At 59.0% G+C, this 57,671-nt stretch carries 37 protein-coding genes and 1 tRNA gene (1 of these 38 cut by a window edge); 18 read left to right on the top strand and 20 right to left on the bottom strand.

The window, feature by feature from the left end; translation table 11 throughout:
* The 3 genes from Mal15_RS00905 to Mal15_RS33860 all read right to left on the bottom strand — a co-directional run.
* A protein-coding gene (locus Mal15_RS00905; protein WP_147866021.1) for an LPS-assembly protein LptD crosses the window boundary here: on the bottom strand, positions 1-305 show its start. It extends 2,821 nt beyond the left edge of the window; the window shows 305 of its 3,126 coding nt (coding positions 1-305); its start codon is at positions 303-305; its stop codon lies off the left edge, out of view.
* A gap of 640 nt (positions 306-945) precedes the next feature.
* A complete protein-coding gene (locus tag Mal15_RS00900; RefSeq protein WP_147866020.1) occupies positions 946-2,451 on the bottom strand; it encodes a BON domain-containing protein in 1,506 nt (501 codons plus the stop codon).
* 184 nt (positions 2,452-2,635) lie between these two features.
* Positions 2,636-2,809 carry a hypothetical protein gene (locus Mal15_RS33860; RefSeq protein ID WP_167546554.1) on the bottom strand — a complete coding sequence of 58 codons (174 nt, stop codon included), beginning with the start codon at positions 2,807-2,809 and terminating at the stop codon, positions 2,636-2,638.
* Between the two features lie 433 nt (positions 2,810-3,242).
* On the opposite strand from Mal15_RS33860, the gene Mal15_RS00895 reads away from it, so the two are divergent.
* Complete coding sequence (locus Mal15_RS00895) at positions 3,243-3,995, top strand: PRC-barrel domain-containing protein (RefSeq protein ID WP_147866019.1); 753 nt, start codon at positions 3,243-3,245, stop codon at positions 3,993-3,995.
* 122 nt (positions 3,996-4,117) lie between these two features.
* Here Mal15_RS00895 and Mal15_RS00890 read toward each other — a convergent pair whose 3' ends face one another.
* Both Mal15_RS00890 and mntR read right to left on the bottom strand, forming a co-directional pair.
* Positions 4,118-5,110 carry an MDR family oxidoreductase gene (locus tag Mal15_RS00890; RefSeq protein ID WP_147866018.1) on the bottom strand — a complete coding sequence of 331 codons (993 nt, stop codon included), beginning with the start codon at positions 5,108-5,110 and terminating at the stop codon, positions 4,118-4,120.
* Positions 5,111-5,158: 48 nt separating this feature from the next.
* The gene (gene mntR / locus Mal15_RS00885; protein ID WP_147866017.1) at positions 5,159-5,566 is read right to left on the bottom strand and encodes a manganese-binding transcriptional regulator MntR; all 408 of its coding nucleotides are present in this window, start codon (positions 5,564-5,566) and stop codon (positions 5,159-5,161) included.
* 391 nt (positions 5,567-5,957) lie between these two features.
* On the opposite strand from mntR, the gene Mal15_RS00880 reads away from it, so the two are divergent.
* Both Mal15_RS00880 and Mal15_RS00875 read left to right on the top strand, forming a co-directional pair.
* A complete protein-coding gene (locus Mal15_RS00880; protein WP_233903506.1) occupies positions 5,958-7,004 on the top strand; it encodes a DUF1559 domain-containing protein in 1,047 nt (348 codons plus the stop codon).
* Positions 7,004-7,342, top strand: coding sequence for a hypothetical protein (locus tag Mal15_RS00875; protein ID WP_147866015.1), 339 nt, complete (start codon positions 7,004-7,006; stop codon positions 7,340-7,342). Before Mal15_RS00880 ends, Mal15_RS00875 begins: the two co-directional genes overlap by 1 nt.
* 126 nt (positions 7,343-7,468) lie before the next feature.
* On the opposite strand, the gene Mal15_RS00870 is transcribed toward Mal15_RS00875, so the two are convergent.
* On the bottom strand, positions 7,469-9,469 hold the full coding sequence (locus Mal15_RS00870) for a hypothetical protein (RefSeq protein WP_147866014.1): 2,001 nt from the start codon (positions 9,467-9,469) through the stop codon (positions 7,469-7,471).
* A gap of 149 nt (positions 9,470-9,618) precedes the next feature.
* The gene (locus Mal15_RS00865; RefSeq protein ID WP_147866013.1) at positions 9,619-9,804 is read right to left on the bottom strand and encodes a hypothetical protein; all 186 of its coding nucleotides are present in this window, start codon (positions 9,802-9,804) and stop codon (positions 9,619-9,621) included.
* Positions 9,805-10,031: 227 nt separating this feature from the next.
* On the opposite strand from Mal15_RS00865, the gene Mal15_RS00860 reads away from it, so the two are divergent.
* The gene (locus Mal15_RS00860) at positions 10,032-11,420 is read left to right on the top strand and encodes an ammonium transporter (RefSeq protein WP_147871786.1); all 1,389 of its coding nucleotides are present in this window, start codon (positions 10,032-10,034) and stop codon (positions 11,418-11,420) included.
* On the opposite strand, the gene Mal15_RS00855 is transcribed toward Mal15_RS00860, so the two are convergent.
* The gene (locus Mal15_RS00855) at positions 11,383-12,777 is read right to left on the bottom strand and encodes an MFS transporter (RefSeq protein WP_233903214.1); all 1,395 of its coding nucleotides are present in this window, start codon (positions 12,775-12,777) and stop codon (positions 11,383-11,385) included. The two genes, Mal15_RS00860 and Mal15_RS00855, sit on opposite strands and share 38 nt — an antisense overlap.
* 208 nt (positions 12,778-12,985) lie before the next feature.
* Here Mal15_RS00855 and Mal15_RS00850 point away from each other — a divergent pair, with 208 nt between their 5' ends.
* Entirely contained in the window at positions 12,986-13,711 is a 726-nt protein-coding gene (locus Mal15_RS00850; protein ID WP_147866012.1) for an HAD family hydrolase, read from the top strand.
* Positions 13,712-13,772: 61 nt separating this feature from the next.
* Here the strand turns inward: Mal15_RS00850 and Mal15_RS00845 are convergent, their stop codons facing one another.
* Positions 13,773-14,633, bottom strand: coding sequence for a prephenate dehydrogenase (locus Mal15_RS00845; protein WP_147866011.1), 861 nt, complete (start codon positions 14,631-14,633; stop codon positions 13,773-13,775).
* A 1-nt stretch (position 14,634) separates the two neighbouring features.
* On the bottom strand, positions 14,635-15,885 hold the full coding sequence (gene ribA / locus Mal15_RS00840; RefSeq protein WP_147866010.1) for a GTP cyclohydrolase II: 1,251 nt from the start codon (positions 15,883-15,885) through the stop codon (positions 14,635-14,637).
* 203 nt (positions 15,886-16,088) lie between these two features.
* Here ribA and Mal15_RS00835 point away from each other — a divergent pair, with 203 nt between their 5' ends.
* Positions 16,089-17,180 (top strand): alpha/beta hydrolase, encoded by a 1,092-nt coding sequence (locus Mal15_RS00835; RefSeq protein WP_167546553.1) that lies wholly within the window; start codon positions 16,089-16,091, stop codon positions 17,178-17,180.
* A 232-nt stretch (positions 17,181-17,412) separates the two neighbouring features.
* Here the strand turns inward: Mal15_RS00835 and Mal15_RS00830 are convergent, their stop codons facing one another.
* Both Mal15_RS00830 and Mal15_RS00825 read right to left on the bottom strand, forming a co-directional pair.
* On the bottom strand, positions 17,413-18,600 hold the full coding sequence (locus tag Mal15_RS00830) for a trans-sulfuration enzyme family protein (RefSeq protein ID WP_147866008.1): 1,188 nt from the start codon (positions 18,598-18,600) through the stop codon (positions 17,413-17,415).
* A complete protein-coding gene (locus Mal15_RS00825; protein ID WP_147866007.1) occupies positions 18,597-19,778 on the bottom strand; it encodes a trans-sulfuration enzyme family protein in 1,182 nt (393 codons plus the stop codon). The genes Mal15_RS00830 and Mal15_RS00825 overlap by 4 nt, the downstream gene beginning before the upstream one ends.
* Positions 19,779-20,127: 349 nt before the next feature.
* Between Mal15_RS00825 and Mal15_RS00820 the strand changes: the two genes are divergently transcribed.
* Both Mal15_RS00820 and Mal15_RS00815 read left to right on the top strand, forming a co-directional pair.
* A complete protein-coding gene (locus tag Mal15_RS00820) occupies positions 20,128-21,531 on the top strand; it encodes a hypothetical protein (protein WP_147866006.1) in 1,404 nt (467 codons plus the stop codon).
* 95 nt (positions 21,532-21,626) lie between these two features.
* Complete coding sequence (locus Mal15_RS00815; RefSeq protein ID WP_147866005.1) at positions 21,627-23,165, top strand: HEAT repeat domain-containing protein; 1,539 nt, start codon at positions 21,627-21,629, stop codon at positions 23,163-23,165.
* A gap of 22 nt (positions 23,166-23,187) precedes the next feature.
* Here the strand turns inward: Mal15_RS00815 and Mal15_RS00810 are convergent.
* The 4 genes from Mal15_RS00810 to Mal15_RS00790 form a co-directional block, all read right to left on the bottom strand.
* A tRNA-Ile gene (locus Mal15_RS00810) sits at positions 23,188-23,261 on the bottom strand.
* 960 nt (positions 23,262-24,221) lie between these two features.
* On the bottom strand, positions 24,222-24,629 hold the full coding sequence (locus tag Mal15_RS00800; protein ID WP_147866003.1) for a zinc ribbon domain-containing protein: 408 nt from the start codon (positions 24,627-24,629) through the stop codon (positions 24,222-24,224).
* Positions 24,630-24,884: 255 nt separating this feature from the next.
* Complete coding sequence (locus Mal15_RS00795) at positions 24,885-25,820, bottom strand: hypothetical protein (protein ID WP_147866002.1); 936 nt, start codon at positions 25,818-25,820, stop codon at positions 24,885-24,887.
* A 275-nt stretch (positions 25,821-26,095) separates the two neighbouring features.
* Complete coding sequence (locus tag Mal15_RS00790; RefSeq protein WP_147866001.1) at positions 26,096-27,094, bottom strand: RNA ligase (ATP); 999 nt, start codon at positions 27,092-27,094, stop codon at positions 26,096-26,098.
* 495 nt (positions 27,095-27,589) lie between these two features.
* Between Mal15_RS00790 and Mal15_RS00785 the strand changes: the two genes are divergently transcribed.
* The 3 genes from Mal15_RS00785 to Mal15_RS00775 all read left to right on the top strand — a co-directional run bounded on the left by Mal15_RS00785 (position 27,590) and on the right by Mal15_RS00775 (position 35,671).
* Positions 27,590-28,513, top strand: a complete 924-nt coding sequence (locus Mal15_RS00785) for a metallophosphoesterase (protein WP_147866000.1) — start codon at positions 27,590-27,592, stop codon at positions 28,511-28,513.
* Positions 28,514-28,858: 345 nt separating this feature from the next.
* Positions 28,859-29,986 carry a patatin-like phospholipase family protein gene (locus tag Mal15_RS00780; protein WP_147865999.1) on the top strand — a complete coding sequence of 376 codons (1,128 nt, stop codon included), beginning with the start codon at positions 28,859-28,861 and terminating at the stop codon, positions 29,984-29,986.
* 396 nt (positions 29,987-30,382) lie between these two features.
* Positions 30,383-35,671: a reprolysin-like metallopeptidase gene (locus tag Mal15_RS00775; RefSeq protein ID WP_167546552.1), complete on the top strand. Its 5,289-nt coding sequence runs from the start codon at positions 30,383-30,385 to the stop codon at positions 35,669-35,671.
* A 94-nt stretch (positions 35,672-35,765) separates the two neighbouring features.
* Here Mal15_RS00775 and Mal15_RS00770 read toward each other — a convergent pair whose 3' ends face one another.
* Together Mal15_RS00770 and Mal15_RS00765 are read right to left on the bottom strand one after the other, a co-directional pair.
* Positions 35,766-37,145 carry a DUF1552 domain-containing protein gene (locus tag Mal15_RS00770; protein WP_147865997.1) on the bottom strand — a complete coding sequence of 460 codons (1,380 nt, stop codon included), beginning with the start codon at positions 37,143-37,145 and terminating at the stop codon, positions 35,766-35,768.
* The gene (locus tag Mal15_RS00765) at positions 37,123-39,093 is read right to left on the bottom strand and encodes a DUF1592 domain-containing protein (RefSeq protein ID WP_199773788.1); all 1,971 of its coding nucleotides are present in this window, start codon (positions 39,091-39,093) and stop codon (positions 37,123-37,125) included. Before Mal15_RS00765 ends, Mal15_RS00770 begins: the two co-directional genes overlap by 23 nt.
* Before the next feature lie 122 nt (positions 39,094-39,215).
* Between Mal15_RS00765 and Mal15_RS33855 the strand changes: the two genes are divergently transcribed.
* From Mal15_RS33855 to Mal15_RS00755, 3 genes are read left to right on the top strand one after another with little or no spacing between them, the layout of a single operon-like run.
* The gene (locus Mal15_RS33855) at positions 39,216-39,368 is read left to right on the top strand and encodes a hypothetical protein (protein ID WP_167546551.1); all 153 of its coding nucleotides are present in this window, start codon (positions 39,216-39,218) and stop codon (positions 39,366-39,368) included.
* Positions 39,369-39,427: 59 nt separating this feature from the next.
* Entirely contained in the window at positions 39,428-41,848 is a 2,421-nt protein-coding gene (locus Mal15_RS00760) for a DUF1592 domain-containing protein (RefSeq protein WP_147865996.1), read from the top strand.
* Positions 41,849-41,852: 4 nt separating this feature from the next.
* Positions 41,853-43,211: a DUF1552 domain-containing protein gene (locus tag Mal15_RS00755; RefSeq protein WP_147865995.1), complete on the top strand. Its 1,359-nt coding sequence runs from the start codon at positions 41,853-41,855 to the stop codon at positions 43,209-43,211.
* A 416-nt stretch (positions 43,212-43,627) separates the two neighbouring features.
* Here Mal15_RS00755 and Mal15_RS00750 read toward each other — a convergent pair whose 3' ends face one another.
* On the bottom strand, positions 43,628-44,875 hold the full coding sequence (locus tag Mal15_RS00750; RefSeq protein ID WP_147865994.1) for an EF-hand domain-containing protein: 1,248 nt from the start codon (positions 44,873-44,875) through the stop codon (positions 43,628-43,630).
* Between the two features lie 274 nt (positions 44,876-45,149).
* Between Mal15_RS00750 and Mal15_RS00745 the strand changes: the two genes are divergently transcribed.
* The 4 genes from Mal15_RS00745 (at position 45,150) to asnB (ending at position 51,168) form a co-directional block, all read left to right on the top strand.
* The gene (locus Mal15_RS00745; protein WP_147865993.1) at positions 45,150-45,878 is read left to right on the top strand and encodes an SIMPL domain-containing protein; all 729 of its coding nucleotides are present in this window, start codon (positions 45,150-45,152) and stop codon (positions 45,876-45,878) included.
* A gap of 265 nt (positions 45,879-46,143) precedes the next feature.
* Positions 46,144-48,189 carry a DNA mismatch repair endonuclease MutL gene (gene mutL, locus Mal15_RS00740; protein WP_147865992.1) on the top strand — a complete coding sequence of 682 codons (2,046 nt, stop codon included), beginning with the start codon at positions 46,144-46,146 and terminating at the stop codon, positions 48,187-48,189.
* A gap of 69 nt (positions 48,190-48,258) precedes the next feature.
* Positions 48,259-49,245 carry a serine/threonine protein kinase gene (locus Mal15_RS00735; protein WP_147865991.1) on the top strand — a complete coding sequence of 329 codons (987 nt, stop codon included), beginning with the start codon at positions 48,259-48,261 and terminating at the stop codon, positions 49,243-49,245.
* Between the two features lie 9 nt (positions 49,246-49,254).
* Complete coding sequence (gene asnB / locus Mal15_RS00730; RefSeq protein WP_147865990.1) at positions 49,255-51,168, top strand: asparagine synthase (glutamine-hydrolyzing); 1,914 nt, start codon at positions 49,255-49,257, stop codon at positions 51,166-51,168.
* Between the two features lie 75 nt (positions 51,169-51,243).
* On the opposite strand, the gene Mal15_RS33850 is transcribed toward asnB, so the two are convergent.
* Entirely contained in the window at positions 51,244-57,636 is a 6,393-nt protein-coding gene (locus Mal15_RS33850; protein WP_233903211.1) for a right-handed parallel beta-helix repeat-containing protein, read from the bottom strand.
* Positions 57,637-57,671 lie beyond the last annotated feature (35 nt).

The following is a 57,671-nucleotide window of genomic DNA, read 5'->3' as shown; positions in this document are numbered from 1 at the left end:
GTGCAAGTCGCCGTCCGCGGTGTCGGGTCGACGCTGCCGTCGTTGCGGCGACGGCCTTCGATGACCAGCCGATTACGCACCCGGCCGTGCGGACCATCGGACACGATCAACACGCGATCGGCTCGAATCTCCTGAGCATTGTGCCGCAGGACGCAATCACCCTCCAGTAGCGAAGCGTCGGCGCCGTCGATCTGCCAACGATAGATCGTGTTTCCGCTGGCCCGAATGGAATCGTCCGGTCCTTCGGCCAGTGAACGTTGGGCAACGAAAGAGGTCGCAATCAGCCAGATCGCCGCCAAATGCAAGCAAAACTTTGGTCCTCGCGCAGGCCCCCCGGGTGATCGCTCGGAGGGGTTCCGGGCGGTCGATGGAGGCGAATCGGCGATGGCGTCCGTGCCGGCCAAATTGCGTGTCGGGATCGGGTGCGATGAAGGGTTTTTCGACCGGCGCGTACGTTCACCGGTCGTCGATCGCGCGATCCTACGAAGTCACGGGGATCCGTCACAAGCGGAACCTGGAGAAACCGCCCTACCAGCGGGACGCGTCAACGAGCGGCCATGCCAGCGGGAAGCGTCAGCGAGCGGCCTTGCCAGCGGGAAGCGTCAGCGAGCGACCCATGCCAGCGGGAAGCGTCAGCGAGCGACCCATGCCAGCGGGAAGCGTCAGCGAGCGACCCATGCCAGCGGGAAGCGTGAGCGAGCGGCCCCACTTCACGCCACCATCACCACCCGGCCACTGGCTTACGCCACGTGCTGGCATCACCACCTGGCCACTCGCTTACGCCACGTGCTAGCAACATCACCCGGCCACTGGCTTACGCCGCGTGCTGGCATCACCACCCGGCCACTGGCTTACGCCGCGTGCTGGCATCATCACCTGGCCACTGGCTTACGCGTCGTGCTGGCATTGCTGACCGCCGCTGGCTTTCTCCACGTGCTGACAAGATCAGCGGGGCACGTAGATCCGTGACGCACCGTGCGGCGGGTGCATGCGAACGTTCAGCAGGTTGTGTGGATCGCGTGCGCCGGCTTCGATCGCCAAATTCACCGCGCTCTGCCACTGCCGCCACGTGTCCACTTCACCGGTCAGAATGGCGACCCCATCGGCGACTTCCACCTCAATTTCGTTGGAGGTGTCAAACAGTGCAAACTTGAGTTTCCGCTCCAAATCCTTCCGAATTTCCTCGTCCGCCTTCGGTTCCCATTGGGCGTTGACCGCCAGGGCGTTGTTCACATGAACCACCCCTGGAACGCCGTCGACGATCCATTCGGCCAACTCTTTCTCGAAACGACTCTCGACCAGTCCGTACAAACTGACGTGGGCTGCTTGACAGTGGATGCGGAAATCGCGTCGATCCAGATTCGGACTCCGCGCCAGAGCAGCTTGACTGAGCCGGATGATTTCGGCATCGGACGGCACGTCGCCGTCGAATCGCACGTCCAGTTCGTTGGCTACCCGCATCACTCCAACGATCCCCATCGCCAGCCGCTCCGCCTTTTCCTTGACCCTCAGTCGTCCGACTTTCCCCTCCAGCGTGACCACGCCCGATTGAACCTTGGGGCTGATCTTGTCGGCATACGGAAACACGATCGGATCATTCGAAAACGCACGGGTCAATGATTCCTGGATTGTTTGGTCGGACACGATGGCGTAGCGATCGGCGCGCCGCGTCGGGTCGAGTCGATCCGGATCGATCGTGACCTGATCGGCACTGACGCCTTTGACGCCCCAAATCTCCGCGGCCTCGATCAGATTGGCTTTTTGTGCCGCCGACCCGACCGTACCGGTAAGCTTGACGGTGGCATCCTCGACATCGACGCGGATTTGCACGTCGTCGAAATACACCGAGTTGACGATCAGGGCTTGAATCTCCTCGCGCAGCTCGTCGTCGGTCCGCGGCTTGGCAAGCGCGACGGTCAGTTGATTCTGGACATCCGTCACGCCGCGCACTCCCGCGGCTGCAGTCTCCGCGAGCCGTTTCTCGGCAAGCGAATCGACTTTCCCGGTCATCGCGACACTCCCGTTTTCGACATTCACGACGATTTCGGGACGATCCAGACTGTCGTTGACTCGCAACCGCATCAACACATCCTCGCGAATTTTATCGTCGCTGCGGGATGTCGGCTCGACGTAAATTTGGTTGATCACCCCTTGGACCGATCGAGTGCGTTTGGCGATTTCACCCGCGCGGCGTTTCTCCATCAAACTCGACACCGTTCCACTGAGCGTGACCAGCGAGTCGTTCACTTCGACGGTGATCCGGTCGGCCACCAACGACTCCGCATCGTCGAGATCCGCCTTGATCGCCGATTCCAACTCGTCGGGATCAAACTCCGACCGCTCGGCGGCGAACACCGCCGGCGGGCCGAAAAAGGGAGGACCGGACATCCACGTCATGGACGCAGCGGCCGAAAACGAGAGAGTGATAAACGCGAGCGATCGACAGTTCATGGCGAATACATTGTTGGAAGGGGTTGGGTCGGACAGTCGTCGACCTTTTCAAAGTCGGCGTGGGGCAAAACTTCGCTTTTCTCGAGCACCGAGTTCGGAGAACACGGCGACTCTCCGAACGCATCGTCAGGCCGAAAATGAAATTGCGTTCGGTGGAGCGGTTGGCCTTGTGTGGTGCTCCAAGTCAGGTGGGCATTCCGGCCGGCAACGCCGTCACCTTTTTCAGCGGCTTGTTGCAGCACGTGAATTCGACCGCCGGTGTTTCGCAGCTGCACGGCTGGGTGATATGAATCTCCAGATCACACGTTTGACATCGATACATGTCACCGGTTTTCGGCGGTTCTTCTTTGATGGGCATCTTGGATCTCCACAGAAACAATCAGGGGGTAGTGAGGCTCGTGACGTTCATCGAGAAGCGACACAGGGGTCTTCAAGCGACGCACTTTTCGTACCGTACCGGCTATCCGTGCCGCATCGGGGTTTGATTGAGGTGTTCAGCAACAACAAGCATCAGCGAGGATGCCATGTTGTCGGATTGAAACATCGTTCTTCTTCACTGCCACTTCGCGTGACGCCGGCGGCCTGTCGGTTCATCTGTCCAACTGGTCCCTCAGCGACCATGCTGTCGAAAGTTCGCCCAAACGTCGCTAGCCCCGTGAGGCGGACGTCGCGGTCCAATGCACACCGGACCGGTCGGAATGCGAATTGCGACACACTTCCACGGCTGCTCGCGTCCCCGACTTGGATGCGTCGGCGAGCCCTTCTAGAGTTTGTTTGACAGGAGACCCAACATGTTGATCGCATTCGATTCAATTCGCGGAACAAAACTCGCCGGTATCGACGATGACGTCGGCACGATCCAGGACCTTTTGATCGACACCGATGATTGGCTGTCCAGGCACATCGTCGTCGACACTGGAAAATGGCTGCCCGATCGTCGCGTATTATTGCCGCCGAGCATTTTGGGGCGGTGTGATTGGCAGCAGCGCGCGATCGCCATCGACCTTTCGCAGCAGCAAGTCAAAGAAAGCCCCCACGTCGACTCGCAAAAACCGGTGTCGCGGCAGATGGAAATGGAATTATTCAAACACTACGACGTACCGGCGTATTGGGGGCCGGCAGGCGTTTCCCTGACGACCGGGACGGCGATGAGCATGCCGCTGTCGGCGCACGTGCCCGCTGCCGAACAACAAACGATCGAAGAGGACTTGCCGCCGCTGCGGAGCGCGAAGGAAATCCTGAACTACTCGATCGAAGCAACCGACGGTGACCTCGGCCACGTCGAAGACTTGATCGTCGACGATGCGACCTGGGCGATCCGTTACGTCGTGGTCGACACCAAAAACTGGTTGCCCTCGCGCAAGGTGCTGATCGCCCCAGAATGGGTCGACGCGGTGTCATGGACCGAGACCAAGGTGCATGTCGACTTGACCCGCGATCAGATCAAAAACTCGCCCGAGTACGATCCTTTGACGCCGATCAATCGCGGCTACGAAGAACACCTGTATGACTACTACGGAAAAGAACGGTACTGGTTGCCGTGATGCGATCGGCGAGTTTTTTGGACGACAGCCTGGTTGAATGACTGGGTGGAACGACGTCCTTTCCCGGTCGTCACTTGGGAGTCGTCTGGACGACCGCCCGGAAGGGCCATCGTACACACCCGTCACGCATTCACATCGACCACGATGCGGCCTTTGACTTGCCCGGCCAGAATTTGTGCTCCCAACGAGGGCACGACGGCCAGATTGGCCTGCTGAATCATCGCGTTAAGTTTCTCCAGCGGCAGATCGGTGGCGAGTCGTTTCCAGGCGGTCACGCGTCGCTCGTACGGTTGCATCACGCTGTCGATCCCCAGCAAGTTGACTCCTCGCAACAGGAACGGAATCACATTGGCGGGGACCTTTGCGCCACCGGCAAGGCCGACCGCCGCGACCGACCCGCCGCGTTTGAGTTGCCCGAGCACCCGTGCCAACATTTCGCCGCCGACGGCATCGACACATCCCGCCCAGGTTTCGGATTCCAACGGCTTTTTGGAAACGGTATCGATCTCTTGCCGCGCGACGATTCGCGTCGCGCCGAGCGACTTCAAGTAGTCCGCCGCCCCCGGTCGCCCCGTCACCGCAGCGACGTCGTATCCGAGCTGACTGAGGACCGCCGTCGCGATCGAACCGACGCCCCCGGCCGCTCCGGTGACAAGTACTTCGCCCTGGTCGGGTTTGAGACCATGGTCTTCCAGTGCCAACACGGCCAGCATCGCGGCAAAGCCGGCGGTCCCGATCGCCATCGCCTGGCGTGTGGTCAGTCCCTCGGGCAGTGGCACCAACCAATCCGCATTGACGCGTGCTTTTTCAGCGTAGCCGCCCCAATGCGTTTCACCGACGCGCCAACCGGTCAGCACGACCTGATCACCGGGCTTGTAGCGCGGGTCGCTGGACGATTCGACCGTCCCGGCAAAGTCGATCCCCGGCACATGGGGATAGGTGCGAACCAATCCTCCGTCGGCCCGCATGCACAGCCCATCCTTGTAGTTGACGGTGCTGTACTGGACCGCGACGGTCACGTTACCGTCGGGCAATTGGTCCTCGGACAGCGCTTGTACTGCGGCGGAGACTTCCGACGGGCCTGTTTTTTCGACGACAAGGGCTCTGAATGTCATGGGCTTCCTTCTTCAATTGAATCTATCAAGGATAGTTTGGCCGGAGGACTATTCCGGCCAACCCTGCTCCAGCACTCGCTTCATCGCGCCGAGCGTCTCCTTGCTGACGTGATGCTCGATGCCTTCGCTGTCGATGGCGGCCGTCTGGTCGCTGACGCCCAACTTTTTGAGAAACGCTTCGACGACCTCGTGACGGCGACGTGATTGCGACGCCAACCGACTGCCCGCCGACGTTAATTCCACCGGTTGATAGGGCGCCGTGGTCACCAAACCGTCTCGCTCCAGACGCTTGATCGTGTTGTTGACCGTCGCGTGCGTCACCGCAAAGTGCTTGACCAAATCGACCGCGCGGCAGACGCCGTGCTGGTCGATCGCATCGGCGATCGCCTCCACGTAGTCCTCTGCGACTTCGCTGGCGTGATCCGACCGAGTTCGTTGATGAATCTTACTGGGCAATTTCGCGACCGTCCCGTGGAAATGAGGGTTGGGGATCGTCCCCTGACTTGAATTGCGTGCGCAATAGGATACCCCCAGCGATCGGAATTCTTACCGCGGCCCTTGCGTCGATTACAAAGAAACTTTATTTTGACGACCAACCCAAACTTAGTCCCGGCTAACTTAAGGTCGGAAAGGGCGGAGATTCGTTCAGGAAACGCGGACTGTCCGGCGCGATGCCGGCCCCCCTCGTACAACATCTGAATATCAGCCGACCCCAAAACTTAGCCGAGGCTAAGTCCATTTCATCACCCACAACTGGGAGTCAGAATTGAATACCCCGCCCACTGAGGACCGCCGCGGTCCCGAGTCGCCCGCCGGATGCCGCTCCAACCACCCCCGCGGATTCACCTTGATCGAACTGCTGGTCGCGATCTCGATCATCGGCGTGATGGTGTCGCTGCTGCTGCCGGCCGTGCAAGCGTCTCGCGAGGCGGCGCGGCGGATGTCCTGCAGCAACAACTTGCGGCAAGTCGGACTGGCGACCCAGAATTACCATTCGGCGTTTCGCCAGTTTCCGCCCGGCTATGTTTCACACCCCACGACCAACGGCTCCGCGCCGACGGTGGTCCACATGGATCCGTTGACCTGGGACGCCGGACCGGGTTGGGGATGGGGGTCGGCATTGCTGCCGTTTGCCGAAGGCAATTCGGTATTTGAGAGTCTGCGGATGGAGCAACCGGTCTGGTCACCCGACAATGCCGACGCGATTTCGTCGACGATTCCGATGTTCCTGTGCCCGAGCACGACCGGCGGCGACGAACCGTTTGTCGTTCTCAACGAGTCCGGCGATCCGCTGATGGTGCACGGGCGTGAAATCACACTCGGCCGCAGCCATTACGTTGCCAGCCACGGTCAGGAGAGCTGCTGGGGCGAGTGCGGATCGGCGGCGACCGGCGAAGTGTTCACGAACATCTACACCGGCCAAACGAAGATCGTTGCGATCAACGGCGATGCCGGGCAGGTTGCCGACGGACCGTTCTTTCGCAACTCCAAGACAAAATTCCGAGACGTATTGGACGGGCTGAGCAGCACGATCTTTTTCGGCGAGCACAGTTCGGCGTTGAGTGAAAAAACGTGGGTCGGCGTGGTCCCCGGCGCGTTCACGCACCCCCAATTCTCGTCTCCGGAAAACGGCCCCGACGCGGCCGCAACGCTCACGCTGGTTCACGCCGGCCCCTCCGGCGGCGAGCTGGATATCACCGGCAACCCGATCATTCACCCGATCAATTTCCCCACCTATCACGTCGGGCAAATGTATTCGCAGCACCCCGGGGGCGGCTATGTGGTGATGGGCGACGGATCGGTCCAGTTCATCACGAACTTCATCGATCTATTGATCTGGGCCGAGCTATCGAGCATGCGTGAAAACGAAGTCATCGACTGGGATCGACTGTGATGAAATCAAATCGAGAGAAAAACAAGCCGTCGTCGGGCGGCCGCAACCTTGGCGTGGTTCTGGCGGTGATCGCCTGCGCCGTGTCGATCTGGTATTTCAGCCGGTCGCCGGTCGCGCTCGATGGCGACGGTTATGACCTGACGGTCGCCCTGTACCGCGTTTGCAACCAGCGTGACACAGACGGGTTGAACCAGATCGCGGGCCGGTTGCAAGAGATGAATCCGCCGCAATCGCAGCAAGATGCGTTAAAGGATATCGTGGACGACGCCCAACAGGGCAACTGGCGGGCCGCGATGACCGCCTGCCGCAGCCTGTTGGACGACCAAGTGCGGCGCTAAATCGCTGGACCGCGACGTAGCGACGCTCGCCAGAGCGTGGAAACCCCGGGGATCCACCTTCTGGCGAAGGTAGCTACGCTGGACTGGCGATTCACGATGTTTCTTGTGCAAAGCGGCGCTGTCCAGCTAGACCCTGCGGATAAACTCTTCGGCATACGAGCGGACTTCGCGACCGTTGAGCACATGAACCATCCGCAACTGTTGGACCTGTTCGTCGCTGAACGAGCTGAGCGGGACGTGCACGAGCGTTTTTTTGTAGTGGCGGGCCAGTTTGCGCCAGCCGCCGCCGGGCGGCAACGCGCTCAACAACGCGACCTGGCGACCGCCGGCGTGCAGACACGCCGCGGCGATCAACCGTTCCTCGAGCGTTTCGGTGAAATCGATCCGCGGGTCGCCCCAAATGTCGGGGATCATCACCGGCGGATACAAGAACATCGCCCCGCCATAGCGGCTGAGCCCGATGCCGGGGCCGACCATTTCGTCGGCGAAACTGGTGGCATAAAACGCCAGCGTTGATTCCTCTTTGTGTTCGGCAAACCACGTCGTCCGCCACGGGTAATCGCGTGGATCCGAGGGTGAATCAAACAGCATCACACAGGCATCCAAGGTCCCGCGGCTGGGCGGGATGACTTTCACGTAGATCTGGCGGTCGTACCAATGCCGCAGCGTGTCGCGGATGTCGATCCCGTCCTTAACACTGGTGGTGAATTTTTCGGTGCGTGCCAGATCATTGCCGACGATCGCTTTGGCCCGATCAAAGACGCGCGTCCGAAAGTTCTCGATCCGTTCGTCTTCGGGCGGATAACTGCACTGCGTGTACGGATTCCACTGGTACTTCCAACGGCTCTTTTCCGGCGACGACGGTTTGCGTTTCAGCTGGAGGGTGCGCCAACAGATCGGGGGACCGGGCAAACGGTTGACCATCGAAATCAATTCGCCGTCGGGCAGACGGGCTTGATCGATCCCCAGTTTGACCTCCTCCAAATCGGTCGGGATGGTCGATGCGTCTTCGGGTCGATTGGCATAGGAGTACTGGTTGGCCAGTTGGGCCACATGCAGCGCGTACTGGTCGCCCATGATCTGCTGTGCGGCCGTGACGATCGTGATCAGATCGGGTGTCATCCGCCGCGACATCAAAGAAAGATTGCGGATGTACTGCAGGCACTTTGACAGGTGCAACGGAGTGATCCGCCGGGCGAACTGTTTCAATTCGCCGCGGTAGCTGGTCCGCGCCGCGATCAACAGTTCTTTCACGCCATCGATTTGCAGATCTTCGTCCTCCTCCAGTTCACGGCGGGCGCGTTCGTACAGTCCGGTGATGTAGGGCAATTCGCCGAACAGAAACATCAGCGTCCGCGGATCGATCGCGTAACGCTCGGGTTCGCGGACGGGATCATGTTCGGGGAAATCGAAGGGCTTGGACGATTCGCTCTTGCTGGCCGCCTGGGACGAAAATGATTCCGTATAAGCTTCGCGAATCCATGGCCAATTCAACACGCTGGTCACGAACAGGATTCGGTCATAGCGTTTTTCAAGCTCCGCCAGACGGTAAGCCATGTGCACGATCCGCGACCGCGTCTGTCGGTCAGGCGGCCGTGGCAAACTGGGCAGCACCGCCGCGGCGAACCGCTCGGCGGTGACGTGGCGAACGGCATAGGGATCGGGCATGACCGAGGAAAACGGCAGGAACGGATCCGTTTCCAAATCCACGTAGGCCCGCGGGATGTGTTCGCCCATCGCCGCGCGGATCGCCATGATCACCGGCTGACAGGGATCGATCGGAACGTAGCTGGCGGGATCCGCATCGGCATCATCGCCCTCGCCGTGTTCTTCCGTTCCGGCGTCGTAGGGAGCAAAGCCGGATGCGAAATCGGGGCGAGTGAACCCGGCACCGGGTTTCTGAATCACGATCGACGGTCGTGGCAGATCCAGGATCGCCGCCTCGGTGCATTCGCGAAACGACTCGGGAAGCGGAACGGCGACGCAATCAAAGTCCTGTTCCAACATCCAGCGGCGGACCATCACTGCGAACTGACCGCTGCCATGGATCACCGGCAAGACGGCGATCGATTCCCCCAACCGAAGGAGTGCGGGCGGGTGGAATTGGGGTTCACTTTCTAGGTTCATAAAAACAGGGCTTGCGGATCCTCAATGCGACGAATATCATCCCCGCTCCAGTGTTGCGAGCGAATTATCACCGCAATGGCTGCACGGATTCGTGCCGCGGTGCACGCAACTTGGCGCATTTGGCCTGCGATTGCTGGCCAGTCTAACAGTTATTTTTGGAAACGCAGGTGTTCATTCCCACCTGCGTTTTCTTTTTTGACGGGCAGGTCCTTAATCTGCACCGAATCTTTCTGCCATCCCTCGGTTGATTTCCGCTGGCGGCAATCTTTCCAGCCCCAGACCGCGATAGCGGCACCGGCCAGTTCGACGTATTCTATCCGCTGCGCGACTGTCACGGAGCCAAGCAAATTCCCCCCGTTCGCTCGCGGATTGAAGTTTCGGTTCTCGCTTCACGAAAGCCCCCTCGTCGATGGATGACAACGGTTTTCATACGAATCGAGAAAGGCGGCCGATCAGTTCACTCCGACGACGACTGCTGCCCCTGCGTTTCAGTCACCTGACAAGTCCTTTTCGAAACGAGGTGATAGCTGTGAATAGGTGGAGACTTGGTTTGGCGATCGCGATGCTCGCGTCGCTGTTTGCGCTGGCGCCGTCGGGTGCCGCACTGGCTCAAGAGGCGACGGACGCCGCCGCGTCGCCGGCGGGCCTGACCGATGGGCAAATCGACGGCGGCGCACTGGCCGCCCACAACGCCTGGATGCTGGTCTGCTGTGCCCTGGTCCTGTTCATGACCGCGCCCGGATTGGCGATGTTTTACGGCGGCCTGGTGCGCCGCAAAAACGTGCTCAGCGTGATGATGCAGTGCATCTTCTTGATGGGACTGATGACGATGATCTGGGCGACGTACGGATACTCGTTGGCCTTCGGCGGCAGCGGCGGCTGGGTCGGCAACGGCGACTACCTGTTCATGAACGGCGTGCAACGGGAATGGAGCGACATCGCCGGTGAACCGGTCACCCCGATGGAAGGAAGTATTCCCCGGCTGACGCACATGCTGTTTCAAGGCATGTTCTTCATCATCACCCCGGCGCTGATCTGCGGCGCCTTTGCCGAACGCATGAAGTTCAGCGCGATGGTGATCTATTCGATCCTGTGGGGCACGTTGATCTATTGTCCGCTTTGTCACTGGGTCTGGGACAGCGGTCCGTTGTCCTACGGCGAAGACAGCATCATGGGAGGTGCGCTCGATTTCGCCGGCGGCACGGTGGTTCACATTTCCAGCGGCGTCTCGGCGTTGGTCGCGGCCATCTTGATCGGGCCGCGAATGGGATTCCCCAACGAGCCCTTCCAACCCCACAACCTGACCTACACGGCCCTGGGCGCGGCGATGTTGTGGGTCGGCTGGTTCGGTTTCAACGCCGGCAGCGAATTGCTGTGCGACGGCATCACCAGCAGCGCGTTCGCCGTGACACACTTTTCGGCCGCCGCCGGCGCGGTCGCCTGGGCGATGACCGAATGGATCGTGCTGGGCAAACCGACCGTGTTGGGCGCCAGCAGTGGTGCGGTGGCCGGTTTGGTGTGCATCACCCCGGCCGCCGGATTTGTTCAACCGATGCCGGCCCTGATCATGGGCCTGGCCGCCGGAGTCGTGTGCTACTTGGCATGCAGCAAACTCAAGCACACGCTGAAGTATGACGACGCGTTGGACGCGTTCGGCGTTCACGGCGTCGGCGGCACGCTTGGCGCCGTCTTGACCGGGGTATTCGCCAGCCGAGCCTGCTGGGACGTGACCGGCAACGGGACCAAGATCGGATTGCTGGAATCGGGCAATCCGGCGCTGTTGATCGGCCAGATCGTCGCGGTCCTGATCACGTTTGCGTTTGCGGCCGTCGGAAGCCTGGTGCTGCTGAAACTGATCGACGTCGTTATCGGGCTGCGAGTCCCCGCCGAGAGCGAACAACGCGGATTGGACATCACCGATCACGGTGAAGAGGGTTACATGTTCGCATAGCGTGGACGACCGGAAAGAGCATGCCGATCGCGGCGGTGACCAACAGGGTGGCCGCCGCGATTTGCTGCGCCGACCCCACGCCGTCATGCTGCCCGCCCGCGCTGATTGATTCGGCCACGCTGCCCCACAAGAACGACCCCGTGGACATCGACAGCGCCATCGCCGTCAAATAGCAACTCATGCCGCGGGCCCGCATCCGACCGGGTAGGGTGATTTGCGCAGCCGTGTTGAGCGTCGTCAGCGTGACCATCCAGCCACAGCCCATCACCAGTGTCGCCACTACCACGACGCCCCGATGGGTCGACGACCCCATCAACGCCAACCCGCCGGCGAACGCCAGCATGGCCAGCGCGATCGTCGCATCGCCTCCCAAACGACGCTGCAACAGCGGCAGAAAACGCGCCGCGACGAGCGCCCCACCACCGACACAGGTCACCAAGATCCCGAATCCGTCGGCACCCCAATCGAGTCGCTGACGGGCCACCAGCGGCAACAACCCCCATAGCGCACTGGCCGGTACGATGAACAGACACAATCGTATCAGCACATGTCGCATCGCATGATTGCGGTACACGTATCGAAGTCCCTGGTATAGCGACAACCGATAGGACAAACCGCGTGTCGATTCGCTCCTCTGACGTCGCCACAGCAACAACACCACGATCACCCCGGCAAACGAAACGGCATTGAAGGAGAACGCGATCCAGGCGCCCGCAATCGCCACCAACGCCCCGGCGATCGCCGGCCCGGCCGAACGCGCGAGGTTAAAATTGATGCTGCCCAGCGCGATCGCACGCGACAATTGCGCTCTGGGGACAAGCTCGGGAATCGACGCCTGCCAGGTGGGGACATGCAAAGTCAGCCCCAGCCCGATCAAAAACGTCAGCCCCAACAACAGCCAACTGGTCATCACCCCGGCGGCGGTCAGCGCGGCCAGACTTGCCGCGGTCAACAGCATCAACACCTGCGTCGCCAGCAACAGCCCGCGACGGTCCACCCGATCGGCCAGCACACCGGCCGGAATCGCCAACAACACGATCGGCGTCGCCATCGCCGTCCGCACCGCCGAGACCATTTGCGGCGAAGCGTCCAACTCGGTCATCAACCAGCCCGCCCCGATCTCGTGCATCCACGTGCCGAGATTGGAAACGAACGACGCGATCCAAAACGATCGATACACCGGATTGCGCAGCGGCATCCACGGTGACCCGTCGTCCCCGGATCGTTCGACCGCGGCGGACGCATCTCCCCGACCGCTCTCGGGAAACGCGCCGATCGCAGGCGGAGACGTTTCACTGTCGGCGATCGCCGGGTAAGCTCCCGAAGAGTTGCTCGATTCGTTTTGCACGTTTTCCATCACTACACCATCGCAGCAGATCAAATCTCGCAACAGGGGGCCGCGGCGAACGCGCCAAGCCACCGTCTCCGTCTTTTCCCTCCTCGTTCCTGGGTTCCGCCTGGGAACGGAAGTTTCCCGGAGGCTCCGCCTCCGGTCGCACATCCCCAGCCCTTCTCCCCCGCAAGGCCGGGGAAAAGGGAGCCTTCGTGAGCTGCAGAGCCACCGCATGCCCCGCTATGACTGGATCATCTTTGACTTCACCGGCACGTTGATGACCCCGGATCCCGAACCGGCTGAAGCGTACTACTCGGCCGCCAAGGCGTCGGGAAGTGAACATTCGCTCGAACAGATTCGCGACCAGCTGAAAGCCGCGATGAAACGCCATTTTTTTGAAGCGGACATCGACCAGCCGACCGACGAAGCGGGGGAGCTCCGACGTTGGCGACGGATCGTTGCCGACGCCATCCCGGACTTGCCCGACGAGTCGGCCGACAAGGTTTTTGACTCGCTTTGGCACCACTTCGCGACGGCCGAAACCTGGCGGTTGTACGACGACGTGCCGCCCACGATCGGTCGGCTCAGGTCCAAGGGCTATGCGATCGCCGTGGCGTCGAACTTCGACCGTCGCCTGACGATGATCTTGGGCGACATGGGGCTGAAGGATCAATTCGATGAGGTTTTGATCAGCAGCCAGCTCGGTTGGTCCAAACCAAGCACCCGGTTTTACGACGCCGCCGTCGCCCGGCTGGGTGCCGCGCAACTGCGTGCCAAGGGATCGCGTGCCAAGGGATCGGGCGCCGCTGCATGGGACGCCACCGATCGGTCGCGACTACTGATGATCGGCGACACCAAGCGGGGCGATGTCGATGCGGCGCGGCAAGCCGGATTGGACGCCCGATTGCTGGTCCGCGGCGGTGAAACGGCGTTGGCGGAACTGACCGCCGACCTGTAGCAGGCGATCCACCGCTCATTTTCCTCCGTGGCTCAGTCCTTTGCGGCCCAAGACTCGTTCCCTACTGTGTTGCGTCTTTTCGCGCTTTGGCGTCTTCCAGCCAACGACGCAGCGCCGCGGTATCGCCCATGAACAGCATCGATCGGAGCGACGCAAGTGTTTCCCAAAAAAGATCGAGTTGGTCGAGGATAGCCTCCCGATTCTGTTCGCAGATCGCCGTCCACATCGCCGGGTCTCCCGAGGCGACACGGGTCATGTCTTTCCATCCGCTGCCGACCAGCGGCATACATTCCTCGTCCAGCAGGCTGGCGAGAATCGAGGACACCAGGTGTGGCACGTGACTGACCGCGGCCAGGCGTTGATCGTGTTCGGTCGGCGACATCGAAACGACTCGCCCACCGGTCTGCAACCAGAACGACTTGGACCGGTCCAGCGATTCCGGCGCCGTCGTCTCGCTGGGAGTCAGGACCACCAACTTGTCATCCAACAAGGTCGCGCTGGCGTTTTCGACGCCGGTCTTTTCGCTGCCCGCGATCGGATGGGCGGCCACGAACTTCGCGGCCGCCGACGGTGATCGGGCTGTGATCTCGGCAACAATTTCGGCTTTGGTGCTGCCGACGTCGGTGATCAACGCAGTTTCGGCCAGCACCGCATCGGCCTCGATCGCCAAACCCACGATCTTGTCGACCGGCGAAGCGATCACGACGACATCGCTGCCCTCGGATGCGCGTGCAATGTCCGTGAACCCTTCGTCCACCGCACCGGCTTGAACCGCGGCGCGGCAACTCGATTCACGTCGGCTGTAGCCGACCACATGAACCCCGCTCCGCCGCAGCGACATGCCGACGCTGCCGCCCAGCAAGCCGACGCCGAGGATCGAGACACGATTGAGCCACGCGGGTTTTTCGGGAAGCGTCTGCATCTCAGCCAAGATCCGGCAATTGGTGACCCATCTTTTCGCGTTTGGTTTCCAAGTACCCCTTGTTGTGCTTGTTGACCGGAGGCACGATCGGCACTTGGTCGACAAGCTTCAAATCATAGCCGCGCAGGTTGAACGCTTGTTGCTTCTTGGGATTATTGGTCAACAAACGGACGTCGCTGATCCCAAGGTCCTTCAAGATCTGCAAGCCGACGCCGTAGTCGCGCATGTCAGCTTTGAATCCCAACGCGTGGTTCGCTTCGACCGTGTCCATGCCCTGGTCTTGCAAGGCGTAGGCTTTGATCTTTTGCGCCAACCCGATCCCACGCCCTTCCTGGGGCAAGTAGACGAGGGCGCCGCGACCTTCGGCGGCGATCATTTCGAGCGCCATCTGCAACTGGTCCCCACAATCACATCGAAGCGACGAAATCAGATCGCCGGTAAAACAACTGCTGTGCATTCGGACCAGCGGCGGTGTGACCCCGTTGCCTTGCTCGGACAGGTCGCCCAGCGTCAACGCGATCGGCTCCTGGGATTCAAAGTCCACCGAATAAACGATGATTTGGAAATCGCCATACTTGGTCGGCAACGTCGCTTGGGCGGCGCGGTTGACCAGTTTTTCGCTCACCCGCCGGTGTGCGATCAGTTGCTCGATGCTGATGATCTTCAGCGAGTTGGCCTTGGCCACGGCGATCAGTTCGTCACGGCTGGCGCGGTCACCGGATTCGTTCAAGATTTCGCACAGCACACCGGCGGGCTGCAATCCGGCCATCCGTGCCAAATCGACCGCCGCTTCGGTGTGGCCGGCACGACGCAGCACGCCGCCCTTTTTGGCGATCAACGGATAAACGTGTCCGGGGCGAACGAAGTCTTCAACGCGGCAATCCGGAGACGCCATTCGCAGGATCGTTTCGCTGCGTTCGGCGGCCGTGATCCCCGTCCGCGCCGTCGCGATGTCGATCGGCGTGACGAAGGCGGTCCGCAGCGGTGCATTGTTGTCGGGCACGACCGGCGTCAGCTCCAACTTTTTCCCGACCTCCGGCAGGATCGAAACGCACAATTGACCGCGGCCGCCGAGCATGAAGTTGATCGTTTCGGGAGTCGCCTTCTCCGCGGCACAGATGAAGTCACCCTCGTTTTCGCGATCCTCCGCGTCGACGACGATCACCACCTCCCCTCGCCGAATGGCCTCGACGGCGGCAGGAATGGTATCCAATGAGAGGTCTTCGCCGGAGAGCGAATCGTTGCTTGGCATCGTCTGACTTGGGGTATTCTGTAGGTCGGATGGGGAAGCGGTTGCGGGCGACAGTCGGGTTTCGGGTCACCCTCCCATCGGGAGGGCAAGAGCGCAGCGAGGAGAGAGTTACGGTTGATTATCATCGTCCAAATTCAATAACCTTGCCATCGCCACACCATTATACGTGTGCAGGCCAATTGCCCAATGAGCGGACTCCATTGATGACTCGGCGACGAAACTGGAAGCGATCGATCTGTGTTGCCGCAGGCCTTTTCGGCGTCCTGACGATCAGCCACGAGACCTTGATTCCGGCCGCTGCGGCTGATCCGACCACCGATCAAGCGTCGCCTACCCTGTCGGATTCCGCCTCCACCGAGACCAAACCGACGGCTTTTGACGTCAAAAAGTTCGCAAATTTGCGGTATCGGGACCACGCCGATGACCGCGACAGCGCCGGCCGATGTGATGTCTACCTGCCGCAAACAAAGTCACCGCCAGGGCCGAATACACCGTCGGGGCCAGCCACACCGCCGGGGCCAGCCACACCGCCGGGGCCAGCCACACCGCCGGAACCTGCGATCGAGTCCGCCCCGGATCGCCGCTGGCCGGTAGTGCTGGTCGTCCACGGCGGTGGCTGGGCGACGGGCGATAAATGGACGATGGAGCGGCACGCCCGCGATTTGGCCGGGAACGGGTTCGCGGCCGTGGCGATCAATTACCGTCACGCCCCGAGTTCGAAATTCCCCGACCAGGTCGACGACGTTCGCGCCGCACTGGTCTGGATTACCGAAAACACAGCGAAGTACGGTTGGGACAGCGGGCGTGTCGGGATGTATGGTTATTCCGCCGGCGGGCATCTGGTTTCGTTGGTCGCCACGCTCGCCGATGAACCTTGGGAATCCGTCCGCCAAACCACCGCGTGGCCGCAGGACGACGAGCGCTGGAAAAAATTGCCGCCGATCGGTGCCGTTTGCATCGGCGGGCCGCCGACGGACTTTCGCGACCTGCCGCCGGACAACACCTCGCTCTCGTTTTTCCTGGGCGGATCGCGACGCGAGTTGCCCGGCGTCTACGCCGCCGCCTCGCCGATCTGCTTCACCTCGTCCAAAGACCCGCCGTTTCAAATCATCCACGGCGAAGCCGATTGGATCGTCCCGGTCAACAACGCCAAAAACTTTCACCGATCGTTGGTCGACAGCGACGTCGATTCCTCCCTGCAAACGCTGCCCGGCAAAGGCCACCTGTTCGCCTTTCTCAGCCCCAAGCTGACCGATTGGATGCTGGAGTTTTTTGAGGAACGATTGGCGAAGTAGGGCACGCGTTGCATGCCGAAGGTAATGGGCTCGTCGCCTCGCCCACTACCATCGAGGCAATTCGGGTAAGAAGATTTTGAGGGTAAGAAAGTTACCGTTCAACTATTCAATGGAACCAATTTTCCTACCTCCAAAATCTTCCTACCTCTTCACCCAACCGCGATGATGAGAGTCAGCGGAGGGACGGCAGAATGATACGGGGCAGAATGATGAGGAGCGATTAACGCTGGCATCACAACGCGGCGTCGATCGCTTGCGTCAAATCCTCGCGCAGGTCGCCGGGTGACTCCAGCCCGACCGACAATCGGATCAACCCGTCGGTGATGCCGAATCGGGCACGGTCGGCGGCATCGTAACTGGCGTGGGACATCGTCGCCGGTTGTTCAATCAACGACTCCACCGCTCCCAGGCTGACGGCCAGGTGAAACAGCTTGGTCGATTCACAAGCCTTGGCCGTTTCTGCGATCCCCGCATCGAGTTCAAACGTCACCATGGCGCCGAACCCGCCGTCGAGCGTCTTGGCCGCCAACGCGTGCTGCGGATGACTTTCCAGCCCCGGGTACAGCACGGTGCGAACCTTGGGGTGCTGTTCCAGCCAGCGCGACAACTCGAGCGCCGTCTTGGACTGTTCGCGAATCCTTAAATCCAACGTCTTCAGCCCACGGCTGACCAGGAAACAACTCAGCGGATCCAACACCGCGCCGGTTGCGTTTTGAATGAAGTACAGCCGGTCAAAAAGGTCCTTGTCGGCCACCGCCAGTGTGCCGCCCAGACAATCGCTGTGACCGCCCAAGTACTTCGTCGCCGAATGCATCACGATGTCGATCCCGTGCTCCAACGGCCGCACCAGCGCCGGCGTTCCGAAGGTATTGTCGACTCCGATCAACACGCCACGCTGTTTGGCGATCGACGCCAACCGCGGCAGATCGGGAATCGTCAGACGCGGGTTCCCGATCGTTTCGGCCCAGATCAACTTGGTCCGATCGTTGACCGCATCGGACACGGCGTCGGCATCGGTCATGTCGACCAACGTGACGTCGATGCCGCTGCGGTTGCAGATCTTGTGCAACAACCGATACGCGCCGCCGTACAAATCGCAACCGGCGACAACATGGTCACCTTGCTCCAGCAACATCGTGACACAATGGATGGCGGCCATCCCGCTGGCGAACGCCAACGCACCGACGCCCGACTCCAACGACGCCAGCGTGTTCTGCAAGTTGCTCCGAGTCGGGTTGCCGCTCCGCGAATAATCGAACTCGCCCCACTCGCCCGCACCGGGTTGGCGAAAGGTGCTGGCCAAATGAATCGGCGGAACGACCGCACCGGTCGCCGGATCGATCTCATTGCCGACATGAATCGCACGGGTACGAAAGGCGTTTTCGCGCGACGCCTCGCCGCGGCCATCCTGATCGCTCATACCGACAGCGCTTGCTCCAGATCGGCGATCAGATCATCACCGTTCTCGATCCCGCAAGACATGCGGATCATGTTGTCCGCGATGCCGAATCGCACGCGGTCTTCGGGCGTGCAGTGGAAGTAGCTCATCACCAACGGTTGCTCGATCAGCGACTCCACGCCGCCCAAGCTGGGCGCGATCCGCGGGATCCGAGCGGCATCAACGACGTTGGCCGTTTGCTTCCAATCGGCATCGCGGATCGTGAACGTGATCAGCCCGCCAAAGCCTCGCATCTGGGCCGCGGCGATCGCGTGGGTCGGATGGCTTTTCAGACCCGGGTAATAAACGCGTTCGACACGCGGGTGAGATTCCAAGAATTCAGCGATCCGCAGCCCATTTTCGTTTTGACGCTGCATCCGCAATTCGAACGTTTTTAATCCCCGTTCCAGCAGGTACAGGTTGTGGGGCGAACTGATGTTGCCCAGGATGCCGCGCATGCTGCGGACGGCTTCCAGTTGCTCGCTGCGGCCACAGATCACACCGGCCAGCAAGTCGTTGTGTCCGCCCAGGTACTTGGTCGCCGAGTGGAGCACATAGTCGATCCCGTACTCGGTGGGATTCATGTTGTAGGGCGTGGCCAATGTCGCATCGATCAGCGTTTCGACTTCGTTGGCTTTGCCGACGGCGGCAAATTTTTCCAGGTCGATGACCGAAAGGTGCGGGTTGGTCGGCGATTCGCTGACCAGCATCTTGGTGTTGCGGTTGATCGCCGCTTCCATCGCGTCGTAATCACCGGTCGTCACTTGACGGGTGACCACACCGAAGCGGGAGAGGTGCTTGGCACAGAATTCGCGGCTGCGGTGATAACACTGGTCGAAGAAAACAATTTCGTCGCCGGCGGACAGTTTGGTCATCAGCAATCCGACGATCGCCGACATGCCGCTGCCATAGACGATCGCTTCCTCGCACTTTTCCAGCGCCGCGATCTTGGCTTCGACGCTGCGTTCGTTGGGGTTTCCGTAGCGTCCGTATTCTTCACGCTGTTCGTCCCCGTTGACGAATCGCATCAAATCGTCGGTCGATTCGAAGGTGAACGTGGCGGCGGTGTAGATCGGCGTGGTGATGCTGCCGGAATCCTTTTGCCGTCGCTCGCCTGCGTGAACGCACTGTGTGGATAGGTCCGCGCGACGCGTGGGCATTGCTTCCAGGCCCCCCGTGGAAATCACAGCGGAAGCGTCCGCCGGAACAGAAGAATCGCCTTGGTTAGAAGGCTTGGTCGATGATGGTGACGTGGCGTCACCGGCTGTGTGCTTTGTTTGCATGGCTCTTTAGCAGAAGGGCTGCAAGTGGCCGTAAATCCCATGAAATACGCTTCAGACGAAAGATCGCCCAAAATGTCACTCCCCACAGACTAGCCGGACCAGATAGAATCGACAAGCGAAAACGTGTTGACGCGAGTCCAGATCGCTTCCTTGGGACCCTCTTTGCGGCATGACCGGTTCATTTTCCCTGCCCTGGCCATTCCAACTGCCCTGGCCATTTCACCCGATGTCTCAGGCGCCGCGCGCCGTGGGTCTGGCGGTGTTGGCCATCGCTGCCGTTCACTTGGGGGGTGGCGTGGGGGCGTACACCGCGGTCGGTCAAACCCCACCCGCAGCGTCGGATGCGAAAGCAGTCGCCGAGCCGGCATCGTCTCAGGAATTCGAGCGGCACGTCACTAAGCTCGTCAACGACCTCCGCAGCGATCAATTCGCCGTCCGCGAACAGGCGTCTGAACAGCTGTTTCGGATCGGCCCGGCCACGCTGCCGACCCTGCGATCGATCCGCCGCCAAAGCAATGACACCGAACAATCCGACCGGCTCGATCGCATCATCGAGTCGCTGGCCAAGCAGAACTTGGAATCCCGAATCCGCTCGTTCTTGCAAGGCGGCCCCTCGGAACTGGAAAACTGGCCGGAATTCGAAAAGTGGTTCGGCGATTCCCCCCCCATCCGCGAGCTGTTTGTCGATCTGTATCGCGAACACCCTGACCTGGTCGATTCACTCGGGGGCACCCCACAACAACTTTCGATGGGCCTGTCGCGGGTTCACCGCCGACTGATTGAACGTGGCGTCGGACCGCGCGAGGTCCCCCAGCGAATTGACTTGCTGGCACTGCTGCTGCCGATGACCGACCCCAATTTTCAAGCCGGTCCGCAATACGATTTGATCGTCGCGTCGTTGTTACAGCTTTATCCGGCCAACGATTTCCGCAAAGACGCGGTGTTCGGCAAGCCCTTCATGCGGATCGTCGCCACCTGGATGGCCCGCAGCGATCTGAGCATCCGCGAACAGGTGCTGCGTTTGGCTCTGCAGTGGAAAATGGACATCGGGCTGACGCTGGCGCTCGAAACGCTTCAACAGAACCCCGACCCGATCCTGCTGTGCCGCTGCATGCAAACGATCGCGCGACAAGGGACGCCCAAACACGCGTCCTTGCTAGCAGTTCACATCCACGACTCCACCGTGGTGTTCCAAAAACGCTACGTGGGCGTCCATGGCAGCGAAGTCCAAGTGGGCGATGTGGCCGCCGCCACGATCGCCTTCCTGCACTCCGTCCCGGTCACCGAAATCGGCTTCGCCGAGCCGGCCGAACACCCGATTTTTGGAATCATCTACGAAGAGCTGGTGGTGCCGATGAAGGCCCCGGTCAATGTCGGGGACAAGTCCGACCAGGATGCGGCAAACGACGACGACGCGACACCAGACCCTGCGGACGACGGCGACGAGCAGGTCGAGGCGGAGCTGGATGAAGACGATTTGACACCGCTGCAACGTGGCCGGTTGACGCCACGCGAAATCGCTCGCTTGATCGACCAGGCCAAACGGCGAGAGGAAAGCCGCATCGAAATCCGGCTCAAAGCGTTGGAGCTTCTGCCGACCACGCCGGCGGAAATGCCCCAAAAGAGCTGACCGCCAGCGGAGGGGGCAACACCTTGTTTGCCTGCTGGCTTCCGGTTATCACTCGACGGCTGAACCCCAGACCGCACCCTCCCGGACGTTTTGTCGTGTCGATTCAGCAGACCCTTTCCTCGCTCCTTGGCGCCGATGCCGACGCGGTCGCCGCAGGTTACCGCCTCCGCGAACTCGCCTCCGGCGATGCCGCATCGGCCGTCTCCGTCCTGGCCCACTTGGCCGGCCATCCGGACCGTTTGGGCCAGTCCGACCCCGCGATCGTCGGCGCCCTGCTGCGCGTCGTGCACACGCTGCTGGTCCAAGACCGGTCCGAAGCGTCGATGGAGATCATCGGGACGTTGACGCCCGACGTGATCCGTCAAATCGATCAATCGCTGCCGCCGGAAACCTCCAACCGCCATCTGCTGTTGCACCTGTTGACCTTGGCACGCTCGCGCGAGTCGCTGGAGGTGTTTGTCGATATTTTGAAGCAACGCCCGCCGAGCGATTGGATGGACGCGGCTCAAATGCTCAGCCCCTTGATGCAGCATGACGACTGGCCGGTCGACGCCGTCTTCCCGGCGGCCTTGGATTGCCTTTCCGAACCGGCACTAGCCGCCTCGCTGCTCGACTTGGCAAATTATCTGTCGCGCAGCGGACGCGTGGACGAACACCCCGCCGCCGGCATCCTCGCCGCGCTGATCGAATTGCTCGGACAAGTCTCCAGCCGCCTAGGTTTCTTCGAAGACAACCCACGCGCTTTCGGCGACGATGTGCCGACGGTGCAAAAGCGGCTCGCCGAAGCGGTCGCGTTGGCGGTCGCGCTGTGCGATTCACTGGCACTGATCGGCGACGAATCGGCGATCGGAAAACTGAACCAAACCGTCCTGCTGCGACACCGACGCGTGCAATGTGAAGCCGCCGGGGCGCTGGCCAAGCTGGGCGACGAAGAAGGCCGCAAACGACTGATCGAACTCGCCAGCGATCCCGCCGCACGGTTGCGTGCGATCGCCTATGCCGACGAGCTGGGGATCGGCAACGAAATCGACGAGGACTACCGGACGCCCGACGCGACCGCCGAAGCCGAGATGGCGTTGTGGTTGAGCCAGCCGCACCAGATGGGCGTGCCGCCGACCCACGTCGAAGTCGCGGAGTCGCGACGGTTGCTGTGGCCCAGCTTCAACGATCCGGTCGACGTCACGCTGGTCCGCTTCGAATACAACATGGGCGATCGGGGTTACAGCAACCTCGGCATGACCGGTCCGGCCGTCTTCACCATGGCCTGTGACTTGGCGGACATGCCGATCGACGACATCTTTGCCATCTACGCCGGTTGGCACGCTGATCACGAAGACATCTTCTCGGTCCCGACCGAATCGATGAACGAAGCCCAACGCCGGGCGATGGAAACATTCCAGCAACACCTGCAACATCTCGGCTATGAAGAACTCAAACCCGTGTTGCTGGGACTGTTTTTGGACGAACGGGCCGGCGTGTTCACGGCCAACCGCGAAGGCACCGAGTGCGTCGTCATCACCGACGGCTTGGAAACGATCGACCAGGCGACCGCCGGACGCACCCGCCCACTGGGCGCCGAAGATCTGTTCAACCTGTACAAGGGCCGCAAAATGCTGCGGACCTTCAACCCGTAAGCGGCACGCGTCGGATCGTAAGTAGGGGTGGCAGGACTCGAACCCGCGACCAAGGAATTATGAGTTCCCTGCTCTAACCGACTGAGCTACACCCCCGGGGGTTGGACGCAGATTCTATCGCAAATCGACCGCGTTTCGTAGCCGTGCAGCTTCGTGTTACCCGCGGGTGTTCTGCCCGCCCGTCTCGGCCGCAACATTTTTTGACCACGAAATTTTTTGACCCCACCTTTCCCCGACGCACGACACAGCCGCACCGGCGATGACATTGCGCGATTAAACTCACACAAGAACGAGTTTGCCAAAGTCGGCCAACGCCGTCATCACGTGGGCCCGATCGACGACGCCAGCCTGATCCGCCATCGTTCTGGGACGAGTCAATGGAAAACGAGACAACGTCAAACCCGTACACTGCCCCAACCACATCACCGAGCTCAACAAATACGGACAGCGTTGACTTCGCACCAATCATTCGACGGTGGGAACGGTTGCGTCTCTATTACAACGCAATCCTTGTCCCAATTGTGCTGACCACAACATTCGTCGGATTCCCTCACCACGCGTCGCTCCCCGGCTATTGGGTCTCGGTCGTCTTCGGGGGCGTCTTCGCAAACCTGTGTTTCATGGCTGGACCTACGATCGAAGGGTATGGCACCTACTTTCGATTCTGGAACAGCGCGATGACAATGATGCTGTTCCTTGCGGGGCTTGGATTTACCGCGCTGCTCGCGATTGGATCGATCGCCACGTTTTGAAGCTCATCGCGAGTTCACATCAAGTTTCCGCAGGATCACCTACCGTTTCATCGACCGAAAATTGAAATGCGGTCCCCGGCGTCGGTTGCCAGAGTAACAATAACACCGAGTGATGGGAGAAGTTGAATGCGAACGCGATCATCACTTTGAAGCCGAACGCCACTTGACCGAATGCGCAAGGCGTTATGAAGGATGTGGTGACGCAGAGGACAAGCTGTCCGCCAAAAGTAAGTTCGCCTTCCTGTGCCGTTTGCAAAACAAGTCGGAGAAAACGGCCCCATCACCTTCGACTCCGATGATGAACTCACACGCCGGCAACTAAAAACGCAAGATCGTGGCCACAGTGTTTACAACGCACGGCTTTACGCAAAACCAACTCTGCGCACGAAGGACATTCAACCTCATCTCGGCCGGCCTCAACGAAAGAACCGGCACAGGCTGCGTCGATGTCGTTCTTGATGGCAAGTTCGTCATAGACAGTTTCTTTGTTATCCTCACGTGACAATCGCGAGAATTCGCGACCAAGACGCAAAGCATTCTCCCGCTTCTCAGAGTCGTTGGGGTATGCCCGAAGTTCTGACAATGCGGCTTGGTAAGCTTGTTCGGATTCCGCCAATTTCGCTCTGTTTTTCGCGAACTCATCCAATCCGATCTTGACCATTAGCGAAATAATGCCGCCCAAAATCAGACCGGTAACAACTGGAATCTCCATCGTGATTCTCCAAGACCCTGTTTGAGTGATCGAAGCACAAGATCTTGAACCCTACCTCACGGGAACGAGATGCGGTGGGAATCGCGAAAGGGCTTTGGCTATATTGACCGGCAGATGAATGAGTGTCCACGGCGTCGGCCGCCGGAGGACTCGGGCGAATGAACGGGTAGATTGCCACAAACAGCACAAAGAGGCACAAAAACATCCGCGTTCAGAAAAGGCAGAGTGCTTTAACCGTCGTTCCAAGATCCCTTTTTAGCCGTCGATCGCGCCTTCGGTTTTTCTTGTTTCGTAAGTCGGCCAGAAGTAGCGACCATCGAACTCCTCAATGACCAGAAACGCGTCGGGTCGCAGCGGCAGCTTCGCAAACGTACCGTCGTCGCGCAGCTCGTGCATCAGGGCGGTGAGCATCTCACCAAACAGAGCGTTCAAGTCTTCGTCACTGATCTCATTGTCTCGAATGATATGTTCGCGACCTAGATGGTCCGTCATTGTGACAGTCTGCTCTTCAACAATCGCGGCGTACAGTCCGCACCACTCGGTGACGTAGAACACGTTCAGGTCGTCATCGATGAAGGTCGTCCACGAACCGTCAACTTCCGCGTCGGGCCGGGTGTCGAAGACGAGAGCGATGTAACCGGTCTGCTCCGCATAGAACCCCAATGTGATCAGCCCGATGGGATCGGTGGGCTCGCCGGGACCGAAGTTCTCCTGATCTGCGTAGCCCGCCACACGCTGCTCGATGTAAGCGCGAATGCGCTTTTTCTCTTCACGCAGATCGATGCTCGTGACCAGTTCGAATTCGTCTTCCTCGTCGTCCTCAAATTCCGCCGCGTCGGACTGAACCGTCTGCGGGATCTCCTCGTGCCACTGCCCCTCGACAAGTCGGACGCTGTCGCGAACCTGTCCCAACAGCGGGTGATCGAGCATCGTCCCCCGCTGCGAATACCAGCGGACCAAAATGCCCGCTCCACCGGATTGGTAGACCTGAAACAGATTGCGTGGCCCGGCAGCAAAACAATCCCGCTGCCACGACTGTGCGACTCCGTCGAATTCTAGCACCAAACGGTTGAAGGGCTGCTTGTCAGGAAGATTGACCATTTTCCTGGGAACATCTTTCCGGTACCGCTCGATCCCTTCCTGGAAGGCGGCCTCGCCGCCGGGAAGTCGATAAAGGAAGAACACAACCATCGACGATCCCCGCCAAGGCGAGTCCGAGTCGAAGTGCCCGGACAGGCGTAATACAATTTCGTTCCCGTCGACGTTACAGTAGATTTCCTCCAGCGGAAACTGATCTGCGCCCGTAATACGCAGCGGGCCCACTGCGAATTCGCTAGGCAGTGCACGCCCTTGCATGGGTACGTGAGATGTCGGCATTGTCAAACCTATTCGGCAGGGAAAATCTCGCGGACAAGTTTCGATCTCTGCCAGCGTAACAGAATCAGCGAGCGATGAGTCACCACCTGTTAGTCGCCGCCTTTGGCGAGGAATCGGTTGGAAATCGTTTTGAACGAAATCCGATCGTCACCTACACCGTGCACCCAGACCAACCCCTCGCGTTCGGTTTTTGGATTCAGCGTGCTCTTGCCTTCGGCCATCGCGAGGATGTCGTCAATCGTTTCCGGCACGGCAACCTTCCCGATGGGAGGAACGATTGGCAACCCAAGCTGTTCACTGACGGCTTCCATTTCAGATTTCTCCAAGTACGCCGACGCGTCGATGTCGAAGACGTTGAACACGAACACGGCGGGCTCTTTCAATCGATACCGGTTCTTCTGGATCCCCGGACCGACCAATTCGCCCTGAACGGCCAACGACCGGCCGAGGCTTGGCAGCCTTTCATGAAGCGAGAGAGAGCGAACAACGCGCCAATGGCTATTCGACTGGTCTTCCGCGAGTTGCCAATTGCGTCCGCAAACACCGAACCGACCCTCGTTCACGAACGCGGTGAACGAGGTGCCGTCGATCTTCTCCGACACATAAAACTCTTTGCCGCGGAACGATCCGAAGTCACTCGCCAGGTTTTGAATCCGCTCCTCATCCGTCTTTGAGATGAACGCCGGAAACGCTCCCACGACCTCGCCTCCCAGGCAAGCGGGAATGGGCGCTTCGTACTTCACGATCCCCAGCTCGTCCGTCACGTCTTCCCCGACTTGGAACGATCGCCCCAATAGGCTCGGGTTGACCAGCAGACCCTGCGAAATCTGCCCGCGCAGCTTCACCGTACGCAGTCGAAACCCCTCGCGGCCCTCCATGGTCTTTAGCGACGACTTTCGCAAGAATTCAAACTCATCGCGCACCGGTAAGAAGGAGTCGATTTCGCAGTAGATCACCGCATCCCCGACGGAGAATTCCCCCTTCTTCGTAACACACTTCCAGCCATCGACCACCGCCAACTCGATCAAGTCCGCCCCATCAATCGGCCGCAATTCACCGACCGTCCGGATTGTCGCCAGTTTTCTCATTGCGATTCGCTCAGAAATTTCTGCTTTGGTACTTCTCCCCCGATCCTGATGCGAGACGCACAAAAGGTCGGGCAGGTTCGCCGGCGTCGAGGAGCCGCTGAACGATGAAGAGATCGTCACGGGAAGATCGAACAAGGGGCAAAACAATGGGGGCAAAACAATGATGGGGAAAGAGTGGCAGAGTGATTCGGGACAGAATGATCCAGCTGCGGCGTGTGGTCAGGTTACCTAAATGTCTTTCCTCCTATCGTTTTGCCCCCATCGTTTTGCCATTCCTCGCTGGTGGGCAACAATCGTGCACTGGGACCAATAGGACCCATCGGACTAATAGGTCCTCTTTGTCCTATTGGTCCTATTGGTCCTATCGATCGCGGGCCCTTAGCCGCTGAGGCTGGACCACGCGACGTTCGTTGCGTGCGGCCCGAAATTTCCCTTGGTAGGCAGGCTGCTTTTCCCTACGATCTGGGAGCGGCTCACTACTTTCGGAAGGGCAACATGCCGGCGTACGACATCATCGGTGACATCCACGGTCACGCGGACGAATTGAAATCTCTATTGGCGACTCTTGGGTATCATCGACATCGGGCAGGTTACCGATGCGTGGATCGGAAGCTGGTGTTTGTCGGTGATTTCGTCGATCGGGGACCGGCGATCGCCGAGGTGATTGAAATCGTTCGCGCGACAACGGACGCTGGCGATGGCTTCGCCGTGATGGGGAACCATGAATACAACGCGATTGCCTACCACACCGCTGTGCCCGGCCGAAGTGATGCTTGGTTCCGCGTGCATTCTGAAAAGAACACCAGGCAGCACCAAGCGACGTTGGACCAGCTTTCCCCAAACGAGATGGCTGATGCGATCGCTTGGTTCAAGCGTTTGCCGGTGGCGTTGGAGCTGGATGGGATTCGCGTCGTTCACGCGGCCTGGCGGGAGACGCAGATCGATTTACTGAACCACTCGCTTGAATCACTCGGCCGGTTGGGTGTGGATTTCTTGACGGAATCCGAACGGAAAGGCAGTGCGCTAAATGAAGCGGTCGAGGCTGTTTTGAAAGGGCCGGAAATTGCCTTGCCCGTGGGACATTCGATCGTTGACAACGGAGGCCACAAGCGCAATACGGTTCGGATCAAGTGGTACGAGGATCCGGCCGGGCGGACGTATCGCGGCTACCATTTTGGATCCGATGACGTGCCCGACGTTCCGATGAACGCGGAAACCCTGGATGGAATGACCGGCTATCCCGAGGACGCGCCACCGGTGTTCGTGGGACACTACTGGCTGACCGGCCGGCCAGCGCCCTTGGCCTCGAATGTTGCCTGCACCGATTACAGCGTCGCAAAAGGCGGAAAACTGGTGGCCTATCGCTGGGACGGCGAGCAGGTGTTAAAGAACGAAAACTTCAAGTGGGTCGAAGGCTAGCGCTTTGGCCAATCTGCGACGTCAAAGCGATCCGCGATCGATGGGACCAACAGAACGCAGGGGACCTATAAGTCCTCTGTGTCCTATTGGTCCGACTGCATGTCCGTTGCCCCGGCGATCAACATGCGATAAGTGATTCTAGGGCACCTTTCTAGAGGCTTTGCATCGAGCCACGCGGGCGACAGTCCGGAAGGGCTGCCGTACTTGGAAAACCGCTTTGCGGATTGATCTGGCTCCGCCGATTGCTGTCACACTACCATCGCGGCGACGTCTGGCTTGCGAATTCCATCCTGCGTTTGCGAGTCCATCGGGAGCCCAAGTTTCACGCCATCATCGCAATGTTTCATGAAGATCTCGCTGGCATTCTCTGGCGGTGGCGTCCGTGCGACGGTGTTTCATTTGGGCGTCCTGGCTCGGCTGGCGCGGCAAGATTTGCTGGGAAACGTGGAAATCGTTTCCAGCGTTTCCGGGGGCAGTTTAGCGGCAGGGCTGGTCATCGCATCGGCCGGGTATCGATGGCCCGGCAGTGAGGAATACTTGCACGATGTCGTGCCGCGTTGCCTTTCGGTGTTGACGACGCGAAATGTGCAGCGGACCTATGTCCTGAACTCGCTGCTGTTCCCATGGCGGCTTGCGACCGGGCGGGCGTCGGTGCTGGGCGATGCGCTGGAGAGCCACTGGGGCATCCGCGGCTCGCTTGCCGATTTGCCCGTCACACCGCGCTGGATCATCAACGCGACCTGTTACCAGACCGGCAAGAACTGGCGTTTTCAACGTGACTTGATGGGCGATTATCAAACCAAGTACGTCACCGACCCCGAGTTCCGATTGTCGCACGCGCTGGCCGCGTCGGCCGCCGTCCCTGGTTTGATCGGGCCGTTGCGTCTTCCGTCGCGGCGGCACCGTTGGAGTGAGTACCGTGATGGCGATTGGTGCGGAATCAAACCGAAGTACAACCACCTTCACCTTTGGGACGGTGGCGTGTACGACAACTTGGGCGTCGAGTCGCTGTTCAAGCCCGGCGAAGGCCTTTGTGATGGCACCGATTTTTTGATCGTTTGCGATGCCTCTCGCCCTCTATCAAGCGAGACGCGGCAATCGCGATGGCGGCCGGGATACTTGAAGGCGTCGATGCGGCTGGTCGACATCGCGACCGACCAAGTCCGCAGTTTAAGAACTCGGATGTTGATGGAGTACTTCAAACAGAATCCGGGAACAGGCACCTATCTGCGTCTTGGATTGGCGACGAAGAAAGTTTACCGACGCAATCCCGGCGCTGGCAAACCCGCACTGACCGACGACGAGGTCAGCCGGGTCGTGCGGATTGAAACCACACTGCGTCGGCTGACCCACAGCGAGTTCAGTCTATTATTCCGTCACGGCTATGAAGTCGCCGACGCAACGCTGTCCACCTACGGCCAAAAAGCCCTGGGTCGAATCCCCAACAATCGAGTGCAATTCAGAGCTGCATGAACGTCGCTTTTGGCGCCGGACGTCTAGTGATGGCCGTTGGCCGAACCCTCGATGCGAGCCCGCACTCGTGCCCGAGGGCTTGTGTAGACACCAACGACGGACTGACGAGTTGCGCTGCGACAACCTCGCGCCCTCCGAAGAAAACAAGCAGGAGGGCCCCCCGACCGACAGAACGACTAGGGCATGGGGAGGTCCGAGAAATCGCAGGTGAACTCTTGTTTTACATCGCTTTGGGCTCGTTTAAACTCTTCCCCTGTCGGCCTGCCGACTCGACGCTCGTTTCCTGATAATTATTCGCGGAAAGTTTCCATGCCTCACGCCCACAGGGCCACTCTCGCTAGTCGCAAAAGAAAAACGCGTCGTTGCCGGAAACCTCTCCTCGGCCGGCGTTTTGAAGTGCTCGAAGACCGCAGGCTGTTGGCCGCCGGTGTGGGGGACGACAACTTTGGCATCGGAACGGAACTGCGGAATTACCGTCTGGCGGTGGCAGCGACGGCTGAATACACCGATTTCATCGGCGGACAGGAGGCCGCTTTTGACGCGATCAACGACGCCGTTAACGAACTGAACGCGATCTTCGAAAGCGAGCTTGCGATTCACCTTCAATTGGTTTCGACCACCGCGAGCGTGTTTGTCGACGCCGCGAGCGATGGTTACACCAACGGCAACGTCGGCGCAATGCTGAACGAGAACACGTCGCGGCTGAACAGCATTTATGGTTCGGCCGCGTACGATATCGGACACGTTTTTGGAACGGGATCGCAAGGGGGACGTGCGGGGCTCGGTGTGGTCAACACCTCCGGTAGAGGTCGCGGGGTATCAACCTCTGAGAATCCGATCGGACCGACGTGGGTGGAGTTGGTCGCCCATGAAATCGGCCATCAGTTCGGAGCCGAACATACCTTCAACGCAAGCGTGGTGGTCGCGGGCAGCGAGGCGCGCGAAGCGTCAAGTGCTTTTGAGCCGGCGAGCGGTTCGACGCTGATGGGGTATCCTGGCATTGCCAACGATGGTGACAATTTACAAGAGTATCCCGATCCACACTTCCACGCGGCAAGTTTCGAGCAGATCGAAGAATTTGTCTCCGGTGTGGGGGCTCCGAATTCGACGACACCGTTAATGAACGCCGTTCCGTCGGTTTCAGCGGGAGCGGACTACGTGATCCCGGCCGGGACGCCATTTGAGCTGTCGGCAAGCGGAAGCGACCCCGACGACTCCGATGAATTGACCTACACATGGGACCAACTCGACACCGGCGGGACGCAAGGGTTGCCAGTCACCGATGATGGCAGCCGCCCCCTGTTTCGAAGCTTCGGGCCGACGACGGAATCGAGTCGCGTTTTCCCTCGGCTCACCGATCTGGTCGCCGGCGTTGACACGTCGATGATCGGCGAGGCGCTGCCCACCACCACGCGAGAGCTGAATTTTCGCGTGACCGTGCGTGACGGCCAGGGCGGTGTCCACTCCGACGACGTGCGATTGAACACCGTTGGCACCGGCGCGGCGTTCGCCATCACGCCATCGGGTTCGAATTGGACCGGCGGTGTCAGCGAGACAGTCACCTGGGACGTTGCCGGCACGACGACCGCCGCGGGTCACGGCATCGATGCCGACCTGGTCGCGATCGAGCTTTCGGTTGATGGCGGATTGACGTTCCCGATCGTACTGTCAGCGTCGACGGAGAACGACGGCAGTTTCACATTCGTGTCCCCCAACATTGATGTTCAGCAAGCTCGAGTCCGGGTCCGTCCGCTCGACAACGTGTTCTTTGCGATCTCAAACACCGATATCCAAATCACGTCGTCCGGTTCAAGTCCCGGAATTCTGATACAAGAGTCTGGCGCAAGCACCATCGTCGGTGAAGACGGCGTGGTCGGATCCCCGGTCATTGACACCTACGACATCGTTCGAACGACCAGCACTTCGGGAACCACGACCGTTGAGATTTCGGCTTCGGAACAGGCGGAATTGAGTCTTGATGGAATCAATTTTTCGCCGACGATCCATGTCGATTTAGCCGGCACGAACCCCGCAACCGTGTCCGTGCGGGGTGTCGATGACGCCGAGAGTGAAGGCATTCACGCGGGGCTGATCTCACATCGAGTGATTTCCAGCACGGACTCAAACTACGCCCCCGCGATGATCATCCGTCCCGTTTCGGTGACCATCGCCGACGACGAGTGGCAACCGCTGATCGGAGTGGATTTTGACGAGGCAACGGGGAACTCTCCGACGAACTGGACAAAGATCTCCGAACAGTTTGACGGCACCTATTCCGATCTGATCCGTGAGGATGGGATCATCAGCCCGGTCGGGTTGACGATCGAGATGGCGGACGCGGCGCTTGTGTTTGAAACGATCCCGAATGAGCCGCCACTTCATTCGCCGCGTCTGGATGGGATTGATGGAGCGCGATTGGCAACCCAATCCTTCGAGTTGACATGGTCGGGGCTGACACCCGGGATCGACTACAACCTTTACGTGATGACCAGTGAATGGTTCACCACAGACAATGTCATGCAACAGGTTGAAATCCGAGGCGGAACCGATGTGCCGGCGTTCGTTCAAGAGACCAGGACCATCGGAAATGGGTTGCTGATCAATCAAGCGTTGTCAGACGAAAAGACGCCTTTGGAATCTTCGGCGGTCATTGCCCAGGCAGATGCGAACGGCGAGATCGCGATCATCATCACCAACTTGAGTTCGCTTCCGAATGAGGATGCGATCCTTTCCGGCGTTGCGATCCAATCGCGGGCGACAGACATTCCGGGATACCATGTCTCACAATCCGCTGATTCAACGATCGTGAACGAGTCGGCGGATCAAGACACGTTTGCGGTGGTTTTGTCGGCCGAACCGATCGGAGACGTTGTCATCAGCCTGGAATCGACCGACGCGGGTGAAGTCGTGGTGACGCCGTCCGCACTCACGTTCAACCAGTCGAATTGGGACCAACCGCGGACCGTCACCGTCATCGGAGTCGACGACGCGATTGCCGACGGCGACCAGACCGTTGGCGTGACGCTTGCCATCGACCGCTTGCAAACCACCGATGACAGGTTCGATGACTTGCCCGATCGACAGATTCGGGTACTGAACCAGGATGACGAAACCGGGCCGCTGATTGGAGTCGACATCGGTTTTGACGATCCCGTCCCCAACAATTGGACGGATGTCGATTCAATCTTCACTGTGTCGGGGACGGACCTGATCGCTGAAGACGGAACCACATCGGATGTCGACCTGACGTCCTCCATTTTCGGCAGTGCTTCTTCGTCCAGCTTCAGCCCGCCACTGACGTCCATACCACAGCACACGCAGTCGCTCGCGAATCTGGACGGTTATTCTGTGGAGACTACCGGCGAAACGTTCAATGCGACGTGGAGCGATTTGATTCCGGGAGAACAGTATCGCGTCTATGTTTTTGGGCTTGAGTCACGAGACGGTTCGTTTATTCAGGACGTTGAATTCATCGGTGCGAACTCGACAAGCTTCACGCAGACCCTGGTTGATGGAGAACTCTTCGTCAATGACGCGGCCGGTTCGAGCAGCAATCCGCTGGACTTGTACGCGCGATTGATCACAGCCGATCCATCGGGAAGCATTCGGGTGCTCGTGTCCCCGGCAGACGGATCGGCCGGAATCGCGCTTGCGGGGCTGGCAATTCAGCGCTATGAGCGTGTTAACGACTCGCTCTCGGTGTTGATCCAGACCTCGGCAATCAGCGAAAACGGAGGAACATCGACGGCAACCGTCATTCGCAACAATGGATCCAGTGGCGATCTGGAAGTCACATTGACAAGCGGTGACGGAAGTGAGGCGAACGTGCCGGCAACCGTGCTCATTCCAGACGGAAGTGATCGGGCAACGTTCGTTGTCAGCGCGGTAGACGATCAAGTTTTCGATGGCCCGCAAACCATTGAAATCACGGCATCGGCGACAGGTCTGGTCGATGGAGTTTCAGTGATCACGATTCTTGACGATGAATCGATCCCAAGGCCGCTGGTTGGAATTGATTTCGATACCGGTTCGGAAACCCCGACCCACTGGACACCGATCGGTTCCCGACAAACGCCGACGACAGAACAGAATTTGAAGAATGAAACCGGAGCCGCCACGGATTTCGATTTAACGATCACCGGTGCCGGTGGCAGCATCACTTCCTATACCGCAACACCGACTCCCCACACGATTCCGGCACACGACCAACTGCTCAACGACATCGCGGGGCAAATCTACACCGACACGAACGCGGTCACGTTTACATGGAGCGATCTCAATCCACAAAATACGTATGAAGTCTACGTTTTCGGATTGGAGTCGTTTTATTCCAGCATCCAACAGAACGTGATGATCACGGGAGCGGGACCAGCAATCTCGTTTCTGCAAGACTTCAATCAGAACGAATTGTCGATCAACGATCACATCGGTTCCTCAATGCTTCCGCTCTCTTCTTACGCCGTCCTCGTCGAGCCGAATTCATCCGGGCAAATTGTGATCGACGTCACTCCCTCCGGGTCGACCCTGGATGTGTCGATCGGGGGGCTGGCGATTCGGGAGATCATTGTCCCTGAAACGCTGGATTTTGGTGATGCCCCCAGTTCAACCCAATCGGGATTTGCGAGTTCGTACCCGGTGTTGGTCAGCGATAATGGCGCTCGGCACAACAACATCGGGGCCACGTTGGGCGCGGCTCGCGATTCCGAAAGCGTCGGCGTGCACTCGGCAGCTTCAGATGGCGATGACCAAACGGGAACCGCGGACGACGAAGACGGAATCACCTTTGCCGGTCCGATCGTCGTCTCGGACGAGGAATCGATGACCGCGACGGTTGACGTCGAACTTCAAAACCCGGACCCCAATTCAAACCTTCTCGATGCATGGATTGATTTCAACCGCGATGGCGATTGGGACGACCCGGGCGAACAAGTCATCGCCGGACTTCAACTCGGGACCACCGCTGGAATCCGATCCGTCAGCTTCCCCGTGCCTCAGGACACAGGTGCGAATGTCGAAACGGGATCAACCTACTCGCGATTCCGACTCAGTTCCCAAGGCCGCCTTTCACCCACAGGGCTCGCCGCCGACGGTGAAGTCGAAGACCACGAGGTGATGATCGCCCATCGCCCTCAGCTGAAAACCATTGCCGTGGGTGATGGATCGGAGCAGCGATCCACCGTCTCCGAATTGGTGGTCACCTTCGACACCGAGGTTCTTGCGGCTGAGTCCGCGTTCGAACTCATCAACCGGTCGACCCAAGCGGTGATCACGTCGCTGGACATTTCCTCCGTCGTTGTTGATAGGAAAACACGGGTCACCATCACGTTTGACCCTGGCGATTCGATCGTGACGATGGGCGGCGGAGCGCACTCGCTGGACGACGGTAATTATCAACTGACGATCAATGCGGCACAGATCACCGCCGTCGATTCGGGATTGACGATGTCAGAAAACGTTATCTTTGGTGACGAGGCGGTCGATGCATTTTTCCGCTTTTACGGCGACAGCGATGGCGACCGTGACGTGGATGGGCAAGACTATGGTCGCTTCGGAGCTGCGTTTTTGAAGACGCTGAGCGAGCCAGGCTATCGAACGGAATTCGACTCCGATGGTGACGGCGACGTTGACGGGCAAGACTATGGACGCTTCGGAACTCGGTTCCTAAAAACACTTCCGTTCGCCTAGCACTTCATCATTGGACACTCAACGTTTGACGCGATCCCTTCCGGGACGCACCACGTCGCGATCAGCGGTAAGAGTCCACCTTCATTCAACCAGCCTACGCTTTGATCGCTTCGATTTGCTTGGTGGCGATGCCGACGGGGCGATCGATTGGAATACCGGCGCAGGAGAGCAGCGTGGTGAGCAAGTCGCCTTGATTGCCTTTCACGTCAGGCAGATAACGCCCCGTCTTTAATGAGCCGCCTCCGCCACCTGCGACGATGAAAGGCAGGTTCTCTCGGCTGTGTTTGTCGCCGTCTTCCAGGCCTGAACCCCACATCATGATGCAATTGTCTAGCAGCGTTCCATCGGCTTCCTTTAAAGAACGCATCTTATTGACCATGTGTGCGAACTGTTCGATGTTGAACGCGACAATCTTCGCGACCTTGTCCATCTTCGTCTTGTCGCCGCGGTGGTGCGTTTGCGAATGGTGCTGGTCGCTAAACCCGAGTTCTGGATAATTCGCGCCGTTGGGCCGTGAACCGATGTAAGTCGAGACGCGAGTCATGTCGGTTTGGAAGGCCAAGACGTTCAGGTCGCACATGACTTGCATATACTCGCTACGTTTGTCGCCTTCGGGAATCTTGATCTCGATGGGCGGTGAATCAGCGCCCCTGTTATCGCGACGCAGGCCGGCCTTTTCCATCGCGGCTTGCTTTTGCCGTTGCTCGATCGCCGCGATTCGACGTTCGACCGACCGCACGCTATCCAGGTATTCGTCTAATTTGCGTTGGTCGGACGAAGGCAGTTTGCGACGTAGATCTCGAGCGCCGCCAAGGACCAGATCCAACATGTCGCGGTCCAGCGGGCTGGCTGTGCCGGAAACGGCAGTGCTGCCTGAAACTTTCTGATTGAACAAGCGGGCAAGCACGTTTCGCGGGTTCGTTTCTGCGGGCACGACTTGGGTCGGTGAACGGTAACTGCAGTGCGAGTAATAGCCTTCATTCAGCCCGGCTTGGTTCTCTTTCCAGTTTTGCGGCATGGTCGCCAGTTCCAGTGACGGCAACGGCGTCATCGCGCCGACATAATTCGCCGCAATTTGATCTGCCGAAATCGCGATGTTGATTTCGCTACGTTTCGCCGGGTCCGGCAGTGTCGCGGTGAGCCAAGTCGAAAGCTCCAACGCGTGCGGTGCTCCGCTGAAGGGAGCCGTGGGCACGCCAGAGATCCCCTTCATCATCAAGCACTGGTCCAGCACGGGCTTCAGGGACTCGATCGCCGGAGGCGGTGAATCAAGAAAACTCTCCGCATCGGTCGGCCAAAACTCGTCCATGATCACGCCATGCGGCATGTACATAAACCCGAGTCGGACGGGAGGCTTGTAGGCCTCGGCAGCCTTGGCTTCTTGCCAACCCATGACATCGAGCAGCGGCAGTGCGAGTGCCGCACCCAGGCCGCGCAAGCAGGTTCTGCGATCAATCATTCCAGATCTGATCATCGTTCTCTCTCTCATCTTCGATTCGGCGATGCGTGAAGGGATAACTTGTCACAACTTCGGTGACCAGCGTTTGCATTTTGTAATCGTCGGCGGCGACGCGCTCGGTCATTTCGTCCACAACGATTTCGTCGTAGCCTTCAAGGGAGCGACACAGGGCATAGGCCAACATCTTTTCGGCCAGGTTCCGAGCAAAGTCATCGAGCCGCCCGCTGACCATCGCTTTCAATTCCGCAGGCGTCGAAAAACGACTGCCGTCCGGCAGCACGCCGGAAGCGTCGATCGTGCCGCCGTTGTCGTCTGAGTCTCGCCAGCGTCCGATCGCGTCAAAGTTTTCGAGTCCGAAACCGATCGGATCGAGCAAACGATGGCAATTGGCGCAGACCGGATCGCTGCGGTGCAATTCGGTAAGCTCTCGCATGGTCAAGCTCTTGCCCGCTGTCTCGCCCTGCACTACCAAGGCAGGCACATCCGGTGGAGCGGGCGGAACGTGTTCGCCTAGAACTTGTTCCAGCACCCAAACGCCGCGATTGACCGGACTGGTTCGATTGGGAAACGACGTCGCCGCAAGCACGGCTGGCATGGCTAGGATTCCGCCGCGGTTTTGATTCGTCAGAGTGACTTTCCGCATCGCTTGGCCGGTGATGTCGTCAATCGAATACACTTCGGCCAATGGTTGGTTCAAGAAGGTGAAGTCGCAATCAATGAAAGTCGCCGCGCTTAGGTTTCCGCGCGTGACGTTGTCAAACAGCAAGCGTGCTTCGTCGTACATCGCGCTGCGCAGGGCTTCGTTCATCTGGGGGAACTTGTCCTGATCAAACGTGCGGTCGCGCCAATCATCCAAGCCCAACCATTGGGCGCCGAAACCATCGAACAGCGCGCGCGATTTTGGCGATGCGAGCAGACGTGAGACCTGTCCCCGCAACACATCTTGCTCGTGCAGCTTACCCTCCGAAGCCAAACGCATCAGCTCGGCGTCCGGCATCGTTGCCCACAGAAAATACGACAGCCGCGACGCGAGTTGGCAGTCATCCAGCCGCACAATTTTGGCGTTCCGGTCAGGTTGCACAACCGGGGTGATGAACAGGAATTGCGGTGAAACCAAAGTTGCTTTGACCACCAAGCGGAGAGCGTCTTCAACGCCTAGCTTGTTCTCTCGCCCCAGCTCATACACATTGAGCAACGTGGCAATTTCCTGCTCGGAGGCAGGACGTCGGTACATGGTCCGTGCCAGCGATCCAGCGATCTTGGCTGGCGCAAGAGCCTTGCGGTTGCTCGGGTCAATCTTCTGGCCGATCAACCGATAGAGCACCTCACTGGATGGCATTTGACCGACGGGCCAAACCTGATCCAGCACTTTGTCGGCGATCGTCAGGTACTGTTCCAGTTGCAGCGGCGAAAGCGAATTCAAGTAGCCTTCCCCGCTCACCTCGTCAGGCAGCGCCGCTGCGATCTCGGGATCGACCCCAAACAAGTCGTGCAGTGTATTGCCATATTCTGCCTTGGTCAGTCGCCGAATGATAAACGGGCCTGGATCTTTGGGGCTCAAGAATTTGATCTTCTTTTGCCACTGGACGAACATCTGCCGTTCTTCGTCAGAGGGTTGATCCAATCCTTCCGGCGGCATGTCATGCGCTTTCACTCGCGACGCCGCTCGTTTCCATTGCTCGGTGAACGCAGGGTGAGTCGGCGTGTTCAAGGCTGGAGAGAAGTTCACCCCCGCTTCGGTCGGCCGACGGTTCTGGTGGCAATCGATGCAGTAAGTCTTGATGAAGCGTGTGACATCTTTTCGAAACAGCTTTTCAACTTCAGCCTTCCGAGCCGCATGTTCGTCATCGAGTGTGTCTTGCGCAGGCGTGCTGTTCGTTTGGCAGGTTGTAAGCAGTACCGCCAGGAAACCCTGCGCCCAGCAAGCTGCAATGCGGGATGGGTTGTAATCGGTAGTCATCATGGCTTTGGCGGGGGGGAGAGCCGTGGAGGGACCTCCATGATACACCCTCAGCGATTGACCAGGGGGAAACCGAGCAGGATTTCAAAGCAAGTGATCCGGTCACGCCCTCACCGCACTGTTTTATGAAGATCTCGCTGGCATTCTCTGGCGGAGGAGTCCGTGCGACGGTGCTGTTCCACCACGGCGATGACGTCGCCGATGCAACGCTGTCCACCTACGGCAACGAAGCCCTTCGGCCAGTCCCCAGCAATCGGGTGCTGTTCAGAGCCGCGTGAGGTGATGCATGAGGTGGCGATCGTCCTGTGGCGAAAATCCACCGACTCTCTGAACAGTTTTGCCGTTCGACAGCTGGCATTTTTCCCCCTGTGACCTCTCTACACCACTCTACTGCAATGTTCCGGCGTCGAAACGGATAACCGTCACTGAGTACCAGAACACGCTGCAAGAACTTTTCGGGGCGGCGGTTCCGTTCTCGAAAAATCTGCCAGCGGCGCCTCTGTCGGAGCATGGGTATTCGCGTGATGCGGCTTTGCTGGGCGTGTCCGCGCTTGAGCTGGAGTACTTCCTTCGCATTGCTCGACAAGCCGTCGAGGACTACGTCATATTCGGAGCACCTATCCCGGAGAGCGAGCATTATCTGATCGAATTTGAAGACGTCGTTTATCGCCCCGGCGTGTCCGGCGGATACTCGATTGCCGAGCCTTTCACGAAACAGGAGTTGTTGGAAAAGCGCAAGGCCAGGGAGAACGGACAAGTCGTCTTCTCCGATAGAACGCTCTTCCCGTTGCCGGACGGACCGCTTGACCTGAACTCCGAGGAATTGAATCGGTCGGATCGGCAAAAATTCTTTCAACAGTTTGCAAAGTTCAAGAGCCGCGATCTTCACAAGGCAGGCGAGTTGATCGCCCGAGTGCACGTCGCGGCAAAATTAGGGGACGACGGTTCGGCACCTCGGCTTCAATTCCGGATCGGCGACACGTCGGGCATGGAGTTCGGCGTACCGATTGCCGGCGATTGTGATGTCACCGCACCCATCGAGAAGCCGCAGGTGCTGACGTTCCGGATCCCGTTTCGACACATCCCCAGCGCGACGACTGAAACGGACGACGATGAGGCGAACGAGACGAAGCTGACGCTCTCGGTGTCCAATGTGTCGCATGATCCCGATGCGATTTACGACGTGGTTCCCGAGGGCTACAACTTTTCGCCTAAACGGCAAGGGCTGATGGCACGCTACCGGAAGACGCTGGCGGATTCAATCGTCAGCAAGGCCACGATGCGGAAAGCCGGCGTCAATGAGCTCTACCTCGATGCCATCGAAATCGACATCATTCCGTTCGGCCTGGACGTCAGCGCAAGGCTCTGGCGAATCGATGCCCAACGCGCCATCTTGAATGCCGGTGCAGCCGCTCGTACCGTTGCCGAGGAATCGCTGAAGGCTTTCATGGAGCGTGCCTATCGCCGTTCGAGTTCGCCGGCAGAAGTGGACTCGATGATGTCGCTGTATGATCGATTCAGGAGTGAAGGCGGTAGCTTTGAAGAAGCGATCAAAGAAACCTTCAGCACCGTCCTCGTCTCGGATCCGTTCCTCTACGTTGCTGCGCCGATTCCCGAGGACGATCATCCATTCATTTCAGATGAAGAGCGTCGCCAGCTTGCATCCAGGCTGTCCTACTTCCTTTGGAGCGGCCCTCCCGATGACACTCTGCTGGAACTGGCGTCTCGAAACCAGCTCAGCGATCCCGCGACACTCGCGACGGAAGTTGCCCGCATGCTTCGTGACCATCGCGCCCGCCGTTTCAGCGAAAGATTTGCGCGCGAGTGGTTGCGTCTGGACAAGTACGATCTGGTGGCGGTCAATCCCGAGTTCTATCCCCAGTACGACGAAGCTCTTGGAGACGACATGGTTGCCGAGACCGTCGCGACCTTCCAGGCGATCTTTCACGGCGACAGGGATGCGCGAGAACTGATTTCATCCGACACGGTTTACGTCAATCAACGCCTGGCGCGACACTATGGATTGCCGCCCGTGACGGGCGGCAACTTTCGAGCGGTTGCGGTGCCGGATTACCGAACACGCGGGGGCTTGCTACACCAGGGTGCAATCTTGACGATGACAGCGGACGGGGCTGAATCGAATCCGATCTACCGTGGTGTCTGGATTCTCGAACGCCTGCTGCATGACCCACCGCCTCCGCCGCCTCCAGCGGTCCCGTCACTGGAGGCGTCTTCGCCAGACTTCGGGACGCTGACACTCAAGCAAAAGATCGAGCTTCATCGCGAACAAAGTGCGTGCGCGGCGTGCCACGCCAAGATCGATCCCTGGGGGTTGGCGCTCGAACATTTCGACGCCGTCGGTGCCTGGCGTGAGGAAGCGTTGGTGATCAGCCCGGACACCGCAGCCAAATCGTTTTCGCCCGTCGATAGCAGCACCGTCCTGCCCACCGGCGAAGAGATTGGTGATTCGAGCGACTTGGTTGCTTATTTGGTCGACGAACGCGAAGAACAGTGCACACGCGCGTTGACCTGGCACATGATGACGGATGCCCTCGCGCGCGCACCTGATCTCGGCGACGAAGCGGAACTGCAGGCGATTCATCGCCATTTCCGGACTTCCGGCTACAAGCTATCGGCACTCGTTTTAGCCATCGTGCAAAGTGAAGTCTTCCAGGCATCGACCGCTGGCACAGGCCGGAACACCACCGACACGTTGCACACGAAAAACGCTCCCTCACAGCAACACCGATTGGAATGAAGGCATGAGCCACTCATCTCGTCACCCACGCCGCAAAGCGTTGCAGTTCGGATTGGCCGGCATGGCTTTGCCGCCGCTCGCGTCCATGATGGCGGCGTCCGGGGTCGCCCGCGCCGCGACGACGGAAAAACCACCCGCCCGACTGGTCACGATTTTTTTCCCCAATGGCGTTTCGCTGCCGCCGGCCGGGCATCGCAGTTTTCAAGATTGGCATTGGTTCCCGCACAATCCCGGTCCTGATTATGTGATGACGCAAACGCTCCAGCCGCTCGCCGATCATCGTCGCGACATTTCGATCCTGTCCGGTTTTTCTCACCCGCATCTGCGTTCCAACATCACCCATTCCTGTAGCGCGCAGTTCTTGACAGGCGAAGATCAGTCGAAGGGTTACAGGAATTCGATCAGCTACGACCAGGTATTCGCCGCAGAGATTGACGGGAAGACGCGTTTCTCGTCTCTTGCCTTGTCCACGTCCGGGGGGACGGGCAGTTTGGGCCGTCCTGCGACGCTATCGGTCAACCGAGATGGCGCCCTGATTCCAGCCATGTCGGATCCGCGACAGATTTTTGACCGTTTGTTCGTCGTTGATCCACGCGGGGTGAAAGCGCGATCGCGGGCGATCGCTCGGGATCGCAGCATTTTGGATCAGGTGAGTTCAAGAGTGTCGCGATTGGATCGCACGCTCGCCGCAGCAGACCGGAGCCATCTTGATTTGTACTTGACCGCAACCCGAACGTTGGAAAGGCAACTCGAACGCGCAAACGATTGGTTAAACATCCCGAAACCCGAAGTTGACCCCGGGCTGTTTGATTTCAATGCCGAGCCGACGCGCGAATTGGGAACGAACTACATGCGCACCATGTTCGACCTGATCCACATGGCACTGCTTACTGATTCCACACGAGTCGTGACCTATCAAACGGCGATGGAAAACGCCGGCGGGCGAGGCAACCAACTTCCCTACGCAGCCGGTCTTTCGCTGCATCATCATCAACTCAGTCATAGCGCCGCTCGAGATGAAGGCGGCTGGGAGCGGTGGGCAAAGTTCGACCAGTATCTCGCCGAACGGCTCTCGGAGTTTCTGACGAAGATGGCTCAAACACCAGACCCGCTCGCTGAAGGAAGTTTGCTGGACAACACGATCGTCCTTTACGGATGCGGCACCAGCAAGACGCATGTCGGCAGAAACTACCCACTGATTCTCGCCGGCGGAAAGAACCTGGGTCTAAAACATGGCGCCTTCCATCGATTCGAACAGGAGCGCCCGTTCAATGATTTGCTGCTGACGCTATTGCAACGTGTCGGCATCGAAACGGAGAGCTTCGTCGACAGCGAAGCCGTGGTTGACCAGATCCTAACTTAGGGCGACAACCTGTCCCTCTGTGGCAAAATGAATGGACGTTTCTCCATCCGCACTTTGCTCTTACTGTCAACGATCACCGCACTCGTCTTTGCGATGGATCATGCGATTGGATCTCCGGTGTTTCTGACCGCAAGTCTTCTTTGCTTGGGACCAATGCTTGGCGTACGGGCGATGTATCGGTCAGGCCTGCGTTCAGCGGGTATCGACCCGGACAAGTGAAATCAATCCGACCAACGTCGGTTTGGTCATCAGCACTCGTGTGCCTCCCGCTCGTGCGAATTGAATCTTAGTCGACAAACATACGCCGGGGACACGCCGGTACGATCTGCGAGGCGCTTCATTTTTTGACCAACCAATTCTTTGACCCAAACTCGTCCGAGGCGCAACACATCGCGCACCGCCACAAGAGTGCGTTTTCATTCCCGTCTGGTCTTCTGGATGAATCGAGCGAGTTCTTTCATGTCGATTGCTGCGTCGGAGTCTTGGTCGATCAGGGTAAACTTCTCCGGCGACAGCGGACTGTCGCGGTTGGCTCCGCTGGCGACCAGCTCTGCCTTGGACAGTTTTCGGTCGCCGTCGGAATCGTTTCTTGCGATCAGGATCGACGCTCGCTTGGCGGCTTCGTCATCAAACCCGAGACGCTTTCGTTGTTTGGCCAAGTAGGTTTCCATTTCCAACAGCGATAAACTTCCGTCGCCGTTTTCGTCGGGACTGCCGAGGTCGAGATCGCTGTCGGATTGGCGTAACAGGTTCGCAGGTACCAATCCGTCTCCGTCCGGATCGCTTCGTCGGATCACGTTGCGGGCGAGCAACTGGTCCGACGGCGTCAATCCCATTTGCATACGACGATCGGCCAAGTATTCGGCAAGCTCCGACACCGACAATGATTCGTCGTTGTTGCGATCAAATTTCATCGTTGCCGAATCCAAGTTCACCGCGTCGAGTTCGTCACCGGCCAACTGTCGATCGCCATCGGCATCGCCTTGATTGATCAACCCCATCGCCCCGCCTTGATCACAGCCTTTGATGCCCAGCTCGTCGCGGAACTTGCGTTCAAACGCCAGTCCGCGAATCAATTCATCGGGCGACAACTCGTCGTCGGAATTGCGATCGTAGCTGTCGATCTGGTCGGAAAACGTGTTGTCCTCCAGTTCGCGAAGTTGCAGCTTGCCGTCTCGGTTGCTGTCGTAACGTTTGGTGTACCGGTCTGCCAAAATCGCATCCATCTGAACGATCCCCGCTTGCTCACGTTCGACGGCGAGCTTGACGGTGACTTCGACCTGCTGCAGGTCACCGCTGCGGTTGAGATCGTACGGGCGGATCGTTTCGCCGGTCCAGCTGAGTCGCTCGCATTCGGTCTTACTGAGTGTGCCATCGTCATCCAAGTCATGTCGAGCGAACAACTTGGCCGTCGCAGCCAAATCCATTTCCAGCAGCTTGATGCTGAGCGGATCAACGGACTCGGATTGCGAGCTGTCGTCTTGTCCAGGAAGCGCCGGCGTGACGAGGAATCCGGCGGCACAAAAGACGAGCACTTTGATGTGAGCGAACCACCCGTTATTGCGGCAACCGAAGCAGTTGTTGCGGCAACCGAGGAAAAACTGAAACGTGTGCATGTCGTAAGCCTCACGATTGAACGAAATGACGGGAGGACCAGACCACATGTCTTTGTCGCTGCCATCGCCAGACGCGCGCTCCCACGCTCGCTCTGACGAATGTTGCGACAATGCCGCGCCCCGTTTTGAGGATGCGATTATAGCCTGCCGGGGCGATCAAACCGCTTCCCAGAGACCGGTCGAGATGCGGCCTCAATAGAGCCATCTCGCACCGTTTGACGTTGGTACGCCGGTCCGATAGTGTGACTTCCCATCAACCGATTGCGACCGACCACACCACCGGTGAATCGATAGACACTGGAGACGACTTGGAGAATAAACCATGAACACACGTTTAATCACTTGCGCGACTTTCACTGCCGGCTTGATGCTCTTTCCCGTATGGACAGTTGCCCAGGAACCAGCGGCGGAATCCGGCGGCCGAAACCGCGTGATCATCGTCAACGGGACCGGCGAAGTGTCTGGAGTGCCCGATGTGGCGGAAATCAACATCGGCATTGTGGTCGAAGAGGACAGTGCGAAAGCGGCTGTGCAAGCCAACAACTTTCAGATGACTCGATTGCTAGATTTCATCAAAGCGCAGGGCATCAGCGAAAAAGACATCCAAACGAGCAGCTTCAGCGTCTCGCCCCGCTACCAGCGTTCGCGAAATCCCGATGGCGAGCCGCCCAAGATTGATGGTTACCGAGTGTCCAACCAGGTCCACGTCCGCGTGCGACAAATCGAACGACTCGGCGAAGTGCTCGACCAAGTCGTCTCGGCCGGCGCGAACCAAATCAATGGAATCAGTTTTTCGATTTCCAAGACGGAAACGTTGATGGACGAAGCCCGCAACAAAGCCATCCGCGATGCCCAGCGAAAAGCCGCCCTGATGGCCAAAGAGGCGGGCGTCACGCTCGGCCGGATCGTCGAGATCCGAGACCATTCCGGCGGCGGCCAGCCCCAGCCGGTGCGGATGATGGCGATGGCCGAAGCCCGTTCGGCGGTGCCGATTCAAACCGGCGAACAATCGCTTTCGGCCGGCGTTCAATTGACGTTCAGCTTGAAATGATGAGTGGCTGAGTGGAGGGAGGGGGCACAACGATCGGGGCACAACGATCGGGGCACTGGGGCGCTGCAAGACGCTGTCCCCGCCATGATTCTGCCCCGTATTATTCTACCTTCCTTTTCCCCACCCTGTTTCACGCCGCAGCCGGTTGACAGCCCATCGATGACGGTTTGATCCTCGAGATGCTAGCAGTCGACCAGACCATTCTTTTTGTCGACGTCCGGTTCGCCGGTTGGTTGATCGAGCGGACAGCGGTAAATTGCGTGGTATGGATGCCAGCGTGAAAACCTTACCGACGATTCGCCAACTGCCCCCCAATTTGATCAACCAAATCGCCGCCGGCGAGGTGATCGAACGGCCCGCCTCGGTGGTCAAGGAACTGTTGGAAAACAGCGTCGATGCCGGAGCGACTCGGATCGAGGTGTCGATCACCGGCGGTGGGACCGAAATGATCCGCATCAGCGACAACGGCTGCGGGATGACGGCTGACCAGCTGCCGTTGGCGCTGGCCAGCCACGCGACCAGCAAGCTGCCGACCGACGAGGCCCTGTTTCACGTCCGCACGTTGGGATTCCGCGGTGAAGCACTGGCGTCGATCGGCAGCGTGTCCCAGCTGACGATCCGCAGCCGCACCGAAGGCGAGACGGCGGGGAATGAAATCCAGGTCCGCGGCGGAGTGATCGACCCGCCCCAACCCTGTGGCTGTCCGGTCGGAACGGTGATGGAAGTCCGCAACCTGTTCTTCAACACCCCGGTACGCCACCGGTTTTTGAAGACCGCGCAGACTGAAAAAGGGCACATCGTTGAAGCGTTCACGCGGATCGCACTGGCCAATTCGCAAGTCCACTTTGTGCTCAACAACAACGACAAGCCACTTTATGACCTGCCGGTCACCGAGCGTTGGAGTGATCGGATCGCGGCGTTCTTCGGTGGTGAAATCGCCGATTCGTTGATCCCGATCAACAGCGACGATTCACAAATCCACGTCCAGGGCTACGTCTGTGACCCGTCGGTCAGCCGTGGAAATTCGCGGATGCAGTATCTGTTTCTTAACGGCCGGCACATTCGCGACCGATCGCTCCAGCACGCCCTCGGGGAAGCTTACCGGGGATTGTTGATGGTCGGCCGACACCCGGTCAGTTTTTTGCGGATGTCGATGCCGCCGGAATTGATCGACGTCAATGTCCACCCCACCAAGCTGGAAGTCCGTTTCACCGACGGCGGACGAGTGTACAGCCGATTGCTGCAGACGCTGCGGCATCATTTTTTGACCACCGACATGACCCAGCGGGTTGGGCCCGCACCGGCGGCCGACGACGCGGATCTGACGCCCAGGCCCACCAGCGAATTGGGGATGCCGGTTCGAGCCGAGCAGGCGCATCGTCAATCGGTGATCGAGTGGGCGCGGACCGGCAACAGCCCTTCGGATGTCTTCGTCTCACCGGCCGCCGGCGGCCCCAGCGCAGAAGCGTCGAGTGCGTCGGCATCTGCTCCCAGCACCGCGACCCGTGCGCTCCCATCGTTCGGTGCGGTGCCCAGTTTTCAACCCTTTCCCGGCGGTCCCACGTCATCGCCCCGCCCAGACGCCGATCCAGGTCCAGCCGACCCGCTGCAGCCCGGTCGATCGTCGGGCGCTGACGACGTCGCCCCTTGGGACGCCCCACAACCGAATGCAGCCGATGCCGCAGACGCGGGCATCGACCACCCCAGCGTCTGCCACCTGGGGTTTCAAGTCCACAACCGTTACCTGGTCACGCAAGACGAAAAAGGCATGGTCGTCATCGACCAGCACGCCTTGCACGAACGTGTTTTGTACGAGCGGGTGAAGACCAAGGTGCTCGAGAGCGGACAAACGCTTGAATCGCAGGGGCTGTTGGTCCCCGAGCCCGTTTCGATGACGCCGGCCGAACGGACCGCGGTGTTGGACCACCAGGAAACCCTGGCCCAGATCGGGATGGAAGTGGAAGAGTTTGGCGGGGACACGCTGGTCATTCGTTCCTACCCGGCGATGCTGAAAAACACGCCGCCGGCGGACATGTTGCGGACGTTGATGGAATCGGTGCTCGGCGGGGGCGAGAAACCCGAACCGATCGAGCTGTTGAACCATTTGCTGTCGACCATCGCCTGCAAAGCGGCTGTCAAAGCCGGAGATCCGTTGCGACCGGAGGAGATCCAGGCCTTGCTGGAACAACGCGACCTGTTCAACGACACCCATCACTGCCCCCACGGCCGCCCGACCGCGCTGTTTTTCAGCCGCGATGAACTGGATCGCATGTTCGGACGGCTCGGACCGAGGGCCCGGACGACGAAGTGATGGTGGGCTAACCGAGACCCTGCGGGTGCGCTAGAATGGTGGCGTCCATTATTTTCATTGGCGAGCGTGATGCAAAACGAACCGACCATCATCCTGTCCGGAACCGACCCCGATCTTCCACGCAAACTGCCCTCGGGAATCCGCCGCTATTCGGGGATGCGAGAAATCGCCCGCGGCGGAAACGGCGTGCTGCATGCCGCTTTTGACCCCGTCACCGGCCGCACCGTCGCGATCAAGATGCTGCACGCGGATCACCGCAACGTCCCCAACGAAAAACGGCGGCTGCTGCGCGAGGCTCGGGTCACCGCCCAGCTGCAACACCCCAATACGATCCCGGTGTACGAAATCGGGAACGACCTGGTGCACGGCATCTATTTCACCATGAAATTGATCTCCGGCATCAACCTGTTTGAAATCCTGAAACAAATCGCCCGCGGTGACGCCGAAATTGCCAAACGCTACCCCCAGCAGCGGCGAATCTCGGCACTGGCCGACGCCTGTTTGGCGTTGTCCTACGCCCACGCACGTGGGGTGATCCACCGTGATGTCAAACCGGAGAACATCTGGCTGGGAAATTTTGGCGAAGTCTACCTGCTCGATTGGGGGACCGCCAAAGTCTGGGGATCGATGGACGACCAGACCGTGACACGTTACGACGCGTCGAAGCTTCAAAAAGAAGAAGACGAGCAGCAATTGCTGACGTTGACCGGCGGCGGACAACGCCCCGGAACACCCTTGTACATGTCGCCGGAACAAATCCAAGGCACGCGGAGCATCGACGAGCGCAGCGACATCTTCAACGTCGGCGTTTGCATGTACGAACTGCTGGCGATCCGCGAACCGTTCCGTGGTGCCAACATCGATCAGACCTTTCGCAACATCATCTCGGGCGAAGTGCCACCGCCGAGCGAAAAGGCCCCGGAGCGAAACATCCCCAAGGCGGCCGATGAAGTCGTCATGCGGGCGCTGCGAAAAAAGCCGCACGAACGATTTCAGACGATGCGCGAAATGATCGACGCGATCGAATCGGTGCTGCCCGAACTGGATGAAGGCTGATCTGAACCAATGTGCGGAATCACCGGAGCGGTATGGCAGAGCGACTCGCTGTCGATTGATGAGTCGCAGTTGCGCAAAATGACCGATGCGATCGCGCATCGTGGTCCGGATGACGACCGCTTTTGGATCGACAACGATCAACGCGATGGACAGGGGCGACGCTACGGCGTTGCACTCGGCTTTCGCCGCCTTTCGATCATCGATGTCGAAGGCGCCCCCCAGCCGATGTCCAACGAAGACGGCAGCGTGCGGATGGTCTTCAACGGCGAGATCTACAACTTCAAATCGCTCCGCCATCGGCTCCAAGGCAGCGGCCACCGGTTTGCCACCCACGGCGACGGTGAATCGATCGTGCATCTCTATGAAGACATCGGCACCGATTGCTTTGCCGAACTCAACGGCATGTTCGCGGTCGCGATCTGGGATTCCCGCCGCAGCCGCCTCGTGCTCGCCCGCGACCGGATCGGACAGAAACCGCTCTACTACGCCGTCGTCGGCGGTCGATTGGTTTTTGGCAGCGAGCTGAAATCCCTGGCGGTCGTCCCCGGGGTATGCAACGAAATCGATCCCGCCGCGATCGATGAGTTTTTAACCTATCAATACGTCCCCCATCCCGGAACGATCTGGAAAGGCGTTCGGAAACTGCCTCCGGGCCACGTCGCCGTCTTCGAAAAAGGTAACCTGACCGTCCAGCGCTACTGGGATTTCGACCCCACCGTCGAAGTGCCTCGCAGCAAGGCCGAGGCGGCCGAGCGGCTGCAGGAGCTGTTGACCGATTCGGTCCGGTTGCGGCTGCAAAGCGATGTCCCGCTAGGATCGTTTCTCTCCGGCGGAATCGATTCGTCACTGATCACCGCGATCGCGCAGCGTCAGAAAGGCGACACACCGATCCGCACCTTCAGCATCGGATTCCCGATCTCCGATTTCGACGAAACCGCCTACGCGGCCCAAGTCGCCGAGCACCTGGGGACCAACCACCAACGTTTCGAAGTCCAGCCCGATGGTGTGGAGATCATCGACAAATTGGTCTGGCACTATGACGAACCCTTCGGCGACTCGTCCGCCGTTCCGACCTGGTACCTGTCCGAGTTGACTCGCCGCGAAGTCACCGTCGCGCTCTCGGGCGACGGCGGCGATGAACTGTTTGCCGGGTACGATCGCTACCGCGCGCTATGGCTGAGCGTGCAACTGCGGAAGATGTTTCCGATTCACAAGATGCCGGGCATCGGACTGATCCAGCGATTCCCTGACAACAACAAACAGTATTCGATCACCCGACGCGCGAAACGGTTTTTCGAAGCCCTCGATCAACCCGAAGCACGACGCTATTTGAATTGGCTGCAGATTTTTCCCGAACGGTTGCGGGCGGACCTGTACACCCGCGAATTTGTCGAACGGTTGCCGGGCGAAGACCCGTTCGAGTTCCTGGGCGCGATTTGGGATCGCAGCGAGGGGCGCGACGTCGTCACCCGGGCGTCGATCACCGACATCCTGTCCTACCTGCCCTGTGACCTGTGCACGAAAGTCGACATCGCATCGATGGCCCATTCGCTGGAGGTGCGACAACCGATGCTGGATCATCGCGTCGTCGAGTTTGCCGCCTCGCTGCCGGTGCATCTCAAGTTCCGCGGTCGGCGCGGCAAACTGCTGCTGCAAGACGCGTTCGGATCGACGATTCCCAAGTCGATTTTCACGCGCAAAAAAATGGGGTTCGGGATCCCGATCGGCTCCTGGTTCCGCAACGAACTGAAGCCCATGGTGCACGACACGCTACTCGCCGATGACGCCCGGATCGCACCCTATTTCCGCCGCGAAGCCGTCCAGCGACTGGTCGGACAACACGAACGGATGGAAAACAACCACGGCTACCGCTTGTGGAATCTGTTGATCCTGGAGAAGTGGCTGCGGCAATGGGCCGGGTGACGCGAAATGGCGAAGGGGGCCGCTAACTGGTCCTGGTGAACGGTGACGTTTTCGCCGCGAACTGAGAAAGTCGGCTTAGATCGATCGGAGGAATCGCAAACCGAATTGACCGTAGTCCTGTCCATCGACATCACCGTCGCCGTCAAAATCCATGGCGGGGTTGAAATCCGGATCGCCCTCCGATTTTAGAAAGGTCAAGCCGAAACGGCCGTAGTCCTGACCGTCGACATCGCCGTCACCGTCGCTATCGCCGAAGAAACGGAAGAAACTGTCCGCTTCTGTCGCGCCGAACACATAGTTGTCGCCAACGCTGCCGTCCCCGTTGCCGTCCAATAAGAAACTGCCTAATGACACGCGTTGTGCGTTCACGACGAGTTCGTATCGCCCATCAGCAAGTGATCCGTCCGCGTCGACGGAATCGCCCGGTAGGAAGGTGAGGTCGACCACGGTCTTGTTTTCCACGCTACTCACGGCGGCTATGGTCTCGACCGTCTGGTTCGTGTCGGTGTTGCGCAACTGGAATGCGTCGCCTTGAGAAAGATCGAGCTCCACGAGCTGATTGAATCGAACAGTCACTTCGTCGATGTTCGAACGAAACGCACTGCCACCATTGATGAGAACGTCTTCCACTTCCGGTTCAATTAGGTTCAGGATCTGGACCCTCACCGTGGAAATGTCTGCCAAACCACTGGCGTCTGCGACCTCGACCGTCAACTGCCTAAAACTGGTGGATTCGAAATCCAGTTGATGACCGGTGGTGACTGAGAGCGTCCCGTTCTGATCGATCGAAAAACTGTTGTCGTCGTTTCCGGAGAGAATTCGGAACACATGCGTGTCGGGAATCAGATCGGCCAAATCGGGATCGCTGAACGGGATCGAAGCAATCTCTGACGCAACGAGATTTTCGGGGATGCTCAGCAGCAGGTCATCCGCGTCCGGTGGATCCGGTACCGCTACGACATCGACGGTGACGACTCCCGGTTCGCTCGTATTTCCCGCGTTAGGAACACTTCCATAGCCGTCGAACACCTGAACTTGGAACGAGACTCGACCGTTAAAATGTTCGTCGGGCCGGAAATGGAGGACTGGCGATGTCAGTGTGAGCGGAAGTTCCGTCGCCAGAATCGCGTTACCCGTCTCCGAGATTGACAACTCGCCCGTCTCGGGAAGCGAAACCAGAATGAACGAGAGGCTCTGATCGACCAATGTGTCGCCATCGTCTCCGGTCAACGTCAACCGAACGGAGGTGTCTTCGTCCGTGGTAACCTGAATGTCGTCGGCGATCGGCTTGTTGTTCTGCAAAACCGAAAAATCCCGAACATAGTCAGTGCCCGCTTGCCCCGCTCCGGCCCCATCGAGTCGATTACCGGCCAAGTCATGAACGGTCGCACTTCCAAGGACGCTCAGGCGATACTCTCCCGGTGTTAGTATTTCTTCGAAGGAAAGCGTCAACTCCGAGGAACCAGACTCATAGTTCGGATTCACCAGAATCGTTTGGTCGTCCGTGGTGCCAAAGGATCCATCAACGCCAAAGAAGACCAACTCGTAAGCGGCCGCGGAGTTCGCATCAATCTCATTGATCGGTTCGCTCAATTGCAGCGTCAACGATCCCATCGGATCCACGACCAACGATTGCGTATCGACTTCCAGCGGGCTGGAACCGATGATTTGCGGCGCGGTCGCATCGCGGCTGTCTCCACGGAATTCGTAGGCCCCAATGTCGACAAAGCCGGGCGACAATCCGATTTCCATCGGCTCAGGAAGTCCGCCTCCCCCCAATTCTGATAAGTCGAAGGTCTGATAGTTACGACCGTCTCCGGCGGAGACTCCGACGAGAGCATTCAGGGAAGCGAGATCACCGCTGAGATAATCGAAACGAACGTTTCCGGTTTCGTGCAGCGTTACCGAGAACGAGACATCGCTACCCGTTGCTCTGGACGTGGCGTCCCAGCGGATCGTGATCCTTCCGGATTGCGATTCGTCCACATAGATGTCTTTGTCTTCGGTGGCCGTCGTGAAGTCATCCCAGAGCACCGCGATGCGGCGATTTCGGTAGAACACGCCCTCCGACGGGGCGCCGTACCGAGGATCGCTTCCGGCGAAATGAAGGAAACCATCGCTGGAAACCTGGACGGTCGTGTACGAAGTACCGTAAAAAGGAAATGCGAATGGCAGCGTCAACGTCCAGCTCGCGCGGTCGGACCTCCACGTTTGAGGGGTTCCGGAAACGACGGGCGGATCCGCAACCAGATCAATTCTTGCGTAGTCATTTGAGCCGCCGTTCGCCACGCCGGGGTCATTTGATCGCAAGTTCCCGGTGATGTCTTCTCGCGGTGCCGACCAGCTATCACCACGGTCGATCGCAAGCGATCCCGATAATCGAAAGAAGTTGTCATCCACGCCTCCGTCAACGCCGGTTTCAGATACGCCCAGAAGATTGTCGGCTCCGTCGATATCAACAAACTCCGGATCGCCGATGATAGAGTTCCCCTCTTGCCCTGTCGCGGTTTGCCAATCGGCGAGCGTGCTATGTGCACCGTTGAATGCACCCAAGCTGGCGCCCGCTTGAACGTGATAAAGGTTGTAGTCGATTGCGTAATTGGAAACGTCTGAGCTTAACGAAAGCCCCGTCCCGGCCTCGACGATGATGATGTTGTTGACGACTTCAAAATTGCTGGATTCGCGAGCAAACGCAACCGCCGTTCCGACCGGATGGTAGACGGTATTGTTGACGAATCGAGAGTTGCGAGCGTTAAGGAAATAAACACCCGTGTTGGTGTTGGCGTAAACCAAGTTGTTGGTAACGTCCGCATCACCCGTATTCACGCTCAGCGGTCCGCGAACCCAAATCGCCGTTGAATTAGAATAGATCTGATTCGCGTTGATCTTCGTCTGATCAACCGTTCCGGAGACGGCATTGATCCCGACGTAATTGTTGAACACACGATTGTGTTCGACTCGGCCACGCTCGAAATAGATCCCGTAGTAATTGCCATAGACGACATTGTCGTAGGCCTCGCCTTGTTCCAACGAAATCCCAGACGACGAATCCGGGTGGTCAAAGACTTCATTCGCGATAATCTTATCTACGCCGAGCGATTCGACTCCGTACTTCGCGTTCTGGTAGACGATGTTTCGCTCCACAACGCCCGGTGATCCGGCTGTGCCGTTGATTCGAATCCCCTTATCCAGATTGCCGTAAACGACGTTCTCTGCGATGCGGCCCCCTTGTTCGAAATAGATTCCATTCGTATTGGCGTAAACTTCATTTTCGACAACTTGATGCCCAAGGTGCCTACCGTAGATCCCGTAAGTTCCGGTGTCATGAATTCGATTTCCTCGAATCATGCTATTGGTGCTTCGGTTACCCAGAAAGATGCCAATATACTGGTTCGAGTATATGTGATTGTTGATCAAACTTACTTGGTCACTGGATTGCCCATTCGGAATCGATACGCCTTGGTAGGCTCCAGTAATGTCAAAGTCTTTGATCGTGACCCCATCCGCGCCCAGAAGTTCAAAAACGGTACTCGTCAAATCTGTGTTTGCCCGATCGAGTATCGCGACTTTATCGGCATCGGTCGGTCCTTGAATGGTCACGCCGGAATCGTTCCCGCTGATCGCGATATTGGTCGCCAATTGGTACGTGCCCGTGTCAACATAGATCGTGTCACCGGGCTCCAGGTCATAGCGATCCAGTACCGCCTTGATGCTCGAAAGCGGTTGATCCGGCCGTTTACCGCTCGCACGGTTGTCGCCGGCGGCCGTCGTGTACTGGTTGTCCGTCAAGTCCGCGTCGCCGGCCAGGTTCACGTAGAAACTCGTCCCCCCGTTGCCGATCACGAACGATTGATCCGATAAATCACTCGCTTGGGTACCCAGTTCATTGGTCACGCGCAGTCGATATTCCGTATCCGCAACGACCGTATCGGGAATCGTCCAGTCCAGGCTCCGACCCAGTTGACCTTCGCCCAGCATAGCCACCGTCGACCCAGTCGATTCTTCCACCAGCTCCACACGAACCGGCGACTTGCTGAGACTCGCTGCGTAGTGCGCCGCGATCTCGTCGGCAGACAAAGCGCGATCGTAAAACGCCACTTCGTCAACACCGTCTGTCCATCGCTCATTGCCATTCCGGTTGGCGCCCACGCGAAGCGGATAAGTGTTGTCGCGTAAGTCGCCATTGAGCGTGCGTCCATGGACATACTCTCCGTCGATGTACAACCGCAGCACCGAACCGTCATAAGTCGCTGCCACGTGAATCCAGCCGCCTGAAGCAGGCAGCGTGCGGTAAACATCCAAGCTCGACCCGGTATTCGACACGTAGGCGCGTAAGAGATCACCTTGACGATAAATGCGGTGGTCACCCTTGGAAAGAACCGTCTGATTCCCAGAATCCAGGTCGCCAATTTCCACCCAGGCTTCGAACGTCAGCTGATCCGAATCGAACGCCGCGTGGTCGGCAACGTCGATGTAACCGCTGCCGTCCAGGCCGATCGCTGCGTTGTCACCAAAAGCATCCGGTTGCTGACGGGCGACACTGCCGACGAAGTTGCCCGGATGGCTGCCCGTCACATCGGCCGCAACCGATGTATCCGACCCTTCGGACAGACGCCAGTAACCCACCGGACTGCTCGAAACAATCGCGGCCGAGTAGTCATCCGAACGATTTCCGACGAAAGGAACCCCGTCATAACGCCAGCTCACTTCGACGGTGTTACCGATCTCCAGTTTCTCCAGGCCGTTGGGAGAGAGAACTTGAACCACCTCGGACGGACTTTGTGTCGCTTCGGGCGTATTGCCGTAGGCCCCTAAGTTCCGTCGACCGCCGTGGGGCAGCGGTTCCTGGTCGTACAATGATTCCAAACGCCCCGAATCGATTGCCGGGGAACCCGGGAACACGTGGAAGTTGTCGTCCGCGCCACCGTCACCAACCATGCGTTGGATCGTGATCGTATCGGCGATCGCGTAGTTCTGGGTGTACTCCAACGTCACTTCCAGCGTTCCGCTGAACACTTCGACATTGGCAAGCCACTCGTCGCTGATCGTCTGGCGGGCGACGAATGTTGTCATGGCCGAACTGACGGATCCGGCAACCGGATCACCGAGCGTGTAAACGGACAATGGATTGTAAATTCCGTCCAGGTTGCGATAGTTCCGCAAAACCTTGTAGTAACCCGGCTCCAAGTCGGTAAACGTCCATGTCGCCGTCCCCGCTTCGGTGGCGCGTAATTGGTCGCCACCGGTGTGACCGCTGTAGACTTCCCAAGTGCCGGTCGTCGAAAAACCGACATCGCCGTCATCGATCGAGATCGCATCCCCCACATCACTCGCATCCCAACCGAGGATGCCGTCTTGACCGTCCGGGTCGACAAACCGTGGGTCTCCCTCGTTGCTATTGCGGTCTTGACCGATCTCCAAGGAGTAATCGACCAACGAATCGAAATAGCCATAACCTTGCCATCCAGCGATCGGCCCGCCATCGAATCCATAGAACAGGTTGTAGTCGTGGTTCAAACCGACTTGGGCGTCAGAACGGAAGTAAATCCCCCGCGAACTCGCCAGGATGTTGTTCGTCAGCGTGATGTTTTGAGCCTGCCGCTGGTAAAAACCGAAGCCGTCCGGAGCATAAACCGTGTTGCCGTCGACCACACTATTGGTGGCTTGGTAGGCGTAGATACTCAGATAAGAGTCGTAGATCGTGTTGCCGGTGACCGTCGAAGATGCATGAGGATAGATGCCGATATAGCAATCGTACACGACGTTCGATCGCACCCGGCTTCCGTCGGAATAAATGCCGGCGTAGTCGTTGGAATAGATGCGGTTCCCCTCGACCAGACTGGCACTGTCCGTGGTGTGAATGCCGATCTCGTTGTCGAAGACCTCGTTGTTGCGGGCTGTCGCGCCGTTATCCAGTTTAATCCCGGCAGATGCATTGGCGGTTTGGTGATGGCCGCTGACGGAATTCCCGGTCACCAGCGTTAGATAATGCGCGACGATACCATCACCCAGATTCCCCGTGACCCGGTTTCCTTCTACTAAGTTTTCAACCCAGAAGGAACTGCTGCCGTAGCTGCCGATCACCATCCCGGCGTTGCGATTCGCACCGACAACGTTGTCGCGGACCACCGCACCGTTGGTTGCCAGGTAAATCCCGTGTTGACCGTTCTTGAAAATCCGATTGCCGACCAGGGAGATGCCTCCGTCGACGACATAAACACCGTTTCCACCGTTGTCTGAAATCACACTCTGTTGGATCTCGAAGGAGTTGTTTCGGTCGAAGTGAATCCCTTCCGAAGCGTTCCTATGGACAGACACTGATTCCAAGCGATTCGAATAGCTGCTCGACCGTCCTGAATAGATCCCGTAATACCCGCCGGTCACCTCCAGGTTGCGCAACGTGATGTTGTCCCCCCCGGTAAACTCGATCGCATAATTTCCTGGATTGGTGTTGTTCCGATCGAGCACCGCGACCTTGCCGGCGTCGGTGGGGCCCTGAATGA

The sequence above is a fragment of the Stieleria maiorica genome, from assembly GCF_008035925.1.
Classification (GTDB): Bacteria; Planctomycetota; Planctomycetia; order Pirellulales; family Pirellulaceae; genus Stieleria; species Stieleria maiorica.
Note: the sequence above shows the minus strand (reverse complement) of the source record. Positions and strands in the feature narration are given on the sequence as shown.

Bases quoted from the DNA above. Each gene is read 5' to 3' on its own strand.
- Mal15_RS00900 (WP_147866020.1), bottom strand. From the start codon at position 2,451: ATGAACTGTCGATCGCTCGCGTTTATCACTCTCTCGTTTTCGGCCGCT.
- Mal15_RS33860 (WP_167546554.1), bottom strand. From the start codon at position 2,809: ATGCCCATCAAAGAAGAACCGCCGAAAACCGGTGACATGTATCGATGT.
- Mal15_RS00895 (WP_147866019.1), top strand. From the start codon at position 3,243: ATGTTGATCGCATTCGATTCAATTCGCGGAACAAAACTCGCCGGTATC.
- Mal15_RS00890 (WP_147866018.1), bottom strand. From the start codon at position 5,110: ATGACATTCAGAGCCCTTGTCGTCGAAAAAACAGGCCCGTCGGAAGTC.
- Mal15_RS00875 (WP_147866015.1), top strand. From the start codon at position 7,004: ATGAAATCAAATCGAGAGAAAAACAAGCCGTCGTCGGGCGGCCGCAAC.
- Mal15_RS00870 (WP_147866014.1), bottom strand. From the start codon at position 9,469: ATGAACCTAGAAAGTGAACCCCAATTCCACCCGCCCGCACTCCTTCGG.
- Mal15_RS00860 (WP_147871786.1), top strand. From the start codon at position 10,032: ATGCTCGCGTCGCTGTTTGCGCTGGCGCCGTCGGGTGCCGCACTGGCT.
- Mal15_RS00855 (WP_233903214.1), bottom strand. From the start codon at position 12,777: ATGGAAAACGTGCAAAACGAATCGAGCAACTCTTCGGGAGCTTACCCG.
- Mal15_RS00850 (WP_147866012.1), top strand. From the start codon at position 12,986: ATGCCCCGCTATGACTGGATCATCTTTGACTTCACCGGCACGTTGATG.
- Mal15_RS00845 (WP_147866011.1), bottom strand. From the start codon at position 14,633: ATGCAGACGCTTCCCGAAAAACCCGCGTGGCTCAATCGTGTCTCGATC.
- ribA (WP_147866010.1), bottom strand. From the start codon at position 15,885: ATGCCAAGCAACGATTCGCTCTCCGGCGAAGACCTCTCATTGGATACC.
- Mal15_RS00835 (WP_167546553.1), top strand. From the start codon at position 16,089: ATGACTCGGCGACGAAACTGGAAGCGATCGATCTGTGTTGCCGCAGGC.
- Mal15_RS00830 (WP_147866008.1), bottom strand. From the start codon at position 18,600: ATGAGCGATCAGGATGGCCGCGGCGAGGCGTCGCGCGAAAACGCCTTT.
- Mal15_RS00825 (WP_147866007.1), bottom strand. From the start codon at position 19,778: ATGCCCACGCGTCGCGCGGACCTATCCACACAGTGCGTTCACGCAGGC.
- Mal15_RS00820 (WP_147866006.1), top strand. From the start codon at position 20,128: ATGTCTCAGGCGCCGCGCGCCGTGGGTCTGGCGGTGTTGGCCATCGCT.
- Mal15_RS00800 (WP_147866003.1), bottom strand. From the start codon at position 24,629: ATGGAGATTCCAGTTGTTACCGGTCTGATTTTGGGCGGCATTATTTCG.
- Mal15_RS00795 (WP_147866002.1), bottom strand. From the start codon at position 25,820: ATGGTTGTGTTCTTCCTTTATCGACTTCCCGGCGGCGAGGCCGCCTTC.
- Mal15_RS00790 (WP_147866001.1), bottom strand. From the start codon at position 27,094: ATGAGAAAACTGGCGACAATCCGGACGGTCGGTGAATTGCGGCCGATT.
- Mal15_RS00785 (WP_147866000.1), top strand. From the start codon at position 27,590: ATGCCGGCGTACGACATCATCGGTGACATCCACGGTCACGCGGACGAA.
- Mal15_RS00780 (WP_147865999.1), top strand. From the start codon at position 28,859: ATGAAGATCTCGCTGGCATTCTCTGGCGGTGGCGTCCGTGCGACGGTG.
- Mal15_RS00770 (WP_147865997.1), bottom strand. From the start codon at position 37,145: ATGATCAGATCTGGAATGATTGATCGCAGAACCTGCTTGCGCGGCCTG.
- Mal15_RS00765 (WP_199773788.1), bottom strand. From the start codon at position 39,093: ATGATGACTACCGATTACAACCCATCCCGCATTGCAGCTTGCTGGGCG.
- Mal15_RS33855 (WP_167546551.1), top strand. From the start codon at position 39,216: ATGAAGATCTCGCTGGCATTCTCTGGCGGAGGAGTCCGTGCGACGGTG.
- Mal15_RS00755 (WP_147865995.1), top strand. From the start codon at position 41,853: ATGAGCCACTCATCTCGTCACCCACGCCGCAAAGCGTTGCAGTTCGGA.
- Mal15_RS00750 (WP_147865994.1), bottom strand. From the start codon at position 44,875: ATGTGGTCTGGTCCTCCCGTCATTTCGTTCAATCGTGAGGCTTACGAC.
- Mal15_RS00745 (WP_147865993.1), top strand. From the start codon at position 45,150: ATGAACACACGTTTAATCACTTGCGCGACTTTCACTGCCGGCTTGATG.
- mutL (WP_147865992.1), top strand. From the start codon at position 46,144: ATGGATGCCAGCGTGAAAACCTTACCGACGATTCGCCAACTGCCCCCC.
- Mal15_RS00735 (WP_147865991.1), top strand. From the start codon at position 48,259: ATGCAAAACGAACCGACCATCATCCTGTCCGGAACCGACCCCGATCTT.
- asnB (WP_147865990.1), top strand. From the start codon at position 49,255: ATGTGCGGAATCACCGGAGCGGTATGGCAGAGCGACTCGCTGTCGATT.